Raw genomic sequence first — 50,879 nt, 5'->3', positions numbered from 1 at the left:
CTGAAAGCTATCCAGGCGGATACGACCAACCGACGCGGTGAGCGTAATGTGTTGGATGGTGATTTGACCTTACTGAAAGGTTTTGAGTTAAATGCGGCGGCTCCATTAGAATCGATTTTAAAATTGAGCCACACGATTGCATTTGACCGTGCTGCAGGTACTACACAAGTGGCTATTGATGCTTTTAATCCGAGTGAAGAGATTCCTCAGGTGGAAGGCGCTACGCATGTTCGTTTTATCCTGGCAACAGCTGCGGTTGACTTTGGCAACCAGAGCTACGAAGTGGATGTGAAAGATAGTGCAGATGTGGAATTATCTGCATTGGAGCAGGCCGCTATCAATCTGGATAGTGCCATTTCTGCTGATTCACCTCATCCGGTATTTGTTGTTGTTGGCGTAGAGTACCATCAGGAGGTGAATGGGCATATGTATCCGATTCAGACGAAAACGCATAATCCAATGGCTATTGTGGAGGTGGATAAGGTGTAACCACCTTATAGAGATGAGACCGCGATAGTTATCGCGGGAGCGATGACAAGTGAGTTGAATTGCAGCTTGGCTTAAAAAAGACTTAATATGAGTGAGGCTTCATTGAATGGTAGTGGTAAGGTTGGTTTCCTGGGCGGTACGCTGATTAGTGTGTTGAATGGGATAACGTTTGAGGGTGTTGTGGAGACGGTGTTTTATACGATACTAGGAACGATGGTGAGTTTTGGGGTGTCGTGGCTGCTGAAGTATTTTTTAAAGAATCATTCGAAGAAAGACTCATAGTTTTATCGATTAGGTTTCCCGATTAAATTCATCTAAGATTTTGATAACAAAATCAAGATTCTCGAATTCAGGACAGGTTGGTTTTGGCGACAACGGTCGTTGATGAAGTGTGTGTTGGAGGGCTCTTGGATTGTTGGATTCAAGAGCTCTTTTTTTGATTGCGAATTGAGCTAATACCCCCTCTGCCTCCGGCATCTCCATCTCGACTCCGCTCGATGACCGCCGAGGGGAGAATTGAATAGTATAATTTTAAAAATGAATTGGATATGAAATTTTTAGAGAAGGTGACGGCTTTGTTGGGAAATAGTGTTTTTAAGGATGTGGGGGAGCTCATCGACCGATTTGTGACGACCGGGGCTGAGAAGCGGCAAATAAAGACGGAGCTATTGGAATTGCAGCACAGGCATGAGGTGGAGGCTGTGAGACTATCGCTGGAGGCGGAGCATGAATTTAATCAGCGTATAAAAGACTTGGAGGGCACGGCTAAGGACCTGCACCAATCGGGTTGGCTGGGTAAGTTGGTGCTCTTTATGCGCGGTGCTCAGCGGCCATTGTGGGGCTATTTTGTGGCGTACATGGATTATATGGTATTTGCGGGTAACTGGTCGTTGAAGGGGCATGAGAAGCTGGAATCGGCTTTCTGGATTATTAATTTTCTAGTGTTGGGGTTCTTGTTTGGTGAACGGGCGGTGAAGAATGTGGCGCCGTTGGTGAGTGAAATGATGAATAAAGGCAAATAGGCTATTAGGTCTATAGGTCGTTGGTTCCCCCACTGCCTCTCGGCATCTCCCCAAGGGGAGAATTGATTTGCATGATGATTTAAAAAAATGGCTATGGAATTAAAAGTTGTGAGATATAGTAGTTCAGAGGAGAGTACTTTGGGCTTGTTGTTTATTGATGGGGTGTTTGCTTGTTATACGCTGGAGGATGAGTACCGGATGGTTAAGGTAATGGGTGAAGCGCGAATTCCTGCTGGCCGGTACCGGGTTGTGTTGCGAACTTTTGGTGGGCATCATTGGCGGTACCTGAGGAAATATGGTGCGGATTTTCATCAAGGGATGCTGCAGATAATGGATGTGCCAGGCTTTACGGATATTCTGATTCATAAAGGCAATGACGATGACGATACAGCCGGTTGTTTATTGGTTGGGGATAGTGTCAATAATAACCAGGTGAAGGATGGTTTTATCGGGAGTAGTACGGTGGCGTATAATCGGATTTATGCTGTTGTGAGGGATGCTTTGATTAATGATGACTCAGTCTATCTGCAAGTCTGTGATATTAATTAATACTGGAATACATCTAGCCTTAAACCCTTAAACCACCTTTTTTACAGCCTAGCAAATAAAGTCAAGGTTGAGGGCGTAGCCCGAACCCGGAGGGCTTGACCTTTACTATTTGGCAGGCTGGAAGACCTTTGTTTAAGGATTTGAAGGTGGGATATACCTGAGGTTACACGCCTTGATTAATTTAAACGAACAATTCTGGAACCAATCCTTTAACCTCTTTCAGTGCTTTCTTAAAACTTGTTCCCTGGTCTATGAATTCGAAACATTGTCTTTCAAAATCTTTATGCCAATATAAAATATTGCCAAAGGGAGTATCATTGTGCTCTGAGTCCCTCAAGAAATCAATATGTTTGGAGATATCATCCATAAAGGCATTTTCTGGATTCAGTTTAAAGAGTTCTACTAACTGATTAAAAGAACACATAATCGTTTCATCTCTTTCTCCATAATTGAAATCCTTGCCGGCATAGATGGTTAAAATCTTTAATAAGAAATGTTTCAATTGTTCGCTATCACAGTTATTGACCTCAATGCTTTTTATGAAATTGCCATGCTCATAAAAAATATCACTCAATGGCTCTTGCCTATCCATCAGGGCCGTTAAGTAAATATCCATTCCTTTTTCCGGGTCTTTTTTGAGGTATTGGATGGCCGCTCTGCTAACATTTATCTGAAGCAATTCCCATTTTTCGTCTAACCAACTCGTAATAGCGTCAATGTTGTGTTTCGAAATCAGGTTTATCATGTGCCAATTCACCTGATGCTCCTTCTCGATAAGAGCAGGGTATTGTTCGAAAACAGGCACATAGCCACCTCCAAATTTTACGTATATATCGAATGCTCGATTACGTAAGTAATATTCCACTGCTGGGTTAATACAATAGTCAACCAAAGCATTTCTTAAGGTTTTTAGTTTTTTAGATTCGGCATATGATAGTAGCTCTTGTAAACTAACACTGTCTTTAATGCCTTCCTCTAACAACCTGATAACTTCCTTTTGCACTACTTTATCACCAATCTTACTCTGCAACCAGGAAAGTAAAGTTAGTTCTTTGTTTTTTCTCCTATGATTTATGGAACTGTAGTAACCAATGTAACGAACAAGTTTGATACAGGTCTCATCTGAAGGCTTCGAGTCGCTGGCAAGCAACAAGGTTATATAATTTCTACATAAATAAGTATTTATAATATCAAGCTTCGACCAATCAATTAAAGATTTCTGCTCAACAGAAGTACACCAGTTCCTAATCCATTGAAGATTATCTGAAGGAATTATTGAGTTGTAACTTAGCCGTGTGTATTGAACTACAACAAACCACTCCCATTTATCATCATTTTCAAACCATTTCCATATTTCACTTTTAGTCAGAGAACCATCTTTAGGGACAAGCTCCTGCAATAAATCTAATGCAATATCAATTTCTGGCCCTAGCGGTCCATCTTCATAAAACATTTTACTCACAAGGTGTTCCCAATGAATGGTATCTTCAAGTAGCTCAAATATTTTTATCAGATGACTTTTAAAAAGAGATTTGTCCAACAAAGACTTAAGGAACAACTCCTCTTTTAATTGGCGTTGCTTATCCCAGGGGTTTTCATCTTGTTTAAAATCATCGGAATAGGCTTTTAAGGCATCATTAAGTCTAATACCTTTCTCTTTATCCAGTCGATAAATCGTATTTGAAAAATTGATGGCACACCTATGACTTATTTTGTTTTCCTTATATAACTTAAACAAAACATCGAGCTTGTCTTCTGTATAAAGCAAAGCCGGAATAATAAAATGTCTGTCGTCATAATGTTTCATTTTATCGCCTTGCTGGAGGTAATCTATAAATACTGAATCAATATCCAGATGATGAGTAAAAAGGTTTATTTTAGAAAGAGGTTCATAAACTCTGCCGAAAATGGCAATTTTACCGCCTATATAATCAATGCATTGCAAGAACTTCGGATAGTCTTCTTGAAGGAGTAGTATGCGTGCTAAATCGTCAATTTTACTAATGATAATGTTCCAAACATTATTATCTGACCACACCTCACTGTAGCGCTCCTCTTTACCTACATCCATTAAAACATCCAGAAACGCCAGCATTTGTTCTCGTGTTTTTATAAGACCTAAGGCTTTTGGGTAAGAATAAAAGCTTGTACCATAATCTTCGTCTAACAATGCAATTACTGAACGCTCCATAAAATCCATGGTTATGTCATGATAATCAGAATCCCCAATGTAATCAAGGTATGCAAACAGACTTTCTACTTTAGTCAAGTCATAATGGTCACTCGTAATTTCTTTTAAGATAACCGTATCATACATTTGCCACTGGTGCAATCCGGCTAATATCCGATATCCTATGTTGTTTGTGTAATTTTGTCGGTATATCCCTAAATACACCTCAACAAGTTCTACTTTATAATCCGCTGTCTCTTTTAACTGATTTAATAAGTCTAAGATATCAATGATAAAATTCTCAGGTAGGTTCTCCTCTTTCAATATCGTTATTAAACAGTTAACGGCCTCTTGATTGTTATCTATCTCAATGAACTTTGCCAAGTCTTCAACAGTATAACCGTCACGCCAAATCCTCAAATTGTCTCTTCGGTGCTCATCAAGCAGACTAAATAATATGTCATTGCGCTGCGCACTACTTAAGGTTTCAACCTCAAATTTGACAATGGCATTTTTGTTAAACTCAGCAAGCCAGTTAATCAATTTATTATACTCATCCTCGTCAGCTTCATCTTGAGCAATACTTATAAAAAAAGATACTGTATTCAGCCATCTGGGGCGCAGATTTTCCGTACCTGGTATTCGAATGGTTTCATGTATTTGACTCCAATCTGACTCTATTAAGCTGAAAGCGGCATAATACTCCAGAAAATTATTGTGGTAGAATCGCCAATCACCTTTATTACTGTCAATCGGTTCCAACATCACCCGCTGTATCAGTTTCCTTAATGCAGCATCACTTATGATTTGCTGCATCTGTATCTCACTAATTCGGTTTGTACCACTAATCAGCATAACCAAAGCAAGTTGCTTTAAGCAGGTGTCAATCTTAATTCGGTTACTAGTAATTGCTTGATTTATATCAATTTTCTTAAGTTCATACTTAAAACGTCTTTCGACTAATTCAGCCATTAAAGCCGCTTTATTCGAAGGAAGTGTGCCGTTTTCCTGATACAAGTCGATGAGCTCTACAAGAAAAAATGGTGTTTCAATAAGTTTATCAAAAGCACTGGTATTAATGGCTGAAATAAAGGCGTCAGCTCTATGGCCTAACTTCTTTATAATATAGTCTTGTCGTTCTTTTTCTTTAATAAGCTCCAAAAAACAAGGTGAAGCGCTGAAGTTTTCATCCTCATCTCCATTTGTGCCAAGTGGGTAAACATTTGTACGGCAAGATGTGATAACATGAACGTGAGGGAATAACTTAACAAACTCTTCAATTTCCTTAAACACCCTGCTAAGCTGGATGCTATTCACCTCATCTAATCCATCAAGTAAGACAATCAGTTTTTGTCCGTAATAACAATTCTGCCAGTTCTTACATTCGCTTTCAATCAGGTTGAGAATAGATGTGGCATACTTAATCAAGCGTGCTCTAATGCAGAATACATCACCTTTTAGAGAGAACTTTTTAGCCAGATAGTCCATATAAAGAGTTTTTCCCTCGGCAGCATTTGCCAGTAGTGCAATATGCCTTTTGCCATCAGGAAAAATATCTTTTGTTATAGGCTCCCTATATCTATCTCCAATCGAAACCGTCCTTTCAATAATTTCTCTGTCAAATACGTATTGTGGTTGCACTGGACGATGAGCAATTCTTTTTACAACCCTTTCAACATCTTCCAATAAAGAAGTACTGGTTCCTCTTAGTTTTTCATTTATAAGTCGGTTAAAGTCCCAGATATGCGTTTCATTAAAGAACGAACTTTCAACAACTACTTCGCCATGTTTCGTTTGAACGCTTTTAGGAATAAATTTACTATCAAGTTTATCAGGTAATCCGGTTGCTACAAATAAATGTAACTCCTTATATATTTTGAGTTCCGCAAATTTTTCCCTCTCACAATTTTCATAAAAGCTTTTGAGGGTATCTGAAATTTTCTTTTTAATTCCCGCTTCACTATTTGTGACTGTTATTTGCCATGCCACTCCTTTATTTGTATCCCCTAAGTCAACTGCCGGATAGTTGGGGTGTTTATGGTTGAGGTTTATAAATTGATAATCACCTTTAAAAACAACATTTAGCAATTCTTGAATAAAGAGTTCGGCTATCCAGGCCATACTGGCTTCCCCACTTTTATAACGCTGCTTTATTTCAGACTGTATTTTATCTATTAATTCTGCACGAATTATACGTCGTAGTTCTTCTAGAGGAATAGCCATTTACAATCGAGGTCTTAAAGGATGTGTATTACCTCAAATTTAATCATTATTTCTCTTGTACGATAAAATCAAGGTTATCAAATGAATGTTGTCTTAGTTTTAAAAATGCACGATTTAAAATTGTAGGTCCAAGCGCCTGCGGCTAGCGTTGGGATGGAAGCGCAATGAACCCCGAGGTATCGAGGGTGGTTTGCGGTGGAATGGCGGGCCGAGCCGACTGCGAGTGGAGCAAGGGTGGCAGGTTGAGAGCGACCAAAGGAAGCGGAAACTGGCATAGCTTGGTAGTGGAGGTACGGAACGAACAAGCCGAGGGCTGGCGGATTATTTGCTGTGGGTGGAGTGAAGATGGAGCGTGCGTTGGGAAAATAAGGGGCATGAGAGATTAGAGGTGAGCGATGAGATTTGAGCGGTGAGTTGATTTGCAGCTTGGTTTGACACCCCTCTGCCTACGGCATCTCCCCTGAAGGAGAGAAATGATTTACAGCTTGGTTAGGTGGTGTCGAATTGGTTAAAGTGAAGTTTAAAAGTTGAGGAGTTTATCAGTTGAATGGGAAACGAATGCGCCTTATGTGGGGTGGCGAAGTTGCTGAGGCGAGTGAGTGGTTACCAGGTGAAGTATGAGCCGGGTAAATGCGAATGAGATGAGGCGACTGCAGGCACTGGGGAAGCGGAGTGTGAACGGAGGCCAGTGCAAATAATGCGACAGCCCGATGCCCGCCGCGACTAGCAGGCGAGCCTAACACTGGCAGCGGTTGTGGTGAGGGTTTATTGGCAGAACGGACGTAGCGTGACGCTACGCCCAACGAAGTGGCGGAACGCCAGGCTGAGATGACAATGTGCCCGAAACATAAAGAGAGCTGCCGTGAGGAAGACCGTGGGAACTGCAAAGGGCATGACGGATTGGCGAATATTAGAGGTGAGTAATGAGATATGAGTAGTGAGATGATTTACAGCTTGGTTAGTTGATGTCGAACTGGTGAATTGCGAAACTGATGAATTGATGAGGTTTGGGATTAATGATTGTTAGAAATGAAATAGGGAATGAGCCACCCGGAGGGCGTGACAGCGGATGCCCAGACTTTAAAAACAGACACGGAGGCATTGGCTGGCACGATACGGCATGAGCTTTTGCTGACAAGGGATGACGAACGCCTATGAACCGCGCGACAAGGAATCTCCAATGATACTGTTTGACAGCATTTTACAGACTAATTCAACCTATAAATTACAACAGGTTTAACACTAAGACTCTGTTAGCATCAGAATCGCATAAAATATTACGTTTTTCATTTCTTATTTACATGCTACATTTAATAAATTTTTTCTAGCGAATAAATTTATTAAATGTAGATATATACCGAGATTTACTACTTATATTAACAGTGAAAATTGGTTACTTAATTGTATAAAAATTAATAATATAACTAACACATTAGTAATAGATATGCGATTTATAAGACTCATCCTTACCATTTCTATCCTTATTCTATCTGTCGAGGCAAGTAACAGCCAAGATCTGCCTTTATTAAAAGTAAGTAAAGACAGATGTTTTATTGTGACTCAAGATAATGAACCTTTTTTTTGGTTAGGTGATACTGCGTGGGAGCTCATACATCGACTGAATAAAAATGAAGTGGATCAATATTTGTTTGATCGAGCAAAAAAAGGTTTTACAGTTATACAGACTGTAATACTTGCTGAGCTTGATGGTTTAAATACTAAAAATGCTTATGGAGCAACTCCTTTATTGGATAATGATCCGACCAAATTAAATGAGGCCTATTTCACTCATGTTGATTACGTAATAGAAAAGGCGAATGAACTTGGACTATATATAGCCATACTGCCTGCTTGGGGAGATAAGTTCAATAAGAAATGGGGAGCCGGACCAGAAATTTTCAATCCTGATAATGCTGCTATTTATGGTCAATTACTAGCAAAAAGATATCTAAACTATAACAATCTAATATGGATACTTGGCGGAGACCGAGCCATTGAAAATGAAACTCATGCTCAAATTATCAAAAAGATGGCACATGGTATCCGAGAAGTTGATAGTAAGCATTTAATAACCTTCCACCCTGTTGGAGGAAAAAAGGCCACTGACTATTTTAATGAATCATGGCTTGATTTGGACATGTATCAAAGTGGACATAGCAGAACTGCACGAGAGTACTCATTTGTTATTTACAGCAGAAATATCGCTCCCAAACGACCAATTATTAATGGTGAAGCAAGGTATGAAAACATACCAGATAGATTTTGGGAGAATAACGATTATGGTTGGCTTGATGATGCAGATGTTAGAATTTCGGCCTATTGGAGTTTTCTTGCAGGTGCTGCAGGATATACATACGGCTGTAATGATATCTGGCAAATGTATGATATAAACAAGACTCCAATACTTGAAGCACGGACTGATTGGCAGATAGCACTTCAGCTGCCAGGCTCTATTCAAATGGGATATCTAAGACAAATATTTGAGAAGCTCCCCTGGCAAAGTATGATACCTAACCAATCGTTAATACTTAATGAAAATATAGAGGATGAATCGTACATTTTATGCTCTGCTACAAAAGATCATAAAACACTTATTGCCTATACACCTTTAGGGATTCCAATTGAAATCGATTTACCAAAATTAAATGCCGAGAATATAGAAGCCTATTGGTTTAACCCTCGTAGTGGAAAGAAAAAACATCTAGGCAGCTATAAAACTAGCTTGCCACACAAATTTGAACCATGGAGCCATGGCTGGGGAAGCGATTTTCTTTTGATATTGACAGCAGTCAAACTTTAGCCATTCTTTCAAAGAGCAAATACAATTCTATTAGTTTGTCTTCTTAATAACCTCTTAAAGGGCCACATTATCTGATAAAATCACATTCAATTCATAAATTGAAGGAAGAGCTGTTGCCTTAAGTACGCGGAACCGTAATTTTGATGTGCGATAAGGATGGGGGAATTTTATAACCTTACAGTCGCCCATAGGTTCATCATTCATATAGATAGTTTTCCACCCTCTATTCAGCAAAATATCAATACAGTAGGACTGAATCCTGTTTGTTCTGTAATTAGAAAATCCATCACCTCCATCTTTACTGTCCTGATATTCAAATATTGCTATTTTATTAAACGATTTTTCCGGATTGAGCATTATTTCTAACATCGATAAAGTATCAGAGGCAGCCCAGCGTGTATGCATTCCCCCGTCAACAGCCAACTGACCACCAAACTTATCAATATCATTGCTTTTGGTGGATGACACATTGACTTTAGCTCCGAGAGAAATAAATTCACCATTACGTGGCAGAAGCTCTCCTCTTCTGAGATTCAGGCGCTTCCCCAAAGCAATGATCGTATTCGCTTCATGCTCTCTTATAAGGCCTGTATTATCAGGTGGTACATTCATCACAAGTGTATTATCATTGTCTGTACACCAGTAAAATAACTCTTCCAACTCATCCAATTCCCTAACAGGCCTGATATTATCTTTCTGAAACCAGTTCCACCTTTTGCTGATGCAAATGGTATTCTCAAATGGCAAATAATATGATTCTCCTTTATGGATGTATTGTTTTTTATCCAACTTGTGGGCTATTTTAGGATCCCACAAACGAAAATCGCCCGGAAAATACTGAAACCTGTATTTGTCATCAACAATCATTGAATCGGGCATTGCAAATTTCCGAGAACCTGGCGACAGTTCTATGGTATGATTAACTCCAACCGCACAGGTAGGTTGCATGCCCTTGACAAATTTGTAAACCCGATCCAGATCCCAGTCAGCAACTTCACGATCCCATCCCCCATCAAACCATAATTCGCAAATAGGCCCATAATCGCTTAATAACTCAGTCAATTGATTAATCATATAATCCACATATACTTTTTGATTTTCATCGGTATAAGAAGGATGATTTCTGTCCCAAAGTGAATAATAAATCCCCAGTTCAAGACCATACTTTTTACAGGCTTTGGCCACTTCTGCAACCACATCTGTTTTTACCGGGGATGTTGCCACATCATATTCAGTAAATTTACTATCCCACAAACAAAAGCCATCATGATGCTTTGTCACCAACAAAACATAACGAAACCCGGCATCGCGAGCAATTCGTACCCACTGATCACAATCCAGATTCATAGGATTATAAATGCTAGCAGGAATTGTTCCATCAGACCATTCTTTATTAGCAAACGTATTAACTCCGAAATGTATAAACATTCCATATCCTCTCTCGATTAGCAATTCCTGAGTTTTATTTGGCTTATTTGATGGCTCAATAATCTGGCTCTTGGCCGAAATGCTTATTAATAATAAGCCCACTAAAAGATAACTAAGTTGCTTCATGTGATTTTCAGTTTGACTGCTTTTTCCATTGCTGCACAAATTTCACCGCAGCTTTGTAGGCCATACTTTGTAAATAGTTTTTCTCCTCTTTTTCAAATACAACAGTGGCAGGGTTACCATCGGGGTCCAGTTTTGCTTCTGGATTCTGATCGTTTGTATGTGTTTTGGTTTCAGTTACTGTATTAAACCTGAATCTTTCTGTACATTCCTTAAAAAAAGCTGCGTAAAACATATTGGCAGTTAAAAATGCTGTCCGCTGATTGGGATGAAAGTCGTTTATATAACAAAAAGTCAAGTCTGTACCTCCCTGCTGAATCATGTTAATAGCCAATGGAACATGAACGACGGCATAAGGCTTTAATTCTTTAGCAAGGTCAATGACAAAGCTTATTTCCTGATCAACATTTTCTTGATTAATTGGGGAAGAAACCGACTCTTTATTCTGAATGTCAGGCGCAGTGATATACAAAATCACCTCAGCTCCCTCTTCTTTTGCAATCCTGGACATTTTTCTGGCATATTTGGCATAACCATCATTCAAATCCGGTATTTCATCCATCCAACTTTGCAACACCACATAATCCCATTTCCTTCGCACCTTTTTATTTAACAATGCATCATGGCGTTTAATGGCTATCTCAATAAGGTTCTTTGGAAAATCTCTCGCCTTCTTTTTTCTAATGTCCTGCCAAAAATCAACAAATTCATCTGGTAGCTCATTTAACTCTAATAAATTCTGCATTTCAGCTATTCGATTTTGAATAGTCTCATCTTGAATGGTATTCTGTTCAATAAAAGTTTGAGAGTAATAATATTCGTGGTGCTGAAACAGGCTCTGACCACCATAAATAACTTTTTCAACATTTACAGTTAAATTAGGCTTACCCTCTTCAAACACTTGTTTTACGAGCTCACTAAGGTCGTGTCTGGCAGTGAAACTATTGCCAATAAACAATATGTCGATCTCTTTTTTCTCTTGTGCTTTTAATGTAAAAATTGAAGCAACTAATACCAAAAACGTTAATATATAGGCCTTATGTATATATTTCATTTGTACGAATTTTATATTCAGAATGTCACAAGCTACGGTGAGCCTTTTGCTATGTCTGTGATCAATTCAGTTACTGGTTATTCTATTGGTTCTTTCTCACAATCTCCCGGGTTTACCCAGCCTGTATTTTCGATGGTGAACTCTCCCTCCATAAAACGCTCGTAGTAATTCCAGCCCTGATCGTTGGAGTATCCATAGGTGTTAAAGATATCTCCATTACCAAACATACGCGGATCTTCTTGTTCTCGCAGAATCTTTTCCATTCTGTTTTTTAAACTGTCCTTAAGAACGATAAAGGCTGAATCTGATGCCAGATTATTCATGCATTCCTTGTCTTTGCTAATCTGGTATAACTCTTCATGCGTTGTTCGCTTTCCCATTGACCACTCCCAGTATTTAGCGTCCTCACCTGAGCGAAACAACCTTAGTATTTCTGTTTTTGTGGGCGAACCATCAATATCGAGGTAACCAATTTCAGGATTTCCTGCAGGCCATAGCGAAATATCATAATTGTACAAGTACAAAAAATCATTGGATACGATGCCACGTATTGGATAGCCTTTATTTTCAGGGCGGCTGTAATCATGTCGTTCTTTGCCTATCACAACATTATCTCTTTTCGGATTAACTTGACCATCTTTATCTGAATAAAAAATATCAGTCAAACTGATACCTGGTGAACTATGCATGCCGGATGCTTCAAAGCTGATACTGGCTAATTCCAGAAAGGTAGGCGCAAAGTCAATAAAACTGACCATATCATTGACTGTGCGGCCGGGTTTTTTAATCCCTTGGGGCCACATAATGGCCAATGGAACATGGTTGGAATACTCATACTCCTGCGCTTTACAACGGGGGAATGGCATACCATGATCAGAAGTTACAACTATAATAGTATTATCCAACACGCCTCTTTTCTCAAGATTATTAATCATCCGTTCCAAATGCGAATCGACGTATTCAATCTCCAGGGCATAATCCAGCATATCATTTCTGACAACCTCATTATCGGGCCAAAATGCTGGCACCGAATCAATATCTGCAAGATTTTTACCTGCTACCCTCTGACCAGAACCATACTCATATTCACGATGAGGTTCCCTAGCTCCAAACCAGAAAAACCAAGGTTCCTCTTCCGAAACATCATCTAAAAACGCATCAAAATTAGACGCATAGTCTTCAGTGCTCATTTTGCTGGCCCATGGTTGGGTTTTATTACTGTTATAGGACTCTCCAATTAATAACCTTGGTTTACCATCCAGCTCACCCGGATTTCCAGGCCCCCAACCTTTACCTGTTTTACCGGTCGCATACCCATTCTCACGCAGAACTTCGGGAAAAGTCTTAAACTTGGCCGGAAAATTAATTACATGGTTTGCCGCCTCCTCCAGCTGCCATGAGTTACGTCCGGTAATAACATTGGCTCTGGAAGGTGCACATTTTGCATTGGGTGTATAAGCATTCTTAAACAATATACCCTGATCGGCCAGACGGTCGAAAGCTGGCGTATTCACCCATTCACAACCATAGGCACTCATATGTGGCGAAGCATCATCCATGATGCAGAATAGAATATTGGGCCTTCTATTTTGGGTATTCTCTCTGGAACTACATGCTGTTACAAACAACAAAACAATAAATGACAATAATAAATTCCTCATAAATATCAATTGACTTGAAGTATAGGGTAATAAATAGTTCAACTTAAAAATAAAGATTCTGAATAAAGCCTGTCAACTTAACTTGGTCACTTAGCATCATTTCTGAAATCATTGATTATAATTCTTAGGTCGGTATAGTTTCCTAATCAGGCAGCGGCAGTGCGGTCCACCTTTATTGTCTCCTGTTTCATCTCAGCCTGTATTAACTGTATCAACAAATCCAATTTTAACTGAAGATAATCCAGGTTATCCCATAGATTATTTAATTCACCAGGATCATTCTTCAAATCAAACAACTCACCATAACTATGATTCATATAAGTAGTTAGTTTATAACGCTCTGTAATCAATTGTTTTTGATACAACGAATAAGGTTGCTGATGATTTTCGACCAACACATTATTTCGCAAGGATTCCACATCCCCTTTCCAAACTGTTTTTTGGTCAACTCCGGTCATACAGCGTGGAGCATCTAATCCGGCAAGAGATAAAAACGTTGGAGCAATATCAATTAATGACTGTAATGACGGCGACCTTTCTCCTTGCGGTATAGTACCAGGACAGGCGACAATCATTGGTACTTTAACCAGATCCTCATACATAAATGGTCCTTTCTTGATAAGGCCATGTTGACCATAAACATGTCCGTGATCAGTTGTAAATAAGACGATTGTTTTTTCAGTTAACCCAAGCTCATCCAGTTTGTCAAGTATCTTTCCAATTTCTTGATCCATAAATGAAATCATTCCATAATAAAGAGCCATATCTTTGGCTTTCTCTTTATTTGTTCTCGTTATATGTGAACCTAAGCCCGCGCTCCAAAGTTTCGAATCCTTGAATTCAGAAAAATCAGGATGCTGTTCTTGAGTCTTTTTATACACAGGAGGCATATCGTCCATTTCCCCCTCTTTAATTTCCGGAACTTTCATTTGTATTGGATCATACATATCAGCCCATTTCCCGGAAACCAGGTAAGGTGGATGAGGATCAAAGAAACTTGCCCACATAAAAAAGGGCTTCTTTTTACGAGTACAGTCTTCAAGTAGCTGGTTGGTTCTTTCGGCAATCCAGGTATTCATATGATATTCTTCCGGCAGGTTCCATAACCCGTATTGTGCTTCAGAAGTACCTGTAGGTTTCCTAAACCAGTTCTTCCAACTGTTAGGAGCTTTTCCTTCAGATTTTAGTTTTTCTTCCATCCATATGACATAGTGCTGCCCAACATGAGGTTCATCCCCGTGATTTCTGGCCAATTCAATGTGGTTAAAGCCGTAGAATGGACCTGAAAAATTTCTCCAAAAATCAAGCTCCTGAAGAATTGGATAAGCTTCCAGAGAAGGAAATTCAGCCGTTCCTTCGAACGGCTGAAAATGTGCTTTCCCTATTAATGCTGTTTGATAACCAGCATTCGACAACTCGTCACCAATAGTAATGACTTCTTCTGGTAATTTTGTACCTAAAACATAAGCTCCATGTTGGCTTGGCATCATACCTGTAATAATTGATGCACGCGTTGGTGTACAGGTCGGATTAGGACAATAAGCCCTGTCGAAAACAACTCCTCTTTTAGCCAAACGTTCTAAATTAGGTGTTTGAACATCAGGATTGTTATATCCCATCGCCATCCAATGATGCTGATCACTTGTGATAAGCAAAAAATTTAACTCACTCGGATTAATGGAATCCTTCTCTGGTGTACCATAAACCTTCTGGTATTGCTTTTCTATTTTTGCATATACCTGTGCATTAGTATTTACTCCTATTTTGATAAGAGCCAGGATTAAAAGGATCTTTATTACAACTGTATTTATCATCTTATTTATGACATTTTGGAGTTGACCGACATAAACCACATGCATTTATCTAATTCACTCTTACCTCTGTTTCAAATAGTGCAGCACCTAAATCTTTAGATCTTTCACAGGGAGATGAATTACTTAAAACAAGCTTTGCTTTTCCTTTATGTTGAATTCTTTGTCCATAATCATTGAAGTAGACAAAAGCTTCGTAAGGGATAGAAAAATCAACTTTGCTTTTTCCATGACCCTCTATTGTAATTCTTTTAAAATCAATTAGAGTAGAATTTGGTAGTTGCTCCTTATTATTTTGAATACTTACATATAACTGAACAACCTCATCTGCTTTAAAACCTTTTTCGTTCTCAATTTCTATTGAAATTTCAACAGTTTCATTCTTTTTAACAGATTCATTAGAAACCCTAAGGTTTTTCCATGTCAAATCAGCATATCCAAGCCCAAATCCGAATGGATACAATGGACTAACTTTCATGTATTTGTATGTTCGCCCCACCATTGAATAATCATCATAGTCTGGTAATTGGTCTACAGATTTGGGAAACGTAATTGGTAATTTACCTGATGGTGATACATCCCCAAAAAGAATATCGGCAACGGCATCCCCTCCTCTTTCTCCGGGATACCAAGCATACAGCACCGCATCTGATAGCTCAGAAATCTCTCTCAAATCAAGTGGCATGCCAGCACAAATTACAGTTACCACCTTTTTATTGTTTGATTTAGCTCTGGCACTTATTTTTCTTAGCAGATTCAATTGACTTTCTGGAAGCGACATATCCAGAATATCGCCTTTAGCTGAAGATGCAATTGATTCGCCTTCTTCGCCTTCTAATAATAGTGTAAGACCCAAAACAACAATGGTGGCATCAGCATCCTTTGCCTGACCACTGTACCAATCCAGACTATTCTTATTTTCAGTAGTTAATAAGGCTCCTTGTCTGTATTGCAATCGTGTTGAAGGAGATACTTTTGCCGCAACCCCTTCTAAAATTGTACGCATATCAGAATTAATACCATTGTAGTTTCCTACCAATGATAAGGTATTTGAAGCCAGAGGCCCTGTCAGATAAATAAAATTGCTCTCTTTTTTCAGGGGCAATGTGTTGTTATTTTTTAATAAAACAATTGATTTATGAGCGGACTCCAAGGCTAATTGTTTATTTTCTTTGCTATTTATGGCATCTGTACCAATTGCACGATAAGGATTAACATCTGCTTCATCAAACATCCCCAATTTAAAGCGGGTTCCAAGCAGGCGTGCCAGACTTTTATCCAAATCCTGTTCAGTAATCAACCCCTGCTCAATCGCACTTTTAAGACCATGCTGATAAGTATCGCCACAATTTAAATTGACGCCGCTTCTCAATGCAAGCGCTGCTGATTCAGCTGAACTTGAAGTTAAACCATGCTTTTTATGAAAATTCTCAAGTGCCCCACAATCACTCACGATATGGCCTTCAAAATTCCATTCATCAATTAATATATCTTTCAACAGCACATTACTGCCACAACATCCTTCATCATTCGTTCTGTTATAGGCACACATAACAGCCTCAACGCCTGCATCAACACATTTTTTAAATGCAGGTAAATACGTTTCTCTTAAATCTTTATCATTAGCTATTGCATTGAATTCATGCCTTAAGGCTTCAGGACCACTGTGAACTGCAAAATGCTTGGCACAGGTAGCTACTTTAAGGTATTTTGGATGATCCCCTTGCATCCCTTTTATAAATGAAGCTCCCAAAGTTCCTGAAAGGTATGGATCTTCACCGTATGTTTCTTGTCCTCTTCCCCATCGTGGGTCACGAAAAATATTAACATTAGGCGACCAAAATGTAAGTCCCTGATATAAGGTTTGATTTTTACCGCTATTTAAAAGATGGTTATTGATAGCCCTGGCTTCATCGGAAATAGCACAGCCAATCGATTCAATTAAAACCGGATCAAAAGTGGCTCCTAAACCAATGGCCTGTGGAAAAACTGTAGCTCTTCCAGATCGGGCTACTCCATGCAAGGCTTCACTCCACCAATTGTATTCATCTATGCTTAATCGTTCAATTCCCGCACTTGCATTCACAGTTTGCGATATTTTTTCGTCAAGTGTCATTTCATCAATTAAGGATGAAATTCTGGTTTCCATATCCAAATTACTATCTAGCCATTTTAGTTCCTGAGAATATACTTGAGTGAATAACAAACTAAAAAAAAGCAACACTAATACCCTGTTCATAGAATTACATTTAAAGCATTTTAAAGATTTCCTTATGCTTCATTAATCTCAATTTTATGCAGAAAAAAGAAGCTTAAAACAGTATGTACGTATGTTAAAATGGCCATCTCAAATTAAAATACGCTTAAAAATAAAATGAATCTGCACACAATCTACATATAACCTATTGGCTATACGCAGATTGCGATACACAAATAAAATCATAAGGGTAATCAAAAACTACATTTTTATTTGGATAAGTATTTTATAAAGACTACTCCATTTGAATTAATTGCAAAATCATCAGGTAAATCTATTTTTGTTTTATCCCAAATATTGATTATGCTATAATCCGTAGTTGAATCAAGCCCTAATTCTTTATATGCAACATGTATAGACTTGATCTCTTTGGAGCGGTTAAATATTCCGATCCATCCTCCTTCGCCATCTTTCTTCGGTGTCTTCCAAATTTCGATACCTTCCTTATCATAAATCAGGCTGCCCATTATACCATTCTGATTACATTCTAAAACATCCTTGTTGGTAATGAGCTCCAAGGAAAAATTATCAAGCGTAGGCAGATCACCTCCCATCATTAAAGGTGATGCTGATAAAGCTCTTAAGGTAATAAAAGTATACATCTGATCTTTGGTAAAATTGCTCTGACGCGTCCACCCTTTACCTGACAAGAGTTCAATATTACTTAATTCTCCTGTTTCGATCTTTTTAAGTATTTCCTTTTTTGTCTCATTCCCAATAACCCCTTCGGGTTTAGGCGACATAAGCTGCAGTTGTCCAAAAGGGATCATATCCATGTCAATCCAAAAACCTGGCTTTTCATGGCCTTGCCATTTCCGCCATGCTGCAAAACATTGGTTTAAGCCTATTTGGTCGTCCCAAATATCATGTGTTACCCGTAACATATTGGCCCGCTTGAAGGACTTAATTGCATTTACATCTACATCTCCACCGGGACTAAGGCTGTAAACAATTGGTCTTCCACATTGCTCTATGGCATTTGCAATAGCCTCCACCTCCTCTGGGAAAGGCACCAGGTCATCATACTTCAAAAAGTCAACGCCCCAATCTGCCATTTGATTAATTAAGCTATTGTAGAATTCTTGTGCTCCAGGTTTTGACATATCAACGCCAAAATTTTGATGATTCCACTCGCAAATACTAGTTGTATCAGCAATATCCTGTGCAAAGTATTTTGTACCCTTTACTTTGGTATTAGCTTCAAAAGCTGCCCTAGGAATGCCCCTCATCAGGTGAATACCAAATTTAAGGCCTAACTCATGGCAGCGATCAATTATCGGTTGCAATCCGTTAGGGAAATACGTTTTTGAAGGTTGAAGTAGCCCATATTCATTAAAATTTAGTTTCACGGCATGTTTTTCTGCTGGGTACAATGTCCCTTCCTGTAGTTTAAATTCACCAAACCATCCGGCATCAATAACGAAATATTCATAGCCGTGAGGTTTCAGTTTCTCGGCAAAGGCCTCAAGATTAGCCATTGCAGCCTCTTCGTGCAGGTATACACCATAACTATCAAAACTATTCCACCCCATTGGTGGTGTTAAGGCTAACTGGGCAGGCGCACTGCTTACCTCCGTTGTATCCTTGCTTTTTGACAAACAACTAACAGCGAGTGTTCCAAAGAGCAAAGCTGATACTATAATCTTATTAATATTTTTTATCTTCATATTATTCAGGTATCCAGGATTAAGTCTATTTAAGCATTTTAAAATACGGCAGGCGCTCAAGTGGCACCGTTATTTCAATGGTTTTCCCACCTTTGTATTTTTTCCCATTTTCATCTATCCATCTACCCTTTGGAAGTACTACTTCTCTGGAACGTGCTCCTTTTTTTACTACAGGTGCCACAATCATATCGTTCCCCAAAACAAACTGGTCTTTAATGGTTTCGTATCCATTATCAGGGAATGCTAACTCCATGGGCTTAACAATTGGTTCACCTGCTGTAGATGCTTTTTTAGCCAATTGCAATATATGCTCCCCAAATTGCTGATGAAGTTTAGCCATCTCAAGGCATATCTCTTCATTTTCTTTAGATAACACACGCCATGGCGCCACAGAAAACTGCATCATAGGCATTAGAGCATGCACCTGAGCCGAACGAACTATTAATTCTTCATCTATCTCAGCTGTTTTCAAAAAGGACTGGTATTCACCACCACCAATCATATCGGGACAGGTATAGGCATAGCCCATCACACTCTGCGACATTTGATCGGGAATTAACTTTTCAAGATCTTCCCATTTGTGTCCTTTATCTCTTAAACGTTGTGCTAAAGGCAAACCTGCCATCTTCCACGAAGCTCTGTATTCATTCAATGGATAGTGTAACCCCATCTCAGCAAAATAGCGGGTATGGTCATTAGGCAATGATTCATTAAAAGACACCAATCCGTCTTTATAAAACTGAGCATCACCCGCATCAAACTTAAAACCGTCCACTCCATATTCACTAACCAGATTGTCCAACTCTCCTTTAAACCATTCTTGTGCTTTAGGATTGCTCAAATCTAAACAGGCACTGGCGCCATTCCACCAACGAACTACGGCTGCTTTGTTTCTGGTATTAGCCCATAGAATTTCCTGGGTCCTTTCAGCATCGAGCAACAAAAGCCCATCGGCAGCCAGCTTACGAAACACCTCCGAATCAGCACTCACAAAAGGACACACCCACATCATCACCTTAAAGCCCATGTTGTGAAGTTTTTCAATCATGCCTTTAGGATCTTTGAATCTGCGAGTTGAGAACTCCCAGGTTCCGTAATCTTCCTGCCAGTTATCATCAATCATTAAAACACCGGGAGGATAACCGTTATCGATGATGCTTTGCGCATATTTTAGAATATCCTCCTCGTTCTGATCATACATCAGCTCAATCCAGGTATTGTATTGCGGATTGGTAAACAATAATTCATCCGGAATTTTGCCATTAGATGGAAAATAATTTTCAACAACGTACTTGTATGCTGACTCTAAGTTGCTACCCGCTATACCAGAATGTATTTTGCCATTTTGTGATGTAACAGTTAGTTTTCCATTAGAAATACCATATTCAATAGGACTTTCACACCACACATATCGACCATTACTGGATAATAAAAGCGGCTGTGCCTGATTCCCTCTATTATTCCCCCAAAGATTAACCGAGAACTCAGAATGCTTATCATATGGTGTTTGGTGACCAATGGAGCTTAACCCTCCCCACCAATACTCGTCATTTTCAACGACTATTTCAATTGATTCTTTCTCTTGGGAGAAAGTCCCCACACTTAAAAAGAATAGTGATATACAAACAATTATATACTTCATAGTAAATGTAATAGATATACAACTCCCTGCCTGCTTGATGAAATACAAGCAGGGAGTTATAGTTCAATTAACTTCTTCTAAAATGCTGAATAGCTATTGAACAGTAATACTTAGTTCTTTAATGGTGCGGCTTAAATCATATTCATCTCCAGATGATGTTCTGTCATCACTATAGCCTGAGCCTGAATATTTCTTATCTCCAACATTGGTTGCAACAAGAGTAACGGTATAGGTGCCAGCCTCGTTGTAAGCATACTCAAACGTTTTATCATACCGGTTTATGGCAAACCCGGTTGAAAAGCCTTCTTCAGGAGCTAAAAGGACACTGTGATCTTCATAATACAAGTTTACCATTTCTCTTGCTGTATTCTGAGCCTTACCTTGCTCCGCGCTATTAAACTCTGTCATAAAGAGATAAGCTTCATAGATAGCCGTTTCTTTATTTGTGTAATTATTATCGACTAAAGTTTCTATATTACCCAATATGGCATTGGCGTCAACAGGCGTAGTTCCAGGTTGCAAACTTGCATTGTGAATATCTACAATATTAATAAACCAAGGAGTAAGACTAATTAAACTATCTGCTGTTAATACAACTTCTTCCTGATCTACATCAAAACCTTCCGTAATGGCCAGGTGACTTTTTGTATAGTCATGCATGTTATCGCCCGTAAATATCACATAGGTTTCCGCATCACCAGTCACTGTAAAGGTCACAGTTTCGCCAACTAATAAACTAACTTTATCCGCTGTAAAGCTGGTTTCCGGACTCTCAATATCTTTGCTACAACCCACCAAAGTCATTATAGCAAGGAGTATTGTCAAAGGCTTTATATTTTTTATCATTATTCTAGTCATTTCATTTAATATTACGATTAATATCCTGGATTCTGTTCCAATGCTGGGTTAGCATTCATTTCAGAAATTGGAATCGGTAAAAGCATATGATGATCGGATACATTATTTGCTGTGGTTGCCCACTGATCTTCAGGTCTGGTTCTTCCTGGAGGAGTATAAGTTGCAATAAATTTGATATTCTCAACCAACTTTCCCCAACGAACAAGATCAAACCATCGTTTACATTCTCCACCCAATTCACGGGCACGCTCTAACATGATATATTCCTTCATCGATTCATAATCGGGAAAATCTAAAGATGATATATCCGGCAGTATGTTTGCATCATAAGTTAAATCTCTTGGAAGATAATCTTCATGCAAGTATTCCCTGGTACCATCTCCATTCACGTTGCGTGCTCTTTTTCTTAGTTCATTCAACGCTGCAAACACTTCATCAGTAGGCCCATTATTGACTTCGTTAAGGGCTTCCGCATAAATCAAAAACACTTCTGAATACCTTAATACCGGCCAATGGATATCATGATCACTAAACACAAAATCAGGATTACGAACCGGATAACGTCTGAACTTTCCTATCTTCCATGATTCCCAGAACATTTCTGCATAATCAGTCCTTAAAGTGCCATTACCTTGTACACGTACGTGACACGAAGTCCACTCTTGCCTCACTAGATCTGTTGGTTCATAGATGGTATGAAAGTATTGCGTTGAGATGATATTACCCCAGCTACCGCCTAATGCAGGCGGCCCCTGAAGCCCCATATGCATTCCAATATAATTTCCTTCGTTTAAGCCACCACTTTTAAATTGTACATCAAAAATAATCTCATCGTTATTTTTATTCTCAACTATAAAAGCATCAGGAAAATACTCACACAATTGGTAACCACCATCTGTTATTACTTCTCCTGCTAAAGTGGCTGCGGCTTGAAAATCGGATAATCCATCCCCTTTGCCATCTCGCTTGGTCATACTTCCACGAGTTAAGTAAACCTTAGCTAATAGGGTTTTGGCCGAACCTACTGTCGCTCTTCCTGCCGCTGCTTCACCTTTTACATCCAGGTGTTCGATTCCAAATTCTAAGTCAGCAATTATTTTATTATATACCAATTCTGCCGGATCTCGCGGTACTTCAAGATTATCCAAAGAGTTTACTTCCGATTCCATATACGGCACATCACCATAATAGCGAACCAAATTAAAATACAGTAAGGCTCTTAAGAAACGAGCTTCAGCGACTAGTGTATTTCTTCTGTCCACATCCATATCAATGTTAGGAATGTGTGTAATAGCCGAATTAGCTTCATTAATCCCTTTAAAATGTTCTCGCCAGATTACGGCTACCACCTGAGTATTTTCAGATGTAAAAGAATAGGTTCCTATGCCGCCTTGCGTGTTCCAATTTGCACATCGAATAATATCGGTAGTTAAATACTGCTGATTCTGACCGTAAACTCCGTTTCGTTGCAAAGCATTGTATGCCCCCACAACCGCAGCTTCGGCGTGTTCAGCTGTTTTATAAAAGTTCTCAGGAGATGCTTCCGTTTTTGGTACTTCATCCAAAAAATCTTGACATGAACTAAGCATAGCTGTTAATGCCAGGAGTATGAAAAAGTATTTTATATTTTGCATTTTTTCTAAAATTTAAGATTAAAAACTAATAGACGCACCTAATGTGTATGTCACAGCACGTGGGTATGTTCCTACATCAACACCCGGTCCAACTTTGGCAACAGTGCCCCAGCCTGTGCTTACTTCGGGATCAAACCAGCTATATCGGGTAATCATAAAAGGGTTATCTACCCTGGCATAAACCCGCAGTTTGTTAACATTTACTTTTGTTAATAAATGCTTTGGCAGGGTATAGCCTAAGGTAATATAATCACACTTCAGGAAAGAACCATCCTCAACATAACTACTACGCATCAGGGTAGAATAAGTATCTGGTACAGAACCATGCACCGTTCCTTCTGGGTTTACAGGTGAAAATGCATGATCCGCATAACCCTGCAGTGTATTCCAATTACCTCTACCTACCCTGTCGAGAAAACTTACGTTACCATTAATCACATCATTACCATAGCTCCAACGCAGGAAGAAACTTAAATCAAAGTTTTTATAATTAAATTCATTATTCAAACCACCGACAAAATCTGGTGTCGTATTCGCAATCAATACTTTATCGTCAGTATTGACCACCCCATCACCATTCACATCACGCAGCTTAATCTGTCCTACTTCATTTTCCAGTGCAACCATACCCGGACTATTAGCAATTTCTGTCTCACTATTAAGCACCTCATCCTCAATGTATCCATAAAAACGTCCAATTGGCTCACCAACCCTAACAATCACTTCATCTGTCACCTTATGATAAAACTGACGCGTAAAAAACATTTCTTTATTTTCACCAAGATCCAATACCTCACTTCTGTTTAAAGAAAAGGTAAATGCACTGGTCCATTTGAATTGCTTATTATCAACATTTACAGTGTTAATGGCAAGCTCGAATCCTTTATTACTGATTGCACCAACGTTTTTTAATGCATTTTTAAAACCAGAGGTGGTTGGCAACTGTACCTCCAGCAATAAATCATTTGTTTCCTTGTAATAAGCTTCGGTTGTGATCAGTAAGCGATTCTTAAAAAAGCCTAAGTCCAATCCAATATTATATTGTTGTGTTGTTTCCCATTTAAGGTCTGGATTAGCAATTCCTCCTGGAACCATTCCGACAAACAAAGCATCGTCAAAAACATATTTCTCGGTCGATAATCTTGCCAATGACTGATAAGTTGGTATCTGATTATTACCGGTTACACCATAGGACAAACGCAATTTTAGTAAGTCGAAAGTGTTCAGATTTTTAACAAATTCCTCTTCAGATGCTAACCATCCTACAGCCGCAGATGGGAAATACCCCCATTTATTATTTTTACCGAATTTCGAGGAACCATCTGCTCTCATTGATGCTGTCAAAAGGTACCTTCCTTTGTAGTTATATCCCAAACGCCCTAGATATGACAACATATTATTATCAGTATATACATTTGAAGGAAAATATGCTGTGGTTGCCATCGATAAATCATATAAACCCCTGGACTCTTCTTCAAACCCCTCAGCTCCAAATCTTTTATCCGTCATTTCTGAGGTTTTCGCCTCAAATACAACCGTACCATTAAAGTTATGCTTATTGACGTTTTTATTGAAGTTCAAACGGGCCTGATAAGCGGTACTTAACATTTTTCTATTGCGGAAATTTGCAAATCCTCCAACATTGTTTCCTCTTCTTACAGAAGAAGGATAAAACTCTTCATAGTTTTCGTTGAAACTGTTAAGACCATAGCTGGTATAAAAGTTTAAACCTTCCATAATCTTATATTCAAAGAACATATTACCAATCATACGTTCTGAAGTAGAGGAAATATCTACTTCGTCCATATAAGTCAGCACATTCTCATTATTCCAGGTATAGGTTTCGTCTTCCTCATTAATATCTTCGATATCGTAATCTTCAGGCATAAATGGGTTAACCTGAAAAGCTGTTTTTACAACTGTGCTTTCATCCCAGCTGTTAACCATTCCTCCTTTTTCGGCCATTGAATACTTTAGAGCTGCACCAACTCTTATTCTTTTACCTACTTTCTGTTCTAAATTGGCATTCAAATTAAAACGATTAAAATCCGAATTTAATAACACCCCTTCTTGACCAAGGTAACTACCAGACAATCGATATTTCATTCCATCAGAACCACCACTAAAGCTAATGTCTGCTTTGTGGGTTTCTGCCTGTCGCGTAATTCTGTCGATCCACACATTACCTTTTTGCCCAGATTCCTTAATGTCTTCCCAAGCACCAGTATAGGCACCCGGATCGACGAATTGGGTCACCGGTCCTTTTTCGATCTGCCAATCCAGATATTCATCAGGCGTTAAGATATCCGGTACATTCGTCATCTCAGACAGACCATAACTGTAATTGACATCAATACTTGGACGACCTGCCTTCCCTAGTTTTGTGGTGATTATAATTACACCATTGGCACCTTCAGCACCATAAATGGCTGTTGATGACGCATCCTTTAATATCTCCATCGACTCAATGTCATTCGGATTTAAATCGGCCAAAGGATTCTGACTTGGATCATCATCATTCGGCAATATTGGAAACCCATCAATTACATATAAAGGTTGATTACCACCAGTTAGAGTAGAACCTCCTCGAATCAATACTTTTACACCTGCTCCAGGTCCATTATCTGCCTGCGTCACTTGTACACCAGCAACACGACCGGCTAAGGCACTTTGCATTGTTATTGGACTTCCTTTTTCCATACTGGTTCCTTTAACTGATGCAACTGCACCGGTCAGGTCACGTTTTTTCATTGTTCCATAACCAACAACAACTACTTCATCCAGGTCAGTTATCTCTGATTTTAACGAAACATTAATTTGACTCTGGTTACCTACTTCAATTGTCTGATCCTCAAATCCAATAAAACTGAAGGTTAGTTTAGCACTCGAATCACCCACCTTAATTGAGTAATCTCCATTAACATCGGTAATGGTTCCTGTAGTTGTACCCTGAATAATAATAGATACACCCGGAATAGGTTCTTGATTTTCCTTATCAATTACTTTACCATTTACCTGGCGTTGTTGCGCAAAGGCATTAACCGGGACAAAACACCATAATAATACAGCTGATAGCGATATTAACAGGTGAACTTGTCGTTTTAATCTTTTTTTCATAAACCTTAAAATTATAAGCTCCAAATTAGTTTTTTTTATACTTCCAATTTCTTTTTTAGCGCTGTTGAATTAGAAATAAGTTTACTTTCTCAAATACAAATTAACTTCTTTTAAGATTCATCAATAGCCCTACAAAATCCCAGACTTTGGAACTAATTCGTTCAATGATGGATAAAAATTGGCCAGTTAATGGACAATAATTGTTTTGTATTATAATTCACTAAGTACCCAAAGTCTTTAACAACTATATTTTTGTAATATTGCGTTTATGGGGACATATGAAAAAATAACCATTGTTGGTTTTCTACTATTAATAAGTATTAGCACCTACTCTCAAAACAGGCGTTTTCATCACATCACCTCTAAAGATGGGCTTTCTCAAAGTGAAGTTTATTGCTTTTTGAAAGATAGCAGGGGTTTTATGTGGTTTGGAACAGTTGATGGATTGAATTGCTATGATGGATATAGTATTAAAACATTTACCACGCAAAGAAATAACCCCCAATCGTTAAGTAATAATACAATTCGCAGTCTTGCTGAAGACCAATCAGGACGTGTATGGATTGGTACTGATGACGGACTAAATATGTATAATCCTCATACGGAATCAATATACCAAATCACATCTCATGCTGCATCAAGCCATAAATTTACGGTGAGCACTCTCCTTGTATATGAAGACTATTTATTTCTTGGCACAAGGCATGGTCTTTTTCGATTAGAACTTGATAATACTATTGATAATAATAGACCACAACGAATTGAATTTGATACCGGGAATACCAATCTAAATCGGAGCATTATCAACTTAAAAGAATGCAGCAAGGGCGGCATTTGGATGCAAACCAGCAGTTTTGTAAGTCGAATAATAGTGGAGTCGCATAGTAATGTGGCAATTACTATAGAAACGCCTATTATACACCCTTCATATAACTTTTTAGATTTAGTTGAAGATTATTCGAACAATTTATGGATTAGCTGCAACAGAAGCGGTCTTATTAGATACAATCTGACAAATAAGCAAATAACTAAGTTTAAGCCATCTGCCGGCGCAAACGGCCCTTCGTCTTTAAAGTGTTCGGGTATTTCAGTTGACCTGCAAGGTAACATATGGTTAGGCACACTTGATAATGGTCTTAACTTTATCAAGTCTGATCAGGTGAATAGTGATAAAATTCGATTTAAACATATCCAGTACAATTCTTTAAATCCTTCAAGTCTGACTTCCAATCTTATTCGTGCTTTATATGTATCAAATGATGATGTGTTATGGATTGGGACAATTGGGGCTGGTGTCAATTTTTTCGACAGTGATCAAAAGCAATTCGAACACCTGTCTATTAACACATCAACAAGTAACGGTTCAAACTTTATCAGATCAGTGTATTATAACACAGATAATAAAATATGGGCCGGAACACATAGCAACGGATTATACCAGATTAACAGAGCCACAAAAAAGGTAAAAAAACTTGGTCTAGAGAACATGACCGTATTTTACATTGCCCCATACAACGAGAATAAGAAACTTATATGCTGCGATGAAGGGTTGTTACTGATTGAAGAATCAAATGGAACTGTTAAGATATTAAGTCATTTAAAGACCTTTGCGACATTTTATATTACCAAAGGAGCCCAAGATTATTATTGGCTGGCATCATTTAATGGTATTTTTCGTTTAAAAATAACCGATGATAGCATGCGCATTGATCAAAGTTATCCGCTATCATCAACAGAATCAGCTTCTCCTCAAAACTGTAGAATGCTGTTCTATAATAAACTAAGGAATGAGTTACTAGTTGGCACTGAAGGAGGCGGACTTCATATACTTTCACTCAATGAAGCGCATGAAGTTGTGAACGATAAAATATACAAAAGCAGCAAACAGGAGGGCTCTATCAGTAACAACTATATCAGATCCATTATTCAAGATTCGAATAATAACTTCTGGATTGGAACCTATGAAGGACTGAATAAGGTTGTTAATGATTCCACCACAGGAAAGTTAACGTTTAAGTGCTACACGACCAATGATGGTTTACCTAACAATATGATCCACTCAATTATAGAAGATGATGCACAATGCCTGTGGATTGGAACCAATAATGGTTTATCTAAATTTTATATATCTCAAGAACAGTTCATTAATTACACCGAGAGTGACGGCATCCAGAGTAATGAGTTTTCAGAACATACTGCTTACAAGACAAAAAACGGTGAAATTATCATGGGCGGAATTAATGGTATTACGGCCTTCTATCCTAGCCAAATAACAAGCAGCTTAAGAAAACCACAAACAACCATTACCGACTTGTTTATAGATGGAGAGCGTGTTAATCCTAAGCAGCGGATTGGAAAGACTATTCCTTTGGAAAAAGGCATAAGTATATCAGACACATTAGTACTACTCCCACATCAGAACAATATCGGTTTTGATTTTTCTTCAATGCTTTACCCTAATGCGGAAAAAATAAAATACGCCTATAAGCTTGAGGGGTTTGACAAAAACTGGCAATATACCGACGTAACAAAAAGGCATGCTAATTACACTAATCTCAGACATGGCAAATATGCATTTAAAGTCAAATCGACTAATAGTGATGGTATCTGGGAAGATAATGGTACAGAACTATTTATTTATATAAAAACCCCATTTATATATACCTGGTATGCCTACGTTTTATACCTGCTAACGATTGTTCTAATTTTTATCTACTTCTCGTATTACTCAATTATTCGCTATACTACCAAAAACAAGCTTTTACTTGAACAGGAACACAACAATAAGGTTCAGGTTCTAAATAAGTTAAGAACAGAATTCTTTATTAACATATCTCACGATCTGCGAACGCCTTTGACTTTGATTAAAGGACCTCTTGAGAGCATCCTTCAAAAAAACAACCTCAGTGGAGAGGTAAAAGAACAGTTGCTATTAATTAAACGGAATGTTAAGCGACTTAATTATCTCATTGAGCAATTGCTGGATGTTAGAAAAGCAGAAAGTGGTAAACTTGTGGCAAAATTGCAGAACCAGGATATTATTGCTTTTACCAAAGAAGAAATTGCCCATTTCACTTATGCCATTCGAAATAAAGGTTTGAAATATCAGGTCAGCAGTTCTTCAAACAAGCTAATGCTCAGCTTTGATCCGGCTATGATAGCAAAGGTATACTTCAACCTCATCTCTAATGCTCTTAAATATACTGACATTGGAGAAATAAACATTTCTATAGCTAAAGTTCTTAAAAAAGAATATCAAATACTTAACCATTCAAAATATAATTCATTTGCTAAAATTGAAGTTCATGACACCGGTAAAGGCATCTCCACGAGCAAATTGCAGAAAGTTTTTGAACGCTTCTATCAAGATGATACCTCCAACGGGAAAGGCTATGGTATTGGCCTGTCGCACACACGCGAACTTATTGAAGCCCATAGTGGCTATATAGAAGCGGAAAGTCAAACAAATAAAGGCACAACCATCCGTTTCTTTATTCCTGATACCAACCTTTCGTCCACCGAGGAAACGAAATCATTGTCTAACGAAGATGATATGTTCAGAGGTAAAACCAATGAACTTTTAACGGAAGAGGCTAAACCAATCAATAATACAGCCAAAACAGTGTTGGTAGTTGAAGATAATGCTGATATGCGCAGCTATATTAAATCGGAGCTCATAACTGAATTTAATGTACTTGAGGCAGAAGATGGACTTATTGGTATTGAAATGGTTGACAAACATGATGTGGATCTGATAATAAGCGATATCATGATGCCTAATTTGGATGGAATGGCGTTTTGTCAACATATTAAAACCAATATTAAAACCAGCCATATCCCCATTATCCTTCTGACGGCCAAAACGGATAATAAATCCAAATACGAGGGGATTGAAACAGGTGCTGATGATTATATATCTAAACCTTTTGAAATGGAATATTTAATTCTGAGGATTAAGAATTTACTTCAATCCCGCGAACAGTTAAGAAAAATATTTCAGAGTAAAGGCTTTTCGCTTGAACCTTCAGCTGTTACCGTAAACACGCTTGATGAAAAGTTTCTAAAAGACCTGATGGACGCTTTAGAGAAAGGCATACCAGACTCAGAATTTAATGTAAGTACTCTTGAAGAGGAATTAGGTATGAGTCACTCTAATTTTTACAGAAAAGTAAAAAGTTTGACCGGGCAATCAGGAAAAGAACTCTTAAATGAGATGAGGATGAATAGAGCTAAGCAGGTTCTTATGGATAATAACAGTATACGAATTGACGAAGTGGCCTATATGGTTGGCTTTACAAGTCCTAAGTACTTTGGAAAAAGTTTCAAAGAAGCTTTTGGCATGTCTCCTTCGGAAATGAAAAGAATGAACCATTAAAACATCACTGACTATTGACCTTGAATAGTGATGCATAAAATAAAACCGGAATCAAGTCCCATACCTGATTCCGGCTTCACAGTTAATGTACTACTTTATTGATGATTTCCCTTTCTAAATCCTGATTATTACCGACATAACACTTTATAGGTAGACACAGACTGGTCGGATTGTACCTGAACCAAAAGTGGACCGCCAATATTTAGAGCTTGTATATCAATCTGTATTTTATCTTCCAGTGTCTGCTTATTATATACCATCTGACCTGCCAGCGTGTATAAGTAGATATTTCTTAGAGCCTGCTGATTAAAGTCAATATAAAGCATGTTTTGAGCTGGATTAGGATACAAAGAAAGTACATCTATGTTTGTCTTTAAGTCTCCATTATCCGGATTGGCGGAAATACCAGTTTCTATTGTACCAACAGTAACATAATTGCTATAGGTAATTGAAGATGAACCATATTGATTAGTTGTCGTCAGGCTAACATCGTATGTTCCTTCATGCAGGTAGGAGGTTGTAGGATTTTGCTGGTTACTGGTAGCGGGTGTACCTCCCTCAAAGGTCCAATTCCACGTTGTTGGAAAGTTGCCCGATAAGTCCATAAAACTGATTGATGCTCCTTCTGTAATAGATGTAAGGGTCGATGTAAAATCGGTTACAGGCATAACAGGCGTCAATTCAAATCTGATGGTGTATTCATCAATATTGGCCGTTTTAAAGTTACCGTCCGAAAGACTACCTAACCATTTACCATTAAAATAGCAGTTCCTAAACGTAATATTCTCCCATTGCCTGCTATTATCCAAACCCAACAAGGTGTTTTGAGGTTTTCCTCTGGTTTCATCTTTGGTTGAACTAACTCCATCATGTTCCTGGTGAACATTATCGAATATTACATTATCGAGAACAATAGCTTCATTGCTGCCAGCTACCATAGTCGCATAAAAGGGCGGAAAGGCCGGATATGGATCCTCTACCACAACATTCTGAATATGCACATTTCTAATCGTTCTTCCAGGAGGAGTTTCCCGCATCGAAATAATCCTTCCGCCATCCCAATAATGCCATTGAGATCGATGGTATATGGAAGTGATGTTTTTAAAGTAACTGTCTTCCATCACAGAGCTTCCTTTGGTAAGGTACAACACTGCCCCGTTAGCATCGTTCCATGTAACTATATTGTTGATTTTTACATTTTCACCATAGTAGAAAACATCGTCCTGCACCCTAAAAAAACAATCTGATATAACCGAATGCCTGAAAGCATTAATGGCATCACTATTTTGTCTCCATGCCAGTATTTTTAAGTTTTTGTAAGTATTAAAGTACTGAGGGTCTCCAAATGAGCAATTCATGTTGAATGTATGATTTGCCGGATCGACAACCACAAATCCTTCTAGGTGTGCCTTTGCCGCCTGATAAGTGAACGTTTTATTTTCTTTTGCTCCATCCCCGGTCCAGGCGTAGTTTTCGCCGCTAATGGCACCCGAACCATAAACTTTAATATTTTGCGCCGAAGCATTTCCCCACGCATTAGGAGGGTGAATGGTACCATGAACAACTGCATTGCCGGGAATAAAAAGCGTTTCATCAGACAGGATTTCAAAAGCCATGCCTATGTCATGCACTCCCGGTTTAAAGTAGACGGTATGCCACAAACTTCTATCGGAAGGAATTGCATCGCCTGGATTTAATTCAATGACTCCGGGATCGGATGTATTTGGTATCTGGTAGACTGGATTAGCAAATACTGATATTGTATGTACAGGATTACCGGCATATTCCATGCCCGTGTATTGGTCTTCCATTTGACCGTTAATGTCAACATTAATGTTGGTAGGTTCAGTAAAAGTTACATAAGCCTTTCCGTCTGATATTACAGCTGGTGAGGCTTCGGCCATTGGCCTTACCATTGCTTTGGTAATTGGGGTTCCATCTTTTTTTGAAATTTCAACAACAACCTTGTCTCCGTTGAAATCTGATTCAAAGGCAATCCAAGATGCCGACCAATCATGAAGAATACTATAATATCCATCATCCGTTTTACAGGTTGTTTGTAATACAAATGCATCCCGCCACGCATTATCATCTTCGGTTTCAAGCTTCACCCTGCACTGGTAATGTTCGGAAGGCGAACGTCCTGGAATAGTGTTGTAAACAAGTAACTCCTGGCAATGTAAACTATATAAAGGCAATAGCAGACAAAGAACTGCAATAATGTGGTATATCTTTTTCATAATAAGACATTTCATATTTATGTTTGGCATTTGTATAGCCTCATTATCAATTGGTTTTCGATTGTTCGCTTAGCCTTTTAGTTGGCTAATGATAAGTTCTAAAGGCATTGGGCTGATAAACTTTTTTTATCAGCCCCAATGCTTTACTTACAAACTATGAATTTGTGCAAAAATGCTATCTCAATCATCAAAAGACTTACTATCCGTCACCCCTTTCCAGTCGTCGGTTCTGAAAGGAGAAGCCGGCAGGCCTTCTTTATTATACAGGTTTAACTCTGCAGGATTATTTGACCATCCAAAACGAACAGCAATAGGGTCTTCTACCCTATCTGACCATACAACAACCTTATCACCATCTATCTCTGCTTTTGCCCAATGGAATGTTCCATCTTTACCAGCAACTTCAAACTCATTGACATAGCCATGCTTACTCTTAACCATGAGCCCTGAACCAATGTGGTCAAAGCTAACTAAAGCTTTCCCTTCTTTAACCACCATGGATTTATATATGGGACCAGAATAAACAATATCTTTCCCATAAGCCACATTAAGGGCAGATAACATCAGTCTCTTACCAACCTCTTGCTTATTTGTGGGATGAATATCATCTGCTTCACCAATATCAATAGTCACAGCCATTCCTGTATTTTTTACACTTAATGTTTTTAATTGTGATTCTCTTAGTTCGGCCCAATTAGAATTACCGGGTGTTGCTTGTGGTTTTGTAAAATTAGCCAACTGAACAAACAAAAACGGAAAATCACCTTGTTGCCAGTTTTCTCGCCAATTTCTAATCATGTTTGGGAATGTTACGGCATATTCTTTAGCACGCGGTGTGTTATTTTCTCCCTGATACCATATCACCCCTTTAATACCAAAAGGAATCAGTGGGTTTATCATGGCATTGTAAAGCAAACTTGGAACTTCATTGGGTGAGGCTTTAAATTTGTCATATACCTTGTCAACTTTAAAATTCCATTCACCACTTAGTTGAATAATATTTTTTCCCAGCTTTAGAAAGAAGTTTTCAGACCCACTGGCAAAACCGCCCTTGCCCCATCTGTTATCCACTCTTATGGTAATATTGTTCTGACCAACTTCAAGCAGCTGTTCTGGTATTGTATAAAATCGTTCGGTATCGCTTCCCCATTCAATTCCACCGACTTTTTGTCCATTTACCCAGGTGATGTCGGAATTACTGATTCGACCCAGATTCAGAAAGACTTTTGGATGAATGTCATCATTTTCTAACCTAAAATCGTAGCTAAACCAAACAATCCCATCTAATTGCTTATATCCGGCATCTTCCCAATAGGTTGGCAGATTAATTGTACCCCAACTGGCTCGATCGGATTCCGGTTTCATCCATTGTTTCTCAAGGCCTTTTTCTTCTTCCGGCAATTCACCAATGATACCACGTAAAGTATTCCTATTCCTTTCTTCAATTTCCTCTGCATTGAAATTGTCAATTCTTTCAGCAAAACCTTCATATTTTGGCAATTTTACGATAGATTCTTTTGACGTCCAGGTTTCAACACAAGTACCACCCCAATTTGAACTGATTAGTCCAATAGGCACATCTATTTCTGACTGTAAATCCCTACCAAAGAAATACCCGACAGCAGAAAAATCCGTTACAGACTCAGGGGTACAAACCTGCCATGAAGCACTGCCTAATTTTTCCTCGGGTACATTGTTGAGTTGTTTAGGAACGGTATACAGCCTAATTTCCGGGTAGTCGGCATTCAGAATTTCTTTTTCTGCATTGTTTGATTTTGAAACCGGCCATTGCATGTTTGACTGACCAGAACATACCCAAACATCACCAATCAGGATATTTTGAAGAAGCACTTCATTTTTTCCATTGATTGACATATTAAAAGGTCCGCCAGCTGTCATTGGTGCAAGTGTCACAGACCATTCCCCTGTTCTATCTGCCTTAGCTTTATGCCTTTGTCCATTAAAGCTTAGCGTCAGTTTTTCACCCGGTTCTGCACTTCCCCAAACCTTCACTTTCTGATTGCGTTGCAATACCATGTTGTCAGAAAATATATCTGCAACATTTACATTAGCTATACTTTGCTGATTACAATAAACTAATGCAGTTATTAAGATTAATATCTTTAACAGTCTCATGTGTTATTTTTAATTACCAAATGAAAATTAAGATAGCAACAAGGATTTACTTGACTATCAAAAGGTATAGTTGCAAAATCCGGCATATTATTAATTGCAAAACCTTGTGCTATCTATCTCTTCCCTCTACTAATAGTTATTTTCCACATCTGCTTCAAAAGGAAAATCTGGTTGATTCATATGTTCTTTTTGCATGATTACCAACATCTCTTCTACTATTTGAGGGTATTCTGCAGCAACATTATTCTGCTCACCTCTGTCAGCACTCAAATCATACAATTCAACTGTCGTTTTTGCTTCATCAAAACAATTCAACCTAACTGCCTTCCACTTTCCATTGCGTACTGCTTGTTTACCTCCTTGTTCGTGAAATTCCCAATACAGATAATCGTGCTGTTCTTGTTGTTCTCCTAATAATTCAGGCATAAAAGAGATTCCATCAATATTTTTGGGAACTGGAACTCCTGCTGCATCTGCCAAGGTTGGCATTACATCCCAGAAAGCTGATACATGTTTAGTTTTAGACTTACCTTTTATTTTACCTGGCCACCTCACTATCATTGGAGCACGCACGCCTCCTTCATACAGGTCGCGTTTATAACCTCTTAAGCCTCCACCACTTTTAAAAAAATCCGGGTCGGCACCACCTTCCTTATGTGGTCCATTATCTGATGAAAACATGACAATGGTATTATCATCAATACCCAACTCCTTTAACTTGGTAAATACCTCACCTACTTGTTTATCAAGTAATGACACCATGGCTGCAAAGGTAGTACGTGGTTCAGGTTGCGAGCAGTAGTATTTAACTTCAAATGGCTCGTCACCATAATCTGCACCCGGTCGATTATCAACATGCGGTTCTTCTTCAAATTTGCCACGGTACTTTTTCATCATCTCCCCTTCAGGCATTATCAATTCAGCATGAGGAATCACATTGGGATAATACATGAAAAAGGGCTGGTCTTTGTTATCTTCGATAAACTTTAAGGCCTGTTCATGAATCAAATCACCAGAATATAGCTCTGTATTCTTAAAGTCATTCTCTTCTAGCATTACTTTCTGACTATTATGCCATAAGTGCATTGGGTAATAGCGATGTGCCTGTCGCTGACAGTTGTAGCCGTAAAACTCATCAAATCCCTGGTTGTTAGGGTCGCCTTCGGTGCCAACAAATCCTAGACCCCACTTACCAAAAGCCCCGGTGGCATATCCGGCTTCTTTCAACATTTCTGCCAAAGTATATGCCTGACTGCCCAAGGGGTGCTGTCCTTCTGGATCATATTCCTTGTTTCCACGGATCGGGGTATGACCGGTATGTTGCCCGGTTAATAAAACGCTTCGGGAAGGCGCACAAACAGTGCTTCCTGCGTAATGTTGGGTAAACAGCATTCCTTCAGCTGCCATTCTATCCAAATTAGGTGTTTCAAATTTTGTTTGACCATAACAGCCCAAATCTCCATACCCTAAATCATCAGCCAGAATATAAATAATATTAGGCTGTGTCGGCACTTCCGTTTTTTCTTTTTGTGCGTTGTTACATGCTGAGAAAAGTAATATTCCCAGCAAAATTCCTAGTAGATTTTTCATATCTAAATAAGTTATATTGTCTATTGTAATTATTGCAAAAATGCCCTTCCATTAACTTTTAAAGCATTTCTTAATTTGGATTTAACACTATTTGTTTTTCAACTTTGGCAGAATATATTTTACCGTTTCACGGGCAATAAGTCTATATCCGGTTGGATTTGGATGTTTGTCCTTGTACCAGTTTGGTAAATGTCCAAATAAAGGATCTAATTCATTGGTATAAACTCTTACCCAATCAGCTTTCTTCCATTCATAATATTTAGTGTACTGTGCAACAAGTTCATGGTACTTCTCAGGGATTTCGCTTAAAGGAAAAAATCGCACACTCATCGAATATTTTCCGTGCTCTTCCAATCCTCTTTGGTAAGCAGGACAAATATCAAATACATCTAGCTTCTCTTCAGCTGCTATGTTGACAATAAATTCATTTACAACCCGTGTATCACCTTCTTTAAGAAAAGGAAGTATGGTCATTACAATAATTTGGGATTCAGGAAAATCCATGCGCAACTGACCAATCAGCGCCTTCATATCCCCCGGAAAATTCTCCTCAAAAGGCTGCCTTTTAAGCCAGTCATTTATACCATAACGTAAAAAGATGTAGTCAACACTGTCGATTTCTTTAATCTCTCTATCGTATCGACCAGTATTTAAAAGTGAGTAAGCAGTCTCACCACCTCTGCCAACATTAATCGCTTCAACAGCCGGTATGCCTTCTTCATCAACTAATAGTTGCTCAATGGTAGTTTCGAAGGTTGGTTTACCTCCTTCAGTTGTACTATCACCAATAAGAAGTATTTTCACCTTTTTGTTTGCAGCATCCCCTTCCGCGGATTGCACGGCAAAATTATTGATGACGAGAAAGATAGTAAGTAATAAAAGAAGTTTACGCATTTTATTTTGTTATAAATTAAATGATACAATTCAATAATTATAGTTGTAGCTAAGGATTTATGTCCAAGAGTAATATGCTGGAAAATATAAAATCATTAATACAGATTCATAAATTAATCATCCTAATTCGGGTACAAATTGTGTTCATACAAATATTTCAACATTAAGAATAGTATGATGATTGTGATTATAATTAAAGGTATTTTTTCAACCAGTTTCGGTTTCTCCATATCAATAAAATTAGGCCACTAAACTAGCTTTATTCGCAGCTATCTTGGGGCTAGTATTATTCCAAAAAGTAGTCAGAAATTGTCTATCAACTAGGATGACCAAGCTTTACAATGCATTCCTAAAAAATGATTTTGACACTAATTCGTTAATTACATCTTATGAATTCTATGCCGCTTATTTCTTAATTAATTTGACCGCTTCTTCATCATTTATCTTTGCCAGATATACTCCCGTTTTCCAGGTAGAGGTGTTAATTTGCATAGTATTGCTTCTGGTTGTAGAATAAATGATTTCACCACTTAAATTGTAAATAACCAAAGAAGCATCCTTACTTTCGGAAGTCTTCACCCGCAAATGGTCGTCAAAAGGATTGGGATAAATACTGGAAAATTCCATTGTATCGGTTCTATCTATCGAAGTGTTATCTTGCTTGGTTTTTATGATACGAACAAAAAATACAGGGACTTCTTCTGCAGAATGTAACTCAATGTTAAATCCTGTCCCAATATCATCCATGATTGCATTAATGAAAAATGTTGCCGTTTTTACTTTATCTTTTCCTGTGGTTACAACAGATTTTTCCTGTATTCCGTTATTGTTTTTATAAAGCAGCTTTAGTGTTCCCTTTACCCCATCGTAATAAGAAACTTTGATAGCCATGCCCTGTTCACCTTTGGAAAATAAACGGTCATCAACTATAAAACCCATTTTCTTGCCTTTTCGCGCTGTAAAATCATAAGGTTTACTATTATCTGCATACCATAAATCTTTAGCGGTCGGAACGGCCATACAAGGCGTTGTTTCGTAACCGGGCATGTCTCTCTGGTACAACCACCGTTCAACATTTTTAACAGGTCCTGCATTTGAACTTCCATCTTCGTTTTTGTTGGCAAAAGGACTGATGTAAATTTCGTTTAACATTGAAAAAGCGTCAGGGGTGCTATGTACATTACGTGATAAACCCATTCCTAAATACCAGGTTAATTCAGGATTCAGTGTATTACCGTCGTGCATCACGTAGTTTCGGCGCATTTGTAACATGCGAAAAGTGGTAATGTAGTACCTGTAAGGAAAAGACTCTTCCCAACCGAATCGGCCTTCATTGCTGTACTCTTCATTTTCGTCGCCAAACGGAAACTTATTTTGCATAAACAGGTTATTTTCATCCACTTCCTCATAGCGATTGTTATTAATGGTAAGCCCAAACAGAGGCATATGCACAGTGGCTCCATACATTTCTATAAAACCATTTCGGGTACCAATTCCCATTTCTGCAGCGTAGGTAACATGGGCTTTCTCATCATGTCCCACATACATTAGTTTATGCTTGTTATCACCAAAAGCATCTGCCCAAACCTTTAAACGCTCTTTCGTTCGTTGTTCTATCTCGGTGGCATTATATAGCGCTTCTATCTTATTCTGGGAAGCATCATAAGACGTAAACTCTTCTCCTGCCGAAGCTGAACGATAACACACATTTACTAGCTTAAGCTCCTTTATTTCTGGAATACCGCTTTTCCCCAGTTCGGAAATAAATTTAAGATACCGGCTATGGTAATCCGGATCCATTATATCCATATTCGTTATCATATATTTGCCATCAATGGCTTTGTGCATCTCTATTTTAGCAATATCGAGCTCATCCATCCAACGGGGTGCATTTTTTCTTTCTTCAAGCCACAAAGGGATTTGTTTACCGGGAGTGGGGTAAGAGTTTATTTCCCAAACTGATGAAAGCAGCCTTAAAACCACCCCATCATACCCAACGGAGGCTTTCTTAATTCGGGTTCGCAATAGTTCGAAATTATATATGCCCTCTTTGGGTTCCAGCTCATCCCATCGCACCAGCACCGACACCAAGTTGTTACATGAGAAGTTAAGGTTAGGTACATTTTTATACTTGATATATGCATTTTCATCCGCCTCAACAAAATCGGGTAATGACCAATCCCATCCATCAATAATGACATCAGATGTATGCCACTCATCTTTATAAGGCCATGTTACTTTGTCGAATTCCCCCCAATACTTCCACAGATTTTTAGCGTAAGACGACAGGGAAACCATTTTTTCGCATGCTTCTATCCTTTGATTGTGCTTATCTTTAATTGCATCATTTCCATTATAGAAAAACTGAATGGATGGCGCATCCTTCACCTCGCGTGGTATTTCTATGGCTGTTGCCAATTGGATAGCGAGAGTTGTATCATTTCTTAATGAGACAGATACAACTTCATGTTCAATATCATCGACCTTCATGGCATAATTGGATGCGTTGGGAGAACCGGTAACTGGCAGGTTAATATTTGCCAATATTTCCTTTAAATTTTCAGGATTCAACTGTACCTCATTAATCAACAATACGTCGCCCAACTTAATGTTGTTAAAAATGATATTGCCCGAATACGGAATGCCTGTCCCTATTTGCACGCAAACTTCCTGAATGTTTCCATGTACTGTACCATTGGTCTCTTCCCATGATTCAATCAATGGTGTCAAGTCCAAAGCAAGTGTTTGCCAGTCGTTGGTTGAAGCGTCTAAAACAGGATATAAGCGCCACATCCCCGCGTCGGAGGCTTTATTGTAGACTCCATCAATTTTTAATGTTACAGCCAGCCCTGCTTGTTCGTCAGCTGCAATGTTGCCCACTTTGAATCGAAAGTATAAAATTGGGTTGGAATAAATGTTCTGATTGACATCTAAGTATAACCTGGCTTTCCAGGCCTTGTTTGCTTCTGATATACTTACTGCTAGTTCACCCGAATTTACTGCAAGGCTGGCATTTTCGGCGGATATTCCCTTATGATTACCGTCCTTAAAATCGTAATTAATCAGTGTAGCTTCTGAGCTACCATTAATTACAAAAAACAGCAGCAAACTCAAAACCAAGCTTTTATATTTATTACTTATCATAGATGTTGTGCATTTATTATTGTGCGTAAGAATTACGCAATACTCCAACTATCATCTTCTGAGATTACTAAAGACAGATTAATTACTCTAATCCTTTAAATGTCCCTTCTCAATTTCAATCAGATGAAAGCGACAGTTCGTTGTTCCTTTGTTTCTTAATATAAGGTCGGCGCCTTTTTCGCCACCATTATTCAATAAAGCATCATCCAGAGTAAGTATTAGTTCACTCCACTTAGCCTCTCGCGAGTTGGTTATTGTAATGGCGCTTTTCATTGGTTCATCTGCTGAATGGTAGCATAGTTCCCAACTGCCTTCATCGCCTTCGTAGTAGATAATTTTGACTTGTACGCTTGGTTTTACTACAGATGCATGACTATCAAAGAAATTATCATCCAAATCAAAAGACATGGTATTTTTACCATTAGCATAATCAAATCCACGGGCGAACCGACCGTATATGCTAGTGTCAATATTCCAATAGCCAATACTAGTTTCTTCAGGTTCTATTTGCGATAAATGCCGTTGGTAGTTTCCTGGAAGTATTTGCCAGCCGGCATCATTATATCCCTTCCTTTTTCTATTTATCATACCGCCACCTTTTGCCTTCGATGGATCGCTCATCTGCGCCCCATATTGACTAAAGGCATTGGCAATATTAACATAGCGTTGTTGGTTAAACTTAATGGCCTTGCCATAAGTTGCTTCTGGAAACCGATTAGTGTCAGAAGCATCCAGACCACTTCGTAACGCACAAAAAGCAAATTTTGCAGTAGATGCCCGGGTTTGTGCCGCATAGCGATTAAAAAGTATAAATGCCGGAAAATTTGCTTCACTTGTACAAGCTTCCCAGGGAACATTCCACATTGTAAGGCCACAATGCGTAGCATATAAGGCCGACCAATAAAGGCCTTGCGCAATATTTTGCTTACTCCAGCCATATGTCTTGTACTCAGCATCCTGCTCCCCTCGAGCAAAAAACACTTTACCTTGCGCCTCTACTTCATTTCTGAACGTGATGAAATTAGCTAATCGCTCCTGTGCGTCACTAATATGATACCCATGAGAAAACATACCATTTTTGAGCCCGACAGCATTAGGTAAGTTAGTTAGCATCCAATTATACTGCTCTTCTTCGTTAGCATCGTAATTTGTGAGCAGAGGTATCCGGAGTTCTCCGTCTTTTGAAAAGGCATTCACCAATACTTTCCACGTTTCTATCCTGAAATCACTCCATTCACGCGAAGAGATGTTATACTTTGAATCAATGGGGTGTCCTTTATATGGCTGCCCATCACCGGTAGACCCTTCTGCACTTTGCACAAACAACACCCTGTCTTTTAGATTTTCAGGCAAGTTTAAAACATACTTCCCCAACTCATTCAACATACGATGGAAATAGAATTTATAGTTTGAATCCAGATAATAAGGGAAATAACGTGTAAGCGTGTTCCCCAAAGGATTAACCGTTGGTGGAAATTCGACCAAAGGCACACCACTTTGAAACAGCCATGGTGGCGTAAAAGCCCAGGTGGTATCTTTGGCAGTAACCTCCTTGGTAGAGAAGGCCACCCAAACCATTAAGGTCGTATAGTAATTATCTTTATCTAATTGCTCTAATTTACTTTTAATTAGTTTGTCAAACTCAAATTTCCCGTTTCTGGGTTCTAAGTCGGCCCATCTTAAAATTGTTGGCGCCCCTTTTATATGAGGTGTTTTATCTGGATTGATAACTTTTGGGTTATAAACTCCCCACGTATATACACCCCAGGCATTTTCAGGAAAAACATCCTGTGCCTGAATATTTACACATATAATAAGAAGACATAAAGATGTAATCATTCTTATTGCAACACCCTTGTTAAATAATATATATTTCACTTTACACATGAGTTCAATATTATTTTTCTGTTTTTATCACCCTCACAAAGCTAACAACAGGCTCAAAACTATCTTTGCCATGTATCTCTAAATCAAATGGAATTGTTTTATTTTCAAAGTTACCTTCTATAAAAAAGGTAGCCGTTTTAAGTTTACCCGTATTCTCATTGGTAATAACCCTTGCTTCAATTCCGTTATTCCCTTGGTAAACTAGTGACCAGCTTCCCTTTCCCTTGTCGATATAGGAAATTTTAATGGCAAATGTTTTGTTTGATGCAAGAAAGACGTCGTCTACATCAAATCCAATTTTTTGTCCCTGCCTGGCTACATAGTCGTGGTACATGTCGGGTTTAACCATCCACATTTCAATGGGATGATCAATCTTAACAACGGGTTTCGTTTCATAACCTGGTATGTCGCGCTGATATACCCATCGTTCGAAATTCTTTACGGGACGCTGCCTTAAATAACTTTCACGCAAGAAACACCAGGCATCCGGTGCATCATCTCGTGTTTTACCGAGGTTGAGACTAACCCAGGTAAGCATATCAGGCAGTAAGGCAAATTCGTTATTCAGCAAATAGTTACAGCGCATTTGTAACAGTCGTATATTGGCAGTGAAGTAGCGATATGTGTATGGGTCAGTGTTTTCACCAAAACGAAATCCACGTTCTGCAGTGGCCCATTTTTCTTCATATTCCTCGTTTTCTTCTCCATGAAACAGATTCTTCTTTATTATTGCATTAGCTTCATCAACCATTAAATAGTCTTCAGTGTCTAACAATTGACCGATGTTTTCATCAGGAATATGGTACAGATACATCTCAACAAAACCACGACGAATGCCAAATCCTTTGCTAAATCCATAATCAGACAAACCACCCATAAACACTTTGTGCTCTACCCCTGAGCAGGCACCAGCCCAGGCATCAATGCGCTCACGCACATGCTGAACCGTATCATTGGCGTTGGCATTATGTTCCGGATAAGGGCCTATGCCTTCATCGCCATTGGAGGGTGAGGCATACCCCAAAAAAAGTCCCTTTACTTCTTCCATCTGCGGTATACCGCTCTTACCCAAGGCATCAATAAATTTCAGATAGCGTTGATGAAACTCGGGGTGACTGACCTCGTAATTTGCTTTTACCGGGTTTTCTTTATGCTCTTTACGGATAGGGATATTATAGTCCTTAATCCAATCAGGTGCAAAATCAGTGGCCGAAAAGTGAATGCGAACAATAGATCCATAGCCCTTTTGATAGGCTGCCTGTATGTTTTTTATTAATGGCTGAAAGTTTATTTCCCCTTCAACGGGTTCTAAATCTCTCCATCTAACCCAATGCGAGATAACAGGATTACATTTGAAGTTAATTGGAGGCAGTTGATTTATTTTATAGATACCTAGTCCAAAATTACGAGCAATACAGAGACTGGATTTGTCAGAGGGTTCAATATTATCTGGCAGCGTCCAGTCCCAACCATCTATCACCTTATCTTTAGATATCCATTGTGGATTTATTATCTCCGATATGGGTGTTTTTTGATACTCACCCCAATAAGGATAGCCCATTTCTGAAGGCTCTGCCTCTTCATGCTGAGAATAGACATCGCAAGAGGTTATTGCAAAAAAAGCTGTGATTATGGCATATAATATAGCATGTCTCTGGTAGTTGCTCATCTTGTGTTTTTTAATTGTTATAAAAGAGGGAAGCAGTTCTATATAGCTTCCCTCTTTTAACTTGCTTTATGCTTATAAAGATCTAATTACCTCTGCTTTATCTATAGTGGTCTATTTAATTACCAACTTAATGCTTGAGGTGCCTTTTTCATTGGTTACATTTAAAATGTATAAACCTTTTGAAAATGGTGTTAGGTCAAATTGATATTCACGTGCATTGACTTTTACATTGCTCATTAGCTCTCCAGATATGGCATACATACTAACATTCTTAATAGTAGTTTCACCTGTAATTTTGACTATATCACTAGCCGGATTTGGAAACACACTAACCCCCGCAGCTACTTGCTCAGTTCCTATTGTAGTAGCAATTGTCGCGCTTACATTGTACTGTATGAGTTCATCTAATCGGTCTTCCCATTCCATTCCAACAGGTACAAGTGTAGCACTTATCTTATATGCATCTGTTGCAATCGGAATATCGGCTGAAACAGTTAAATTCACATTTACAGTTGCAGTTCCTGATTCTACAGTTAAAGTGCTTTCACCGTATTTTGTCCAACTCCCGCCATTTTCTTGAACTATAACAGTTATATCTCGTTGTTCAGTGGCTTCATACTCCACAGCGACTGTTACTGTTTCTCCCTGTGAAATCACCTCTGGCGCTGTGAGACTTATTAATTGATCAATCGGTCCTGTTGGGGCTATAACATCAATATTATATAAATTTAATTCGTGAAGTCGTTCTGGATATGCACCGCCTACTGGTGCTATATAAGCACCTATTTTATAAACATCTGTGGCTGGTGGAGTGCTCGCTCCAACGGTTAGGTTTATATTTACTGAACCAGTTCCTGCTTCAACAGTTACTCTGGCACTTCCATAATTAGACCAGTCTGCTGTTGATTGAATATTTATAACAATATCACTTTGCGCAGTGGCCACGTAGTCTACCGTGACTACTTCTGTTTTACCTGCCTCGACTGGATCTGGCGCCGTAATGTTAGTAATTTCTTGAGCATTAACATTGCCAAAAGCAAATAGCAAACATGCAGTTGCAAATGAAAGTAGTAGTTTTTTCATAATGATTTTGAATTTAATTGTTAGATAATTGTTGATTCAAACTTAGGAATTGGAGATACTTTTTATGGCACTATTTTATTCCAAAGGATGGTCAGAAACAGGTAATTTTACAAGAAAGCTTGACCCCAAAACCTTTGACCAACTGTTTTTAAGGATTCTTTTTCTTAGTTATAAGTAAGTACAATAGCACGGATTTAAAATCGGCCTCTATCTTCTCTTTTTCCTGCTTTTTTTATCCGAAGTAGGGGCTACTGCATGCAGTTGTCCTTTTATTATACTATCCAGTTTCGATCGCCAGTTTTCACCAACCGGAACTATAGCAACAGCCAAATTATAGGCATTTGCAGCCAAGGGAATATCCTTAGAAACAGTTAACTCAACTTCTTTTTTCCCAGTACCAGCTGCAGCTTTTATTTTGGTCGAACCATAATTTGTCCAAGGCTCTTTGTTCAGTGTCAGATTAATAAGGATGTCGCGCGATTCAGTGGCTCCATATTCTACGGTAACTTTTATTTTCTCTCCGGGTGAAACTTGATCTGGTGCAACTATACTTATGATGTCGTCTACCGCAACTGTAATTTCCCTTGCTTTAACTGAGGCTGACACAGCATCCACATCTGCGATTGTACGTTCATCAAGTCGTTCAGGGTAGCTGCCACCAACCGGCACCAACGTAACACCTATTTTATAAGCACCGATGGCTAGTGGAATATCCGAACCTACAGGTACCTCAAGGTCTAGCTTGCCATTTCCTGATTTAGCTTTAGCTCTCACCCATGCATAACTTTTCCATTCACCCCCATTTTCCTGAACATTTACAAGAATATCCCTGGACTTGCTAATGCTATACTCGACAGTAACCTTCGCTGTTTGGCCCGGTGAAACTTCATGGGGTGCAGTGATGTTTGTGATTTTATCTTGAGCATTAACAATGCTAAATGCAGATAATAAGACAGAAAAGACTAAATAGAATAGTAGATTTTTCATAGTGATTTTGAATTTTAATTACTGAAATTTGTTGAATCAAACATAGAAATTGAGTGCTAAATCAAATACATCTATATATTCCTAAAAATGGCCAATTATTGTTCAGATTCAGCCACACAACTGATTAACGAATAGTTATCATTCTAGCCAATTCATATAAAGCCCCTGTTTTTAATCCAATTTAGTTAAGGTGAAATCATCAAACCAATAGGTATTGGAATATCTAGCATGTTGTATCAGCAGTCGCAAATATTTAACAGGTGTATCTTTGGATATTTTTACCGTAACTGACTGCTCTAAATAACCATTTTCTAATCCTTTCCAGGCAACTGTTCCACCTTTATCAATTTGGGTTAATACTTCACTGCTGATATCCTTTTTATTATCATCAATAGCACTACACATTATCCATAATGACCTTGTTTTGTCGGCATCTAAAGCCTTGACGTAAAATGAAAACTTATAGGTTCCAGGGCCATAATTACTAATGTCATTATCACCAAAAGATAGAGTAACATGAGCAGTGGTTCCTTCAGCATCTACTATTTTGGATTTAATAGCCTGAGTGCCATTCCTCCCTTCTCCAGGAGCTAAGCCACTATTTGCAGCATCTAACTTACTTGGTTTACTGTTTTCGTTGAACCATCCACCTTCAATTGACCACTTTTTTCCGTTTCGCTTATTTTGATACATGGGTGTTGTATCTTCCATATCACCATTGCTAACCGGAATATTAACTTGTGCATACATGCAAGAAAAGGCAATGAGAGCACAGGCTGTAGTAAAGAACTTTTTCATAGAGTGTTTTGATTTATATTCATTGTTAATTCTACAGCGTAAACATATTGAATGAATTAGGAAAGCTGTACACACTTTCATTTCAAAGAATGGTTGTTTTTATGTCTCGTGTGATTTCTTTTGAGCTTCTTAATAAACGATGATTGAAAATTATTTTCTTTTATCTATACTATCTTCCGGCCAGATAATCACATTCATCATTTCTCTTAATCTACTTCTTACTCGTTTCCCATAGAGTGTTTCAATATCCTTCGCATTGAGATTGGTAGTAACATGCGTAATGAGCCTGTCGGAAATGAATAAGTCGTAGCGACTGAGAATGACTTCGGCCAGGACATTGCATTCTGAGCCAAAATGTTTGATGTTGGATTCGGCTCCCAAATCATCAATGCAAAGTGTTTTGGGAATACGCTGCCCAGGTGAGATGCTAAAGCTTCGTTTAGAATAGCGGTGGATGGTATCATAACCATCTTTTTGGAATTCGAAACTAATGTCGCGACAGGCTTTAAGTGGAAAGCGCTGGTTATTGGGCAGGATAAGTGGCATTAACCTCATCAATGCTGTTTTGCCACAACCAACCGGTCCGAGCATGAGAATGCCTTTGCGTAGGTTTATTCCAAGTCGTTTGCATTCTTCAGGGTCGTGTATGAAGTATGCGAATAGTTTGTTAATGATGGGCCTATCTTCATCGTATAGTTTGAAATGAGGCCCATATAAGGCTTTGCCCTTTTGGGTGATGAGGTTGAGGGATTTAGAAAAATCGTAGTAGTTGATGTTGTTTTTGATTTGGTAATGCATTTTTTCAGAGTTGAGATGTGAGTAATGAGATTTGAGATGATTTACAGCTTGGTAATATTCTTCACGAATTAGCACGAATGGTTCGAAACGCTAAAGAGGTTCGTCGTAATTGGAGGATGAGGGTAGAGGGGATGTTGGGCGAAGACTGAATGTTTTATTTTCGGATGTGAGATGTTTAGATTTTCGATGTTTTTGACGGAACTGCTTCTTGCGAGTGTCATATGTACTTCGGCTCCGCTCAGCATCAAGACCTTTCTTTTCGAATTTCTTGATGTTGAGTATCCAATTGCGGGCAGCAGCCTTCCAGTCTTTCATTGGTGTTTTGCCACCAATGAGCCAGCCATTGGATTCATAGTAGTTGAAGAAGCGTTGGGCTTCGGTTTCGGGATAGCCTTTTTCGTGGAAGTAGATTTGGATATGGGATAAAGGGGGATGTTGGATTTGCGATTTATGATGTTCGATGGATGATTTTTGATTTTCGATGTCAGATGTATTTTTCATATCGTTACTTTTTTTAGAATTAGAAATTGAAAAATTTTCCTCTTTATAAAGAGTGTTAGTTTGTTTACTGTTTATATTGTTTATATAAGGGGGCATTTTTGACCCAACTAGGGAACAAGTAACTTGTTCATATGTGAACAGGTTAATGAGACTACCCACATTGGGATCGTGTGATGGATCATATCGAATAAAGTGATGTGATTGCAATTCTTTTAAAGCTTTTGAGTATGTTTTTGGCGAACCGATTTTTGCTGTTTTCATTATATCGTCGCGTGATACACTAATTGGATTTTTAAATCTTTCGATATTCCACCGTCTAAACAAAGCCAGATAGAGACTAATATGGTATGACTTAAAACTCTTTACCTGATCCATCAAGGCAAATATTTGGTTTAAATGCTTGATGTAGTTCATGGTGTGGTGTCGAACCCGATAGTTATCCGGGTGGTTAATTGTTGAGTTGAAAAGCTGATGATTTTCATGATGCAATACCTCAGCCTCCGGCATCTCCCCTTAAAAAGGGAGAGTTGCTTTACAGCTTTGTTAAGTGTTACGTTTCAGTTGTTAAAACGTAGCGATGCTTCTTATAGAACGGCTTCGCTTTTTTAGATGCTAGTATGACTGTTTGTTTTCGATGAGCATCTTTTGGATGTCGTCGCGATTGTAGTAGATGACACCGCCGATTTTGGTGAAGGGCAAGGTGCCGTTGTTACGCATGTTCTGGAGGGTGCCGTTGGAGACTTCCAGGAGGACTTTGGCTTCGTTGGATTTGAGCCAGGTTTTGGGTGTTGGTTTGATACTTTCTTTGAGTAGCTTTTCGATATCGCCCATAAGTGATTTACGGAATTGGTTGAGATCATCGGTAGTGATGAGGTCGTGGAGTAGCTTTTTGTTCTCGGTTTTCATTGTTTAGATTTTAGAGCGAAGCTGTCGCTTCTGTTAGAACACTTCGCTGTTAGACATTAGCTGATAATAGATGATTGATTTTGAACGAGAACAAAGGAAAGTAAAAGACAAATATGAAAACAGTGACAGGGGTGACATCACCCCTGTGTCACCCCTTGTTAATTACATCATTACCAGGCTTATGTATTTTTGAAAAAAAATTAAAAATTATTTTCTTGTAGTAGTTTGAGCTGCTTGAAAACAATACTTTTTAGTTTATCAACGGCACTGTTTTCAGGATGGTATTGGTGATTTTTTAGGCTGCCATATGATAGGTTGTCACGGTTGGTTGTAGAGAAGTTTTCTGCAAATACGGTAATTAGCTGTTTCTTTTTCTTTTCAGGAAAAATTCCAGAGTCAATGCAGAGCCGAATAAAACATCCCAATTGGGCAACGGATAAATTGGTTTTTACTTTTTCTGTACTATCATCCGGTTGAGTTATGAGTTCATTTCTATCGTTAATATGACAGGTGCTTTCAATGTAGATAATCTCCTGTACAACCCAGTTTATTAGCGTTTCTTTTAATGAAGGTTTATTAATCTGGTAGCCAGTTTTATTCACAACCACATGCTGCTTAAAGCACTTTTGAAAATACCTCAACACCTGTAACTGGTCTTCTTTTGTATCTTCCAACTGATATTTTTCAGTGATAAAATCAATGAAGAAATCAATTGTTTCAAGAGAGTTGAGGTTCCATTCAATTAGCTGTTTGCAAAACTCAACTGAAGAATCGTTAGCATCAAAAACAAACATCCAGTTGTTCTCCAGGTGTTGTAGCCATTGGTAAAGGAAACGTTTGTCATTAAAGCTATAAGCAGCTTTCTTTTGTTGAACAAAATCCATTAATGGATGTAGCATAACATGGAGTAATCGATCGCTTATTGAGATCTGAATAAGGTTTTGTAGAATCTCTTTGATTCTTTTCTGAATGTTTGCACGATGATAATCTTCACAAGTTCTGGGAAGGTTTGATTCGAGGTCAAAAAAATCTTTATATTGCTCATTAATGAATATCAATGACTCAGTCAGACTTTCTATTAAAGGCTCCAGATGAGTGGCATGACATTGCTTATTTTGTGAACACGGACAGTCTTTGATATTCAGCTCATCTATCAGGCGAATTAAACAGGCCTGGTAAAATACAACCAAGTTTAATAAACGTTTGCGAGTAAGCTGCTTTACTGATTCCGCCAGGAGTTTGTTTTTAATGGTTAAATGCAGAGTGCTTATTGGAAAAAACGCTGAAGTTGACCACCTCTTAACGATTTAAATTGACCAGGTCTAACGAACGAAATTGACCACCCTTTGACGCTCCAAAGTGACCA

Annotated in this window: 31 protein-coding genes; 6 read left to right on the top strand and 25 right to left on the bottom strand. The window is 38.5% G+C overall.

The features are described from left to right. From J1N10_RS18045 to J1N10_RS18030, 4 genes are all read left to right on the top strand, one after another. Window positions 1-489, top strand: a 489-nt coding sequence (locus tag J1N10_RS18045; RefSeq protein WP_262328134.1) for a hypothetical protein, incomplete at its 5' end; no start/stop codon positions are given. An 87-nt stretch (window positions 490-576) separates the two neighbouring features. Beyond that, window positions 577-771, top strand: a complete 195-nt coding sequence (locus J1N10_RS18040) for a hypothetical protein (protein ID WP_212187956.1) — start codon at window positions 577-579, stop codon at window positions 769-771. A gap of 293 nt (window positions 772-1,064) precedes the next feature. Continuing rightward, window positions 1,065-1,511 (top strand): holin family protein, encoded by a 447-nt coding sequence (locus tag J1N10_RS18035; protein WP_262328133.1) that lies wholly within the window; start codon window positions 1,065-1,067, stop codon window positions 1,509-1,511. Window positions 1,512-1,604: 93 nt separating this feature from the next. Then, a complete protein-coding gene (locus tag J1N10_RS18030) occupies window positions 1,605-2,060 on the top strand; it encodes a DUF5675 family protein (RefSeq protein ID WP_262328132.1) in 456 nt (151 codons plus the stop codon). A gap of 181 nt (window positions 2,061-2,241) precedes the next feature. On the opposite strand, the gene J1N10_RS18025 is transcribed toward J1N10_RS18030, so the two are convergent. Further along, window positions 2,242-6,453, bottom strand: a complete 4,212-nt coding sequence (locus J1N10_RS18025) for an SMEK domain-containing protein (protein ID WP_262328131.1) — start codon at window positions 6,451-6,453, stop codon at window positions 2,242-2,244. 1,444 nt (window positions 6,454-7,897) lie between these two features. On the opposite strand from J1N10_RS18025, the gene J1N10_RS18020 reads away from it, so the two are divergent. Next, window positions 7,898-9,253 (top strand): glycoside hydrolase family 140 protein, encoded by a 1,356-nt coding sequence (locus J1N10_RS18020; RefSeq protein ID WP_262328130.1) that lies wholly within the window; start codon window positions 7,898-7,900, stop codon window positions 9,251-9,253. Between the two features lie 54 nt (window positions 9,254-9,307). Here J1N10_RS18020 and J1N10_RS18015 read toward each other — a convergent pair whose 3' ends face one another. The 10 genes from J1N10_RS18015 to J1N10_RS17970 form a co-directional block, all read right to left on the bottom strand. Continuing rightward, window positions 9,308-10,807: an alpha-L-fucosidase gene (locus tag J1N10_RS18015; RefSeq protein ID WP_262328129.1), complete on the bottom strand. Its 1,500-nt coding sequence runs from the start codon at window positions 10,805-10,807 to the stop codon at window positions 9,308-9,310. Between the two features lie 7 nt (window positions 10,808-10,814). Continuing rightward, window positions 10,815-11,858, bottom strand: coding sequence for a hypothetical protein (locus J1N10_RS18010; RefSeq protein ID WP_262328128.1), 1,044 nt, complete (start codon window positions 11,856-11,858; stop codon window positions 10,815-10,817). A 77-nt stretch (window positions 11,859-11,935) separates the two neighbouring features. Next, complete coding sequence (locus J1N10_RS18005; protein WP_262328127.1) at window positions 11,936-13,519, bottom strand: sulfatase family protein; 1,584 nt, start codon at window positions 13,517-13,519, stop codon at window positions 11,936-11,938. Between the two features lie 146 nt (window positions 13,520-13,665). Next, window positions 13,666-15,333, bottom strand: coding sequence for a sulfatase family protein (locus J1N10_RS18000; protein ID WP_262328126.1), 1,668 nt, complete (start codon window positions 15,331-15,333; stop codon window positions 13,666-13,668). A 49-nt stretch (window positions 15,334-15,382) separates the two neighbouring features. Continuing rightward, window positions 15,383-17,569 carry a glycoside hydrolase family 3 N-terminal domain-containing protein gene (locus J1N10_RS17995; protein ID WP_262328125.1) on the bottom strand — a complete coding sequence of 729 codons (2,187 nt, stop codon included), beginning with the start codon at window positions 17,567-17,569 and terminating at the stop codon, window positions 15,383-15,385. 227 nt (window positions 17,570-17,796) lie between these two features. Then, on the bottom strand, window positions 17,797-19,254 hold the full coding sequence (locus J1N10_RS17990; RefSeq protein ID WP_262328124.1) for a glycoside hydrolase family 27 protein: 1,458 nt from the start codon (window positions 19,252-19,254) through the stop codon (window positions 17,797-17,799). Window positions 19,255-19,279: 25 nt separating this feature from the next. Beyond that, window positions 19,280-20,896 carry a glycoside hydrolase family 31 protein gene (locus J1N10_RS17985; RefSeq protein WP_262328123.1) on the bottom strand — a complete coding sequence of 539 codons (1,617 nt, stop codon included), beginning with the start codon at window positions 20,894-20,896 and terminating at the stop codon, window positions 19,280-19,282. A gap of 93 nt (window positions 20,897-20,989) precedes the next feature. Then, entirely contained in the window at window positions 20,990-21,742 is a 753-nt protein-coding gene (locus tag J1N10_RS17980; RefSeq protein WP_262328122.1) for a DUF5017 domain-containing protein, read from the bottom strand. Window positions 21,743-21,771: 29 nt separating this feature from the next. Beyond that, the gene (locus J1N10_RS17975) at window positions 21,772-23,388 is read right to left on the bottom strand and encodes a RagB/SusD family nutrient uptake outer membrane protein (protein ID WP_262328121.1); all 1,617 of its coding nucleotides are present in this window, start codon (window positions 23,386-23,388) and stop codon (window positions 21,772-21,774) included. Between the two features lie 18 nt (window positions 23,389-23,406). Beyond that, the gene (locus J1N10_RS17970) at window positions 23,407-26,505 is read right to left on the bottom strand and encodes a SusC/RagA family TonB-linked outer membrane protein (protein ID WP_262328120.1); all 3,099 of its coding nucleotides are present in this window, start codon (window positions 26,503-26,505) and stop codon (window positions 23,407-23,409) included. A 268-nt stretch (window positions 26,506-26,773) separates the two neighbouring features. Between J1N10_RS17970 and J1N10_RS17965 the strand changes: the two genes are divergently transcribed. Continuing rightward, window positions 26,774-30,880, top strand: a complete 4,107-nt coding sequence (locus tag J1N10_RS17965; protein WP_262328119.1) for a hybrid sensor histidine kinase/response regulator transcription factor — start codon at window positions 26,774-26,776, stop codon at window positions 30,878-30,880. A 128-nt stretch (window positions 30,881-31,008) separates the two neighbouring features. On the opposite strand, the gene J1N10_RS17960 is transcribed toward J1N10_RS17965, so the two are convergent. The 14 genes from J1N10_RS17960 to J1N10_RS17895 all read right to left on the bottom strand — a co-directional run bounded on the left by J1N10_RS17960 (window position 31,009) and on the right by J1N10_RS17895 (window position 50,703). Next, a complete protein-coding gene (locus J1N10_RS17960; RefSeq protein WP_262328118.1) occupies window positions 31,009-33,120 on the bottom strand; it encodes a PKD domain-containing protein in 2,112 nt (703 codons plus the stop codon). Between the two features lie 180 nt (window positions 33,121-33,300). Continuing rightward, window positions 33,301-35,256: a sialate O-acetylesterase gene (locus J1N10_RS17955; protein WP_262328117.1), complete on the bottom strand. Its 1,956-nt coding sequence runs from the start codon at window positions 35,254-35,256 to the stop codon at window positions 33,301-33,303. Between the two features lie 129 nt (window positions 35,257-35,385). Then, window positions 35,386-36,846, bottom strand: coding sequence for an arylsulfatase (locus J1N10_RS17950; RefSeq protein WP_262328116.1), 1,461 nt, complete (start codon window positions 36,844-36,846; stop codon window positions 35,386-35,388). Between the two features lie 87 nt (window positions 36,847-36,933). Next, on the bottom strand, window positions 36,934-37,740 hold the full coding sequence (locus tag J1N10_RS17945; protein ID WP_262328115.1) for an SGNH/GDSL hydrolase family protein: 807 nt from the start codon (window positions 37,738-37,740) through the stop codon (window positions 36,934-36,936). A 405-nt stretch (window positions 37,741-38,145) separates the two neighbouring features. Beyond that, window positions 38,146-40,884, bottom strand: a complete 2,739-nt coding sequence (locus J1N10_RS17940; RefSeq protein WP_262328114.1) for a T9SS type A sorting domain-containing protein — start codon at window positions 40,882-40,884, stop codon at window positions 38,146-38,148. Window positions 40,885-40,971: 87 nt separating this feature from the next. Continuing rightward, window positions 40,972-42,723 carry a hypothetical protein gene (locus J1N10_RS17935; protein WP_262328113.1) on the bottom strand — a complete coding sequence of 584 codons (1,752 nt, stop codon included), beginning with the start codon at window positions 42,721-42,723 and terminating at the stop codon, window positions 40,972-40,974. Between the two features lie 58 nt (window positions 42,724-42,781). Beyond that, window positions 42,782-44,440 (bottom strand): hypothetical protein, encoded by a 1,659-nt coding sequence (locus J1N10_RS17930; protein ID WP_262328112.1) that lies wholly within the window; start codon window positions 44,438-44,440, stop codon window positions 42,782-42,784. A gap of 111 nt (window positions 44,441-44,551) precedes the next feature. Continuing rightward, window positions 44,552-45,523, bottom strand: coding sequence for a T9SS type A sorting domain-containing protein (locus J1N10_RS17925; RefSeq protein WP_262328111.1), 972 nt, complete (start codon window positions 45,521-45,523; stop codon window positions 44,552-44,554). A 207-nt stretch (window positions 45,524-45,730) separates the two neighbouring features. After that, window positions 45,731-46,510, bottom strand: coding sequence for a hypothetical protein (locus tag J1N10_RS17920; RefSeq protein ID WP_262328110.1), 780 nt, complete (start codon window positions 46,508-46,510; stop codon window positions 45,731-45,733). A gap of 171 nt (window positions 46,511-46,681) precedes the next feature. Further along, a complete protein-coding gene (locus tag J1N10_RS17915) occupies window positions 46,682-47,308 on the bottom strand; it encodes a hypothetical protein (RefSeq protein WP_262328109.1) in 627 nt (208 codons plus the stop codon). A gap of 150 nt (window positions 47,309-47,458) precedes the next feature. Next, window positions 47,459-48,106, bottom strand: a complete 648-nt coding sequence (locus J1N10_RS17910) for a P-loop NTPase family protein (protein WP_262328108.1) — start codon at window positions 48,104-48,106, stop codon at window positions 47,459-47,461. Window positions 48,107-48,196: 90 nt separating this feature from the next. Next, window positions 48,197-48,982 (bottom strand): hypothetical protein, encoded by a 786-nt coding sequence (locus tag J1N10_RS17905; protein ID WP_262328107.1) that lies wholly within the window; start codon window positions 48,980-48,982, stop codon window positions 48,197-48,199. Between the two features lie 237 nt (window positions 48,983-49,219). After that, window positions 49,220-49,513 carry a helix-turn-helix domain-containing protein gene (locus J1N10_RS17900; protein ID WP_262328106.1) on the bottom strand — a complete coding sequence of 98 codons (294 nt, stop codon included), beginning with the start codon at window positions 49,511-49,513 and terminating at the stop codon, window positions 49,220-49,222. A 200-nt stretch (window positions 49,514-49,713) separates the two neighbouring features. Further along, window positions 49,714-50,703, bottom strand: coding sequence for a hypothetical protein (locus J1N10_RS17895; protein ID WP_262328105.1), 990 nt, complete (start codon window positions 50,701-50,703; stop codon window positions 49,714-49,716). Between the last annotated feature and the right edge of the window lie 176 nt (window positions 50,704-50,879).

The sequence above is a fragment of the Carboxylicivirga litoralis genome (assembly GCF_025499605.1).
Lineage (GTDB): Bacteria > Bacteroidota > Bacteroidia > Bacteroidales > Marinilabiliaceae > Carboxylicivirga > Carboxylicivirga litoralis.
Note: the sequence above shows the minus strand (reverse complement) of the source record. Positions and strands in the feature narration are given on the sequence as shown.

Bases quoted from the DNA above. Each gene is read 5' to 3' on its own strand.
- J1N10_RS17995 (WP_262328125.1), bottom strand. From the start codon at position 17,569: ATGAACAGGGTATTAGTGTTGCTTTTTTTTAGTTTGTTATTCACTCAA.
- J1N10_RS17930 (WP_262328112.1), bottom strand. From the start codon at position 44,440: ATGAGCAACTACCAGAGACATGCTATATTATATGCCATAATCACAGCT.
- J1N10_RS17985 (WP_262328123.1), bottom strand. From the start codon at position 20,896: ATGAAGTATATAATTGTTTGTATATCACTATTCTTTTTAAGTGTGGGG.
- J1N10_RS17905 (WP_262328107.1), bottom strand. From the start codon at position 48,982: ATGGATCAGGTAAAGAGTTTTAAGTCATACCATATTAGTCTCTATCTG.
- J1N10_RS17900 (WP_262328106.1), bottom strand. From the start codon at position 49,513: ATGAAAACCGAGAACAAAAAGCTACTCCACGACCTCATCACTACCGAT.
- J1N10_RS18005 (WP_262328127.1), bottom strand. From the start codon at position 13,519: ATGAGGAATTTATTATTGTCATTTATTGTTTTGTTGTTTGTAACAGCA.
- J1N10_RS18010 (WP_262328128.1), bottom strand. From the start codon at position 11,858: ATGAAATATATACATAAGGCCTATATATTAACGTTTTTGGTATTAGTT.
- J1N10_RS18030 (WP_262328132.1), top strand. From the start codon at position 1,605: ATGGAATTAAAAGTTGTGAGATATAGTAGTTCAGAGGAGAGTACTTTG.
- J1N10_RS18015 (WP_262328129.1), bottom strand. From the start codon at position 10,807: ATGAAGCAACTTAGTTATCTTTTAGTGGGCTTATTATTAATAAGCATT.
- J1N10_RS18020 (WP_262328130.1), top strand. From the start codon at position 7,898: ATGCGATTTATAAGACTCATCCTTACCATTTCTATCCTTATTCTATCT.
- J1N10_RS17940 (WP_262328114.1), bottom strand. From the start codon at position 40,884: ATGATAAGTAATAAATATAAAAGCTTGGTTTTGAGTTTGCTGCTGTTT.
- J1N10_RS17935 (WP_262328113.1), bottom strand. From the start codon at position 42,723: ATGATTACATCTTTATGTCTTCTTATTATATGTGTAAATATTCAGGCA.
- J1N10_RS17965 (WP_262328119.1), top strand. From the start codon at position 26,774: ATGGGGACATATGAAAAAATAACCATTGTTGGTTTTCTACTATTAATA.
- J1N10_RS17920 (WP_262328110.1), bottom strand. From the start codon at position 46,510: ATGAAAAATCTACTATTCTATTTAGTCTTTTCTGTCTTATTATCTGCA.
- J1N10_RS17950 (WP_262328116.1), bottom strand. From the start codon at position 36,846: ATGAAAAATCTACTAGGAATTTTGCTGGGAATATTACTTTTCTCAGCA.
- J1N10_RS18025 (WP_262328131.1), bottom strand. From the start codon at position 6,453: ATGGCTATTCCTCTAGAAGAACTACGACGTATAATTCGTGCAGAATTA.
- J1N10_RS17945 (WP_262328115.1), bottom strand. From the start codon at position 37,740: ATGCGTAAACTTCTTTTATTACTTACTATCTTTCTCGTCATCAATAAT.
- J1N10_RS17970 (WP_262328120.1), bottom strand. From the start codon at position 26,505: ATGAAAAAAAGATTAAAACGACAAGTTCACCTGTTAATATCGCTATCA.
- J1N10_RS17975 (WP_262328121.1), bottom strand. From the start codon at position 23,388: ATGCAAAATATAAAATACTTTTTCATACTCCTGGCATTAACAGCTATG.
- J1N10_RS17990 (WP_262328124.1), bottom strand. From the start codon at position 19,254: ATGAAGATAAAAAATATTAATAAGATTATAGTATCAGCTTTGCTCTTT.
- J1N10_RS17960 (WP_262328118.1), bottom strand. From the start codon at position 33,120: ATGAAAAAGATATACCACATTATTGCAGTTCTTTGTCTGCTATTGCCT.
- J1N10_RS17910 (WP_262328108.1), bottom strand. From the start codon at position 48,106: ATGCATTACCAAATCAAAAACAACATCAACTACTACGATTTTTCTAAA.
- J1N10_RS17915 (WP_262328109.1), bottom strand. From the start codon at position 47,308: ATGAAAAAGTTCTTTACTACAGCCTGTGCTCTCATTGCCTTTTCTTGC.
- J1N10_RS18040 (WP_212187956.1), top strand. From the start codon at position 577: ATGAGTGAGGCTTCATTGAATGGTAGTGGTAAGGTTGGTTTCCTGGGC.
- J1N10_RS17925 (WP_262328111.1), bottom strand. From the start codon at position 45,523: ATGAAAAAACTACTACTTTCATTTGCAACTGCATGTTTGCTATTTGCT.
- J1N10_RS17955 (WP_262328117.1), bottom strand. From the start codon at position 35,256: ATGAGACTGTTAAAGATATTAATCTTAATAACTGCATTAGTTTATTGT.
- J1N10_RS18000 (WP_262328126.1), bottom strand. From the start codon at position 15,333: ATGATAAATACAGTTGTAATAAAGATCCTTTTAATCCTGGCTCTTATC.
- J1N10_RS17980 (WP_262328122.1), bottom strand. From the start codon at position 21,742: ATGATAAAAAATATAAAGCCTTTGACAATACTCCTTGCTATAATGACT.